The organism is Psychrobacter sp. Pi2-52 (genome assembly GCF_904846705.1).
Taxonomy (GTDB): domain Bacteria; phylum Pseudomonadota; class Gammaproteobacteria; order Pseudomonadales; family Moraxellaceae; genus Psychrobacter.
In genome coordinates, this window is record NZ_CAJHBS010000019.1 from 1 (window position 1) to 57,430 (window position 57,430).

Annotated in this window: 62 protein-coding genes, 2 tRNA genes and 2 pseudogenes (1 of these 66 cut by a window edge); 18 read left to right on the plus strand and 48 right to left on the minus strand. The window is 42.5% G+C overall.

The features are described 5' to 3' along the window. Positions 1-301: 301 nt before the first annotated feature. Positions 302-946, minus strand: a complete 645-nt coding sequence (locus tag JMY00_RS10280; RefSeq protein ID WP_007394850.1) for a DUF411 domain-containing protein — start codon at positions 944-946, stop codon at positions 302-304. A 239-nt stretch (positions 947-1,185) separates the two neighbouring features. Here JMY00_RS10280 and lnt point away from each other — a divergent pair, with 239 nt between their 5' ends. Then, positions 1,186-2,754 carry an apolipoprotein N-acyltransferase gene (lnt, locus tag JMY00_RS10285; RefSeq protein WP_077449698.1) on the plus strand — a complete coding sequence of 523 codons (1,569 nt, stop codon included), beginning with the start codon at positions 1,186-1,188 and terminating at the stop codon, positions 2,752-2,754. 140 nt (positions 2,755-2,894) lie between these two features. Here lnt and JMY00_RS10290 read toward each other — a convergent pair. Further along, positions 2,895-4,119: pseudogene (locus JMY00_RS10290) on the minus strand (IS3 family transposase). A gap of 145 nt (positions 4,120-4,264) precedes the next feature. Between JMY00_RS10290 and JMY00_RS10295 the strand changes: the two are divergent. Further along, on the plus strand, positions 4,265-5,779 hold the full coding sequence (locus JMY00_RS10295; protein ID WP_201580101.1) for a hypothetical protein: 1,515 nt from the start codon (positions 4,265-4,267) through the stop codon (positions 5,777-5,779). A gap of 193 nt (positions 5,780-5,972) precedes the next feature. Here the strand turns inward: JMY00_RS10295 and JMY00_RS10300 are convergent. Further along, positions 5,973-7,138 (minus strand): IS3 family transposase gene (locus tag JMY00_RS10300; protein WP_201580102.1). Its coding sequence is split into 2 segments (ribosomal slippage): positions 5,973-6,880 and positions 6,880-7,138, totalling 1,167 coding nucleotides; the frame shifts between segments, so codons are not numbered across the junction. 446 nt (positions 7,139-7,584) lie between these two features. On the opposite strand from JMY00_RS10300, the gene JMY00_RS10305 reads away from it, so the two are divergent. The 3 genes and pseudogenes from JMY00_RS10305 to JMY00_RS10315 all read left to right on the plus strand — a co-directional run bounded on the left by JMY00_RS10305 (position 7,585) and on the right by JMY00_RS10315 (position 9,701). Then, the gene (locus JMY00_RS10305; RefSeq protein ID WP_057758727.1) at positions 7,585-8,082 is read left to right on the plus strand and encodes an elongation factor P hydroxylase; all 498 of its coding nucleotides are present in this window, start codon (positions 7,585-7,587) and stop codon (positions 8,080-8,082) included. A gap of 406 nt (positions 8,083-8,488) precedes the next feature. Beyond that, positions 8,489-8,848 (plus strand): annotated as a pseudogene (locus tag JMY00_RS10310) (elongation factor P hydroxylase); the annotation flags it as partial. Between the two features lie 232 nt (positions 8,849-9,080). Continuing rightward, complete coding sequence (locus JMY00_RS10315) at positions 9,081-9,701, plus strand: L-threonylcarbamoyladenylate synthase (RefSeq protein WP_201580103.1); 621 nt, start codon at positions 9,081-9,083, stop codon at positions 9,699-9,701. A 110-nt stretch (positions 9,702-9,811) separates the two neighbouring features. Here JMY00_RS10315 and rplQ read toward each other — a convergent pair whose 3' ends face one another. The 33 genes from rplQ to JMY00_RS10480 form a co-directional block, all read right to left on the minus strand. Then, complete coding sequence (gene rplQ, locus JMY00_RS10320) at positions 9,812-10,171, minus strand: 50S ribosomal protein L17 (RefSeq protein ID WP_021813387.1); 360 nt, start codon at positions 10,169-10,171, stop codon at positions 9,812-9,814. 19 nt (positions 10,172-10,190) lie between these two features. Beyond that, a complete protein-coding gene (gene rpoA, locus JMY00_RS10325; RefSeq protein WP_021813386.1) occupies positions 10,191-11,198 on the minus strand; it encodes a DNA-directed RNA polymerase subunit alpha in 1,008 nt (335 codons plus the stop codon). 80 nt (positions 11,199-11,278) lie between these two features. Next, positions 11,279-11,920 (minus strand): 30S ribosomal protein S4, encoded by a 642-nt coding sequence (gene rpsD, locus JMY00_RS10330; RefSeq protein WP_057758723.1) that lies wholly within the window; start codon positions 11,918-11,920, stop codon positions 11,279-11,281. A gap of 48 nt (positions 11,921-11,968) precedes the next feature. Continuing rightward, positions 11,969-12,358, minus strand: coding sequence for a 30S ribosomal protein S11 (rpsK, locus tag JMY00_RS10335; RefSeq protein ID WP_010196728.1), 390 nt, complete (start codon positions 12,356-12,358; stop codon positions 11,969-11,971). Positions 12,359-12,378: 20 nt separating this feature from the next. Beyond that, positions 12,379-12,735, minus strand: a complete 357-nt coding sequence (rpsM, locus tag JMY00_RS10340; protein ID WP_021813384.1) for a 30S ribosomal protein S13 — start codon at positions 12,733-12,735, stop codon at positions 12,379-12,381. Positions 12,736-12,982: 247 nt separating this feature from the next. Further along, on the minus strand, positions 12,983-13,099 hold the full coding sequence (gene rpmJ, locus JMY00_RS10345; protein WP_010196721.1) for a 50S ribosomal protein L36: 117 nt from the start codon (positions 13,097-13,099) through the stop codon (positions 12,983-12,985). A 31-nt stretch (positions 13,100-13,130) separates the two neighbouring features. Further along, the gene (gene secY, locus JMY00_RS10350) at positions 13,131-14,462 is read right to left on the minus strand and encodes a preprotein translocase subunit SecY (protein WP_166739245.1); all 1,332 of its coding nucleotides are present in this window, start codon (positions 14,460-14,462) and stop codon (positions 13,131-13,133) included. A 19-nt stretch (positions 14,463-14,481) separates the two neighbouring features. Then, positions 14,482-14,922, minus strand: a complete 441-nt coding sequence (gene rplO, locus JMY00_RS10355) for a 50S ribosomal protein L15 (protein WP_201580104.1) — start codon at positions 14,920-14,922, stop codon at positions 14,482-14,484. After that, positions 14,922-15,101, minus strand: a complete 180-nt coding sequence (rpmD, locus tag JMY00_RS10360; protein ID WP_057758718.1) for a 50S ribosomal protein L30 — start codon at positions 15,099-15,101, stop codon at positions 14,922-14,924. The genes rplO and rpmD overlap by 1 nt, the downstream gene beginning before the upstream one ends. A gap of 20 nt (positions 15,102-15,121) precedes the next feature. Next, positions 15,122-15,637, minus strand: a complete 516-nt coding sequence (gene rpsE / locus JMY00_RS10365) for a 30S ribosomal protein S5 (protein WP_057758716.1) — start codon at positions 15,635-15,637, stop codon at positions 15,122-15,124. A gap of 2 nt (positions 15,638-15,639) precedes the next feature. Then, positions 15,640-15,990: a 50S ribosomal protein L18 gene (gene rplR, locus JMY00_RS10370; RefSeq protein WP_057758713.1), complete on the minus strand. Its 351-nt coding sequence runs from the start codon at positions 15,988-15,990 to the stop codon at positions 15,640-15,642. Positions 15,991-16,001: 11 nt separating this feature from the next. Beyond that, on the minus strand, positions 16,002-16,535 hold the full coding sequence (gene rplF / locus JMY00_RS10375; RefSeq protein WP_057758710.1) for a 50S ribosomal protein L6: 534 nt from the start codon (positions 16,533-16,535) through the stop codon (positions 16,002-16,004). Positions 16,536-16,711: 176 nt separating this feature from the next. Beyond that, on the minus strand, positions 16,712-17,110 hold the full coding sequence (gene rpsH, locus JMY00_RS10380; protein ID WP_101204864.1) for a 30S ribosomal protein S8: 399 nt from the start codon (positions 17,108-17,110) through the stop codon (positions 16,712-16,714). Positions 17,111-17,121: 11 nt separating this feature from the next. Next, the gene (gene rpsN / locus JMY00_RS10385; protein ID WP_010196705.1) at positions 17,122-17,427 is read right to left on the minus strand and encodes a 30S ribosomal protein S14; all 306 of its coding nucleotides are present in this window, start codon (positions 17,425-17,427) and stop codon (positions 17,122-17,124) included. 12 nt (positions 17,428-17,439) lie between these two features. Beyond that, positions 17,440-17,976 carry a 50S ribosomal protein L5 gene (gene rplE, locus JMY00_RS10390; RefSeq protein WP_101204865.1) on the minus strand — a complete coding sequence of 179 codons (537 nt, stop codon included), beginning with the start codon at positions 17,974-17,976 and terminating at the stop codon, positions 17,440-17,442. A 21-nt stretch (positions 17,977-17,997) separates the two neighbouring features. Further along, a complete protein-coding gene (gene rplX, locus JMY00_RS10395) occupies positions 17,998-18,315 on the minus strand; it encodes a 50S ribosomal protein L24 (RefSeq protein WP_101204866.1) in 318 nt (105 codons plus the stop codon). 8 nt (positions 18,316-18,323) lie between these two features. Further along, complete coding sequence (rplN, locus tag JMY00_RS10400) at positions 18,324-18,692, minus strand: 50S ribosomal protein L14 (RefSeq protein ID WP_010196702.1); 369 nt, start codon at positions 18,690-18,692, stop codon at positions 18,324-18,326. A gap of 183 nt (positions 18,693-18,875) precedes the next feature. Further along, positions 18,876-19,151 (minus strand): 30S ribosomal protein S17, encoded by a 276-nt coding sequence (gene rpsQ / locus JMY00_RS10405; RefSeq protein WP_021813375.1) that lies wholly within the window; start codon positions 19,149-19,151, stop codon positions 18,876-18,878. After that, positions 19,148-19,345, minus strand: coding sequence for a 50S ribosomal protein L29 (gene rpmC / locus JMY00_RS10410; protein ID WP_025644397.1), 198 nt, complete (start codon positions 19,343-19,345; stop codon positions 19,148-19,150). Before rpmC ends, rpsQ begins: the two co-directional genes overlap by 4 nt. Then, positions 19,345-19,758, minus strand: a complete 414-nt coding sequence (gene rplP, locus JMY00_RS10415; protein WP_025644399.1) for a 50S ribosomal protein L16 — start codon at positions 19,756-19,758, stop codon at positions 19,345-19,347. The genes rpmC and rplP overlap by 1 nt, the downstream gene beginning before the upstream one ends. A 3-nt stretch (positions 19,759-19,761) precedes the next feature. Then, the gene (gene rpsC, locus JMY00_RS10420) at positions 19,762-20,484 is read right to left on the minus strand and encodes a 30S ribosomal protein S3 (RefSeq protein ID WP_057758704.1); all 723 of its coding nucleotides are present in this window, start codon (positions 20,482-20,484) and stop codon (positions 19,762-19,764) included. A 3-nt stretch (positions 20,485-20,487) separates the two neighbouring features. Further along, positions 20,488-20,817 (minus strand): 50S ribosomal protein L22, encoded by a 330-nt coding sequence (gene rplV / locus JMY00_RS10425; protein ID WP_021813373.1) that lies wholly within the window; start codon positions 20,815-20,817, stop codon positions 20,488-20,490. 10 nt (positions 20,818-20,827) lie between these two features. Beyond that, positions 20,828-21,103 carry a 30S ribosomal protein S19 gene (gene rpsS / locus JMY00_RS10430; protein WP_010196682.1) on the minus strand — a complete coding sequence of 92 codons (276 nt, stop codon included), beginning with the start codon at positions 21,101-21,103 and terminating at the stop codon, positions 20,828-20,830. 12 nt (positions 21,104-21,115) lie between these two features. Beyond that, positions 21,116-21,943 (minus strand): 50S ribosomal protein L2, encoded by an 828-nt coding sequence (gene rplB / locus JMY00_RS10435; protein ID WP_057758702.1) that lies wholly within the window; start codon positions 21,941-21,943, stop codon positions 21,116-21,118. Between the two features lie 11 nt (positions 21,944-21,954). After that, entirely contained in the window at positions 21,955-22,305 is a 351-nt protein-coding gene (gene rplW, locus JMY00_RS10440; RefSeq protein WP_057758700.1) for a 50S ribosomal protein L23, read from the minus strand. After that, the gene (gene rplD, locus JMY00_RS10445) at positions 22,302-22,904 is read right to left on the minus strand and encodes a 50S ribosomal protein L4 (protein WP_057758698.1); all 603 of its coding nucleotides are present in this window, start codon (positions 22,902-22,904) and stop codon (positions 22,302-22,304) included. Before rplD ends, rplW begins: the two co-directional genes overlap by 4 nt. A 14-nt stretch (positions 22,905-22,918) precedes the next feature. Further along, positions 22,919-23,557 carry a 50S ribosomal protein L3 gene (gene rplC / locus JMY00_RS10450; protein WP_057758696.1) on the minus strand — a complete coding sequence of 213 codons (639 nt, stop codon included), beginning with the start codon at positions 23,555-23,557 and terminating at the stop codon, positions 22,919-22,921. Positions 23,558-23,606: 49 nt separating this feature from the next. Then, complete coding sequence (gene rpsJ / locus JMY00_RS10455; protein ID WP_010196670.1) at positions 23,607-23,918, minus strand: 30S ribosomal protein S10; 312 nt, start codon at positions 23,916-23,918, stop codon at positions 23,607-23,609. A gap of 410 nt (positions 23,919-24,328) precedes the next feature. Next, positions 24,329-25,930 carry an Rne/Rng family ribonuclease gene (locus JMY00_RS10460; RefSeq protein ID WP_057758694.1) on the minus strand — a complete coding sequence of 534 codons (1,602 nt, stop codon included), beginning with the start codon at positions 25,928-25,930 and terminating at the stop codon, positions 24,329-24,331. Positions 25,931-26,050: 120 nt separating this feature from the next. Beyond that, positions 26,051-26,734 (minus strand): Maf family protein, encoded by a 684-nt coding sequence (locus JMY00_RS10465; protein ID WP_201580105.1) that lies wholly within the window; start codon positions 26,732-26,734, stop codon positions 26,051-26,053. 99 nt (positions 26,735-26,833) lie between these two features. After that, on the minus strand, positions 26,834-27,319 hold the full coding sequence (gene mreD / locus JMY00_RS10470) for a rod shape-determining protein MreD (RefSeq protein WP_201580106.1): 486 nt from the start codon (positions 27,317-27,319) through the stop codon (positions 26,834-26,836). 118 nt (positions 27,320-27,437) lie between these two features. Next, positions 27,438-28,298, minus strand: a complete 861-nt coding sequence (mreC, locus tag JMY00_RS10475; RefSeq protein ID WP_201580107.1) for a rod shape-determining protein MreC — start codon at positions 28,296-28,298, stop codon at positions 27,438-27,440. A gap of 313 nt (positions 28,299-28,611) precedes the next feature. After that, entirely contained in the window at positions 28,612-29,640 is a 1,029-nt protein-coding gene (locus JMY00_RS10480; protein ID WP_082624553.1) for a rod shape-determining protein, read from the minus strand. Between the two features lie 34 nt (positions 29,641-29,674). On the opposite strand from JMY00_RS10480, the gene JMY00_RS13695 reads away from it, so the two are divergent. The 7 genes from JMY00_RS13695 to JMY00_RS10510 all read left to right on the plus strand — a co-directional run bounded on the left by JMY00_RS13695 (position 29,675) and on the right by JMY00_RS10510 (position 36,460). After that, a complete protein-coding gene (locus JMY00_RS13695; RefSeq protein ID WP_259358613.1) occupies positions 29,675-29,803 on the plus strand; it encodes a hypothetical protein in 129 nt (42 codons plus the stop codon). Positions 29,804-30,328: 525 nt separating this feature from the next. Further along, the gene (gene gatC / locus JMY00_RS10485; RefSeq protein ID WP_057758683.1) at positions 30,329-30,643 is read left to right on the plus strand and encodes an Asp-tRNA(Asn)/Glu-tRNA(Gln) amidotransferase subunit GatC; all 315 of its coding nucleotides are present in this window, start codon (positions 30,329-30,331) and stop codon (positions 30,641-30,643) included. 81 nt (positions 30,644-30,724) lie between these two features. After that, positions 30,725-32,221: an Asp-tRNA(Asn)/Glu-tRNA(Gln) amidotransferase subunit GatA gene (gene gatA, locus JMY00_RS10490; RefSeq protein ID WP_201580108.1), complete on the plus strand. Its 1,497-nt coding sequence runs from the start codon at positions 30,725-30,727 to the stop codon at positions 32,219-32,221. Continuing rightward, entirely contained in the window at positions 32,221-33,747 is a 1,527-nt protein-coding gene (gene gatB / locus JMY00_RS10495) for an Asp-tRNA(Asn)/Glu-tRNA(Gln) amidotransferase subunit GatB (RefSeq protein ID WP_201580109.1), read from the plus strand. Before gatA ends, gatB begins: the two co-directional genes overlap by 1 nt. A gap of 114 nt (positions 33,748-33,861) precedes the next feature. Beyond that, positions 33,862-33,938 (plus strand) — tRNA-Pro (locus JMY00_RS10500). Between the two features lie 215 nt (positions 33,939-34,153). Further along, entirely contained in the window at positions 34,154-35,077 is a 924-nt protein-coding gene (locus JMY00_RS10505) for a hypothetical protein (RefSeq protein WP_201580110.1), read from the plus strand. Between the two features lie 378 nt (positions 35,078-35,455). Continuing rightward, positions 35,456-36,460 (plus strand): DUF1853 family protein, encoded by a 1,005-nt coding sequence (locus JMY00_RS10510; RefSeq protein ID WP_240990728.1) that lies wholly within the window; start codon positions 35,456-35,458, stop codon positions 36,458-36,460. 81 nt (positions 36,461-36,541) lie between these two features. Here the strand turns inward: JMY00_RS10510 and JMY00_RS10515 are convergent, their stop codons facing one another. From JMY00_RS10515 to JMY00_RS10545, 7 genes are all read right to left on the minus strand, one after another. After that, complete coding sequence (locus JMY00_RS10515; protein WP_057758628.1) at positions 36,542-37,084, minus strand: DUF2726 domain-containing protein; 543 nt, start codon at positions 37,082-37,084, stop codon at positions 36,542-36,544. A gap of 251 nt (positions 37,085-37,335) precedes the next feature. Beyond that, the gene (locus JMY00_RS10520) at positions 37,336-38,541 is read right to left on the minus strand and encodes a LysM peptidoglycan-binding domain-containing protein (protein WP_201548332.1); all 1,206 of its coding nucleotides are present in this window, start codon (positions 38,539-38,541) and stop codon (positions 37,336-37,338) included. Between the two features lie 258 nt (positions 38,542-38,799). After that, the gene (gene folC / locus JMY00_RS10525; RefSeq protein WP_201580111.1) at positions 38,800-40,173 is read right to left on the minus strand and encodes a bifunctional tetrahydrofolate synthase/dihydrofolate synthase; all 1,374 of its coding nucleotides are present in this window, start codon (positions 40,171-40,173) and stop codon (positions 38,800-38,802) included. Positions 40,174-40,372: 199 nt separating this feature from the next. Continuing rightward, positions 40,373-41,320, minus strand: a complete 948-nt coding sequence (gene accD, locus JMY00_RS10530) for an acetyl-CoA carboxylase, carboxyltransferase subunit beta (RefSeq protein WP_180952657.1) — start codon at positions 41,318-41,320, stop codon at positions 40,373-40,375. Between the two features lie 397 nt (positions 41,321-41,717). Continuing rightward, a complete protein-coding gene (trpA, locus tag JMY00_RS10535) occupies positions 41,718-42,542 on the minus strand; it encodes a tryptophan synthase subunit alpha (RefSeq protein ID WP_201580112.1) in 825 nt (274 codons plus the stop codon). 142 nt (positions 42,543-42,684) lie between these two features. Next, entirely contained in the window at positions 42,685-43,959 is a 1,275-nt protein-coding gene (trpB, locus tag JMY00_RS10540) for a tryptophan synthase subunit beta (RefSeq protein WP_201580113.1), read from the minus strand. Between the two features lie 161 nt (positions 43,960-44,120). Continuing rightward, positions 44,121-44,822 carry a phosphoribosylanthranilate isomerase gene (locus JMY00_RS10545; protein WP_277350419.1) on the minus strand — a complete coding sequence of 234 codons (702 nt, stop codon included), beginning with the start codon at positions 44,820-44,822 and terminating at the stop codon, positions 44,121-44,123. A gap of 171 nt (positions 44,823-44,993) precedes the next feature. On the opposite strand from JMY00_RS10545, the gene JMY00_RS10550 reads away from it, so the two are divergent. Then, positions 44,994-46,610 (plus strand): FAD-binding domain-containing protein, encoded by a 1,617-nt coding sequence (locus tag JMY00_RS10550; RefSeq protein ID WP_201580115.1) that lies wholly within the window; start codon positions 44,994-44,996, stop codon positions 46,608-46,610. A gap of 21 nt (positions 46,611-46,631) precedes the next feature. On the opposite strand, the gene JMY00_RS10555 is transcribed toward JMY00_RS10550, so the two are convergent. Continuing rightward, on the minus strand, positions 46,632-47,372 hold the full coding sequence (locus JMY00_RS10555) for a DUF4230 domain-containing protein (protein WP_240990729.1): 741 nt from the start codon (positions 47,370-47,372) through the stop codon (positions 46,632-46,634). A gap of 593 nt (positions 47,373-47,965) precedes the next feature. Here JMY00_RS10555 and JMY00_RS10560 point away from each other — a divergent pair. Beyond that, complete coding sequence (locus tag JMY00_RS10560) at positions 47,966-49,684, plus strand: proline--tRNA ligase (protein WP_201548338.1); 1,719 nt, start codon at positions 47,966-47,968, stop codon at positions 49,682-49,684. Positions 49,685-49,808: 124 nt separating this feature from the next. Here the strand turns inward: JMY00_RS10560 and queF are convergent, their stop codons facing one another. From queF to JMY00_RS10580, 4 genes are all read right to left on the minus strand, one after another. Further along, positions 49,809-50,696 (minus strand): NADPH-dependent 7-cyano-7-deazaguanine reductase QueF, encoded by an 888-nt coding sequence (gene queF / locus JMY00_RS10565; RefSeq protein WP_201580116.1) that lies wholly within the window; start codon positions 50,694-50,696, stop codon positions 49,809-49,811. Positions 50,697-50,765: 69 nt separating this feature from the next. Continuing rightward, entirely contained in the window at positions 50,766-51,539 is a 774-nt protein-coding gene (locus JMY00_RS10570) for an ABC transporter permease (protein WP_057762348.1), read from the minus strand. Positions 51,540-51,568: 29 nt separating this feature from the next. After that, positions 51,569-52,531 (minus strand): ABC transporter ATP-binding protein, encoded by a 963-nt coding sequence (locus tag JMY00_RS10575; RefSeq protein WP_101204942.1) that lies wholly within the window; start codon positions 52,529-52,531, stop codon positions 51,569-51,571. Positions 52,532-52,848: 317 nt separating this feature from the next. Continuing rightward, complete coding sequence (locus tag JMY00_RS10580; RefSeq protein ID WP_101204943.1) at positions 52,849-53,505, minus strand: c-type cytochrome; 657 nt, start codon at positions 53,503-53,505, stop codon at positions 52,849-52,851. A 352-nt stretch (positions 53,506-53,857) separates the two neighbouring features. Between JMY00_RS10580 and JMY00_RS10585 the strand changes: the two genes are divergently transcribed. The 4 genes from JMY00_RS10585 to JMY00_RS10600 all read left to right on the plus strand — a co-directional run. Next, positions 53,858-53,934, plus strand: a tRNA-Arg gene (locus JMY00_RS10585). Positions 53,935-54,106: 172 nt separating this feature from the next. Then, positions 54,107-55,570, plus strand: a complete 1,464-nt coding sequence (locus tag JMY00_RS10590; protein WP_201580117.1) for a tyrosine-type recombinase/integrase — start codon at positions 54,107-54,109, stop codon at positions 55,568-55,570. A 170-nt stretch (positions 55,571-55,740) separates the two neighbouring features. After that, entirely contained in the window at positions 55,741-57,150 is a 1,410-nt protein-coding gene (locus tag JMY00_RS10595; protein WP_201580118.1) for a hypothetical protein, read from the plus strand. 146 nt (positions 57,151-57,296) lie between these two features. Beyond that, positions 57,297-57,430: the beginning of an AlpA family phage regulatory protein gene (locus JMY00_RS10600; RefSeq protein ID WP_201580119.1), read on the plus strand. It continues 169 nt past the right edge of the window; the window shows 134 of its 303 coding nt (coding positions 1-134); its start codon is at positions 57,297-57,299; its stop codon lies beyond the right edge, outside the window.

Here is a 57,430-nt window from a genome sequence, read left to right on the forward strand (position 1 = left end):
TATTAATATAGATGCTAATTCCCTACTAGCTTATGTAATATTACGTAATTGTTTCGATACATCCTGTATATTCTTGTATTAACCCTTAGTCATTTATCTATTTTAAGGGTTAATAACCGATAAATTCGCTTACATTGTCATCAAAAGTTACAAATTCAAAGTTATTTTTAATTTTAAAGTCGCAATAGCTAATGAATTTTTTGATGAAGAATCATTTTATAAGCAATAGAACAGTCTTATACCTACCTCATTTACTTTTAACGCTAACACTATAATCAAAGTATTCTTAACTGCTAACACACTATAATTGCTGCTCTACCGATTCAATATCAGCATAAACTTGGGTTGTCCCGTCTTTATTGAGCTGCATAACCTGATAGGGCATGAATTTATTTTGATACTCCATACCTGGGCTACCAATAGGCATGCCAGGTACGGCAAGACCCATAGCTTGTACTGGCGGATTTTCTAAAAACTGCGCCATATATTTAGCGGGTACATGACCTTCAAAGACGTAACCATCCGTAGTGACTACAGTATGGCAAGAACGCATTTCATTTGGAACGCTGTAGCGCTCTTTAAATACGGCTAAGTCCGCAACATCTTGCGCGGTTGCACTTAGACCATTATCTTCTGCATGACTTATCCATTCTTTACAGCAGCCGCAATTGGCATCTTTATAGACAGTGGCTGATACGTTTTTTAGTAAGTCTGGTTTACTTACTGATGTCATCATAGAATTATTTATAACGTTTGGTTCAGCTGTCTTTGGAACAGCCAAAACATCTTCAGTTGATGCCGATGTTGTGCTTGCATCAGATACGCCACTACTCGGTTGGCTACAAGCAAATAGTGATGAGGCAGCCAGTAATAATAACGTACTACGCAACCCCTTAGACAGATAACGATTGCATATAAGACTGGATTTTATTTTTAAGGGGGGCATAGTGCTTTCTCATGTACTGTAGGTATTGTGAGCTATAGAAGATCAAGTAACACTTCATATCGTTTGGTAATGTAGCATAATAACCCATTAAACGGAGTACATAAATTCATCCATTGAGCAGTGCAGGCTGGTATCATAAGCAGTTTTTATTTTAAAATACTGCCTGTAGTATTAACGGCTCTATCTAAGTTTTGGATTTTGATTAAAAATTCAAGGCTCATAATTTTGGATAATTTGCGATGCGCCTGTCTACTATTAATCTACAAAAGCGTTTGAGTACTCACTTAAATCAATTACCGCTATCGCTTACGCTAGTAGCAGCATGGCTTGCAGGAGCTATTTTTTTATTTTCGCTAGCGCCTTATGGGTTTTGGCCGCTAGCAATAGTATCACCAGCGATTTTATATGCGCTGTTGGTGACAAGTATGAGTGGTCGTCGCGCTTTTATTATCGGTGAAGCTTACGGTATGGGGCTATGGTGCGTCGGCGGCTTTTGGCTCTATACTGCTATCCATGATTATAGCGATACACCAACGTGGCTCGCATTGATTATGATTGCATTGATGGGTCTCGGTATGGGACTATTTCATGGATTGTTAGCACTAGTCTTTAACCGTATGGTAGGCAAACAACCCTTTTCATTTGCTGCTCTTTGGGTGCTACAAGAATGGTTAAAAACTTGGTTATTCACAGGCTTTCCGTGGCTGTTTGTTGGTTATGCATTTACTGAAGAGTATTGGTTATCGTCCTTAGCACCCGTTGCTGGTGTTTTTTCCGTCTCTTTTGTTGCCATACTATTGGCTGCAAGTTTAGTAGAGCTACTGCTTCGGCGCAGTAGTTATGCCATCGTTTCTGTACTGTTATTAGCCATTAGCACATCATTATGGCTGGTCAATCCGCAATGGACAAAACCTAAGGGCACACCTGATCTGTCAGTGTCATTGATTCAAGGTAATATTTCACAAGATATAAAGTGGCTGACTAAGTATCAAGTAGAAACGCTAAAGATTTATGCGAAGTTAACACGCACTGAGTGGGGACGTGATGTTGTGGTGTGGCCTGAATCATCTATTCCTATGTTTCAGGATGAGGCTGCGGGCTTTATTAGTGAAATGATAGAAATGGCTAATGCGACCAATACGACATGGATAACTGGTATCCCTTATAAGGATAAAGCGGCATTCAATGCCAGTACGGATAAGTATCCCCCATTTTACAATAGCGTGATTGCTCGAGGTGTAGAAGCGGAAGGCCTATACAAGAAGCAGCGTCTAGTGCCTTTTGGAGAGTATATTCCATTTGAAGGCGTGCTCGATATTTTCCCAAGTTTGGCCGGTAGTCAGGATATTAAGAACTATAGTCGTGGTAGTGATCAGCAGTCACCTCTAAAGGTGCGTGGACACAATATAGGGACGGCTATCTGTTATGAGGTAGCTTATCCAGATACCACGCGTAAAAATGCCATCGATACTGAATTTTTGTTGACCGTCTCTAACGATGCCTGGTTTGGCACTTCAGCAGGACCATTGCAACATTTGCAAATGGTACAAATGCGCGCGCTTGAGAACGGGCGCTGGTTTATTCGAGCGACCAATACTGGTGTTACCGCTATCATTAACCATAAAGGTCGTATTGTAAAACGCGCACCGCAGTTTGAGCGTACTGTACTACGTGGTGAGATACAGGCACGGGTTGGTAACACGCCCTTTATGCTTATGGGAAATTATCCTATCTTGATAATAATAACCTTGTTATTACTACTAAGCTATTTTGGCAAAGGTCTAACCACACTTAGAAGACGAGGGTAATAGTAAACTTAATCATAATAATTTAATCAGTGTAAGTTTTTTATTTTTTCTAGGTAACGTCCTAACGCACGTAAATATAAAAGTTTTAAACTATTGACCCCTGCCGTCAAATCCGTATACATAAACTTGGGAGATTTTAATTACGCAGCCTGACGATAATAATCAAACCACACCTGTCTTGGCGATTGATAGCCCAAACCCTTTTGAATCCTCGTCTGATTGTAGTACAGCTCGATATAACTGATAATATCATTGATGGCTGTGAACCTTGTTTTATAGTCTTGATGATATACCAGCTCATTCTTTAATGTGCCCCAGAAGCTTTCTATCGGAGCGTTATCGAAACAGTTGCCTTTGCCGCTCATTGAGCCTATAAATTGATGCTGCTTAATGGTCTTGTGGTAGGCGTGACTGCAATACTGACTGCCTCTGTCTGAATGAACGATTAGCCCTTTGCTTGGACGTTTATTCTTGATGGCCATATTTAGTGCTTTGCAAACTAAATCTGCGGTCATACGCTTGTTAATAGCGTAACCGACAAGCTCTTTGGTGTATAAGTCTTTGACCCCTGCTAAGTACAGCCAACCCTCATTCGTCCAGATATAGGTGATGTCGCTGACCCACGACTCGTTAGGGCGCTTAGCATCAAACTTCTGATCCAGTACGTTTGGATAGACCAGCTTGTTGTGATTGGAGTCGGTGGTGACTTTAAAGCGCTTATGACGACGACATTTAATGCCGTGTTGCTCTTTGATGCTTCTTACCATATACAGGCTAATGTTATGGCCTTGCTCGCTTAGATGAGCATGCAGTCGATCTGCGCCATAACGTTCTTTCGTTTCATTGTGAGCCGCTTTAACCAGTAATTCAGACTGGTTGCGATGTATCTGTTGGTCGCTGAGATCACGACTTAGCCAGTCGTAATAGCTTGATGGCTTAACCCTTAACACACGGCACATAGTGGTGATGCGAAAGAGGAACTGGTTGTCTTTGATAAAGGCGTACCTGACTAGCTGTTTCTCGCGAAGTACGCCGTCGCCAACTCGAGCATAGCTCTCCCCTTGCGTCGGGGCGAAGCAGTGCTTCGCTTTATCCCTCCTCATTTAGTATTTCGCGTTCCTCTTCAGCCACTTTGAGCTGCCGCTTGAGCTGCTTTATTTCTTGAAGAGCACTCATAAGATCAGGATCGTATTGCTTTGTGCCGACAAGCTTGCCTTGATTGGCTTTGTTATGCCAATTTGATAGCGTTTGCATGGCAATGCCAAGCTGCTTTGCAGTGGCTGAGATATTGCCATTATTGTCTGATATCTTCTTGACGGCCTCGGCTTTAAATTCGTCACTGTAGGTTCTTACTTTCTTGGTCATGGTAAACTCCTGTCAATACGCTTAGTTTACCAAGTTTATCTCTACGGTTTCTTCAGCATAGCTCACAATAGGTTTGCATTTAGGCAAGATACAAAGATTTATTGATACAGCATCTGTTTTAAATCAAAGTAATTTTTGGTGTAACATGCAACCTTCAAAAGAATTTTCAAGCAAACTAAGAAAGACTAGAAAATCTTTCCCTGAGACTTCTCAAAGTCTTCAAACCATGATCATTCCTTCACGTATTTATCAGAACCTGCTAAAAGATACCATTGAAAGTTTGCAGGTTTTTAATAAGCACGCTGAGCAGATCTCATATGTTTTTTCTGCACGTACTAAAGTAAGAGATGAAGCATTAAGATTAGATCAGAGTGTACCTATGAGTAAGCTTACTAAATCACAAAAAAGCTTAATCAGATTTTATTGGCAAACTGCTTTGAAGACAGATACAAAGCTAACTAAGATTTTAGCAGAATTAACAGATTTAAACATCATCAAGAATGCTAATTGGTTAAGTTTAACAATCAGCTTAGGTCAAATACAGATGAAAAGCGCTTTTGTTATAGCTGCGTTTACAGGTATGCGTAAAAATGAATTACTATCTATCCCTTTCAACGGGCTAAGACATATTCATTCCGATACTGGGAATATACCTGTAGTATGGTCAACTACAACAAAATTGGAAAGTAATGGAGTACCAAGATTTACAAAATGGGTAACAGGTTCAATTGTTGAAGAAGCTTTTGAAGCAGCTAAATTTATCACTCAAGGAGCTTTGAACTGGTCTGCTAATAAGAGTCAGGTGGCAGAAGATGAGAGTAAGTTACCGTTGTTTTTTTCAATTGAAAATGGGAAATCTGGAAAGCCTCATCCGCATTTTGATTATGCAACAACTGCCTTAAATAGCAACCTCATTCAAAAAATAATGTCATCAGAGCACTTATTAATTTCAGAACAAGACTTAAAGGAAGTCAGTCAATTTTTATACGGCGATGAAATATCTAATAATATTAAATTAGGTAAGCCTTGGCCTTTAGGCTTTCATCAGTTTAGACGCTCCTTAGCCGTGTATGCTGCTTCTAGTGGTTATGTTTCATATCCTACTCTTAAATCCCAGCTAAAACATATAAGCATGATGATGACAGTCTATTACACGGACTCAAACTCTAGAGCGATAAATATTTTAGGCAACGGCCCTGAAGTCAAAGCTATGCAAAAGGAATGGCAGGAGGCCCAAGCAAGAGTAGAGTCAGATAATTTGCATGAATTGTTAGATAGCAGGGTGACACTAACTGGTGCAGCTGGTAAAAATCTACAAAAAAGAAAAGTAGAGAATAAGCTTCCTAAGTTCTTAGATAATAGAAATAGTACTAAGAAAGCAGTCAAAAATGGCAAAATTCGTTATCGATCTACTTTAGTTGGCGGATGTATGTCTATTAAACCTTGTGATAAAGGTGCTGGTGTATTGGCATCTGCTTGTATTAGCTGTGAAAATGCGGTGTTTTCACCAGAATCCAAAAGTATTTTGCTACAAACTAAAGATTTTTATAAGTCTCAACTCACTTTAGATATTCCAAAGCGTGTTCATCATGAATACGAAGTGAGTATTAAAAAAATAGACAGTCTTCTTTCAGTATTAGAAGTAAATCAAGAGAAATAACATGAAAACTAGCCAGGCAGAACAGGCTTATTGGGATGCTTTGAATCGTCTACAAGATGGTACAGCCAAAATTGTCAATACAAAGTCATCACGGTTTAAGTTTACTAGAGACGCTGTAGGTAGAGAGGCAGGTAAAGGAAAAGGGTATGACCTATGCTGTCAAATCTGTAGACATTGACTTGGGAGATTTTAGTTACGCAGCCTGACGATAAAAGTCAAACCATACCTGTCTTGGCGTTTTATAGCCTAAACCCTTTTGGATTCTAGTCTGGTTGTACTCAAGCTCAATATATTTAGTGATATCACTGATGGCTTCAAACCTTGTTTTATAGTCTTCGTGATACACCAACTCATTCTTTAATATGCCCCAGAAGCTTTCTATGGGCGCATTATCAAAGCAATTGCCACGCCTGGACATTGAGCCCTTAAATTTATGCTTCTTAATGATCTTATGATAGTCATAACTACAGTACTGACTGCCTCTATCAGAATGCACAATCAGCTGTTGGTTGGGTCGTTTGTTCTTGATGGCCATATTGAGTGCACGGCAAACTAAATCTGCTGTCATTCGCTTATTGATGGCATAGCCGACAAGCTCTTTGGTGTAGAGGTCTTTAACACCTGCTAAGTATAGCCAACCCTCATTGGTCCAGACATAGGTAATGTCACTAACCCAAGCTTCGTTAGGACGACTGGTATGGAATTTTTGGTCGAGCAGGTTTGGATAGATAAACTTGTTATGGTTTGAGTTGGTGGTAACTTTAAAACGCTTGTGACGACGGCAAGCAATGCCGTATTCTTCTTTAATGCGTCTTACCATGTATTGACTGATATGATGGCCTTGCTCTGCAAGATGAGCATGCAATCGCTCACAGCCATAACGCTGCTTAGTTTCATCATGAGCCACGCGCACTAGCAGCTCACACTGGTTGCGGTGGATCTGCTGATTACTAACACCACGATTTATCCAGTTGTAATAGCTTGATGGCTTGACATCTAATACGTGACACATACAGGTGATGCTAAATATCTTCTGATTATCCTTGATAAAGACGTACTTCATCAACTGTGTTTCGCGAAGTACGCCGTGGCCTTTTTTAGAATATCTCGCTCTTCCTGAGCAACTTTTAGATCACGTTTAAGACGTTTATTCTCTTCTAGTATAGCCATGAGCTCAGGATCATATTCTTTAGTACCGATCAGCTTGCCTTTATCAGCTTTGTTTTGCCAGTTAGATAATGTCTGCATGGCGATGCCAAGCTGCTTTGCAGTCGCTGAAACATTGCCATTATTATCTGCTATCTTTTTAACAGCTTCAGCTTTGAATGCTGCACTATAGGTTCTGATTTTCTTAGTCATGATAAACTCCTCATTGAGTCGTTAGTTTACCAAGTTTGGTTCTACAGTTTTTTCAGCATAGCTCAGGTATGTCCGTAATGAGAGATATCCAGAACTTTGCGAAGCAATAACAAAAGCGGAAGAAGAACGCAAAAATCGTGCTCAAGAAAAACCTAATACTTCTACTAAGTTAAAACATGAAAAAGAGCTCAAAATCAAAGCTAATTTGAAATACGACATGATAAAAGAAGAATATGACATTATAATGCAAGATTATCTTAACATTCTAAGACAGAATTTTGAACTTCAAAGAGAGTTAGCAGATTCTCCACATATAAGATTAGTGAAAAGATCTAATAAATAGCTTAATCTTGTTCCTGTTTAGCTCAAATACAATCTATGAATAAAGCCTCTCTAAAGCTTTATTTCTCATATTACGGCTATTAAGATGCCTTAAAAGTATTCCTATGAATGACGATCATTTGTGTAACAAACTAAAAATTTTATTTGAACATCTTTTTCCTACTCTAACCATAATTGGTGGAGTAGATGAACCCTACTATGAAGCGCCAAAAGCAGATACAAATGCGAAGATCTTTTTTAAAGAAAACTACCCAAGAAGCCTATTACATGAAATTGCTCATTACTGTTTGGCAGGGCAAAAACGACGCAAATTAGATGACTATGGTTACTGGTATACTGAATGTGGTAGAACAAGTGAAGAGCAAGAGCTATTTCAATTGGTTGAAGCAAGACCTCAAGGCTTAGAAAAGGCTATGTGTGAAGCTATAGGTATACATTTTTCACCTAGCTTTGATGATTTTTCAGGTCGACCGATATCAGAGGTGTTTCTAAAAAACTTAGAAGTTAATTATCAAGAGATGATTACGAATCCTCCTCCTACGGCTAGAATAGCTTTAGAAACATTAATGCATACAGATTTTTCTACGTTAAGGGATAATTAGTTTATTAACTACATATTGCAAATTCATACTTACTTAATTTTAAAATTTCAAAGCAGTCATGTGAAGTATATTCATCAGGCTACTATTCAGCCGATGATAACTATAGTAAATATTCTAGCCTTCCCAATTTTATTGAAAAAACAAAGAATATCTACTAAGAGAAGAACCAACAAAAAGTCCCGATCTATTCATCAAAAATAAAATATTGATATGTCTCGATTGTATATACACGGCTAATATAAGCTTCTTAGTGCTTTGAAAAGTGATAATTCCAATGACTCACTTAATGTACAATATCTCCTTTTATGAGGAATATTGTACATTTTTTTATCAAGAAGCTGATTTTACATCATTACAATTACTTCTTTATCAATCAATAACTTAGTAATGTACATTTATAGTTAAGAGTTTACTAGAAATCAGTCATTGGTGTGTAGCTGGTGACACTCGTAGACAACTATCTGACTTTGGCTACTGGTATGCTCCAGATGGACGATCAGCGGCGCAGCAGCAGGCATTTGAGCGTGTAGAAATCAAACCTCAAGCATTAGAGTGTTTGTTCACCTTGGCGTGTGGACGAAATTTCCAAGTCTCACAAGATAACTTGTGTGCCGACTTCGATACTAGTAGTAGCACCTTTGCTATTGATGTCTATCAGCAAGTCCAAAGCTATATAGCCAAACCTCATACTCTGCCGCGTGACGCTAAGACTTTACTGACTGCGTTACTTAGCGCTTGCACTTCTTCATCTGAGATCAGCGCTTAGTTTAAATTACTAAGCGTTCCTAATTATTAACGATTTTCTACGGTTGGTAACGCCTTGCCACTAAACTTATATCTACTTTGAGCTATACTGATAACTGAAGTGGTATTTTGAAAATATCGATCTGCTTTAGTTCTAGAATAGTTTTCCTAATATATCTAGTAATTGAACTAAATCTAATTAATGAAAAGTTTGTCTCAATTAAAAACCAATAATTATAAAATAAGGAACCACTATGGAAGTCTTCTATATTCATCCCGATAATCCGCAGCCACGTCTCATTGAGCAAGCCGCTGACCTATTGCGCAGAGATCAGTTAATTATTTACCCAACTGATACCAGTTACGCTTTTGGTTGCCGTTTGGGAGCAAAGGATGCCCTAGCTAAACTCAAGCAAATCCGTGAACTCGATGATAAGCATCAATTTACCTTACTGTGCCGCGACCTAAGCGAAATTGCCAATTATGCAACAGTTGATAATGTGCAATTTAAACAGCTGAAAGCCCACACCCCTGCCCCAATTACTTTTATTCTTAATGCCACCAAAGACGTACCAAAAAAACTGGCGCATGCAAAGAAAAAAACCATTGGTATTCGTGTACCTAGTAACCCCATTGCTCAAGCATTATTAGAAGCGATGGATGAACCTATTTTAACCAGCTCACTGATTTTGCCCAATCAAGACGATATTTTGGATGACCCATTTGAGATTGAAGACTTACTAGGCAACCAAATCGATGGACTGATCAATGCAGGTATAAAGACGACCAAGCTTACTACTATCGTAGATATGACTAGCAGCGTTCCTGAAGTTATCAGACAAGGTGCGGCCAATGTCGATTCGTTATTACTCTAAGCAGCTAATTATTGCTTTAAACAACTAATAGTATATTTAGTCAAATTTAAGACAAAAAAAAGCTCCAATTGCATTGGAGCTTTTTTATGGAATATGTCTTAGGTGCAAAACTAGTCGCGATCAACCAATTCTACATAAGCCATTGGCGCATTGTCACCATCACGGTAACCGCATTTTACGATACGCAAATAACCACCTGGACGCGTCTGGTAACGAGGACCTAACGTGCCAAATAACTTGCCTACCATAGCTTTGCTACGCATACGGCTGAATGCTAAACGACGGTTAGCAACGCTGTCTTCTTTAGCCATAGTGATCAATGGCTCGGCAACGCGACGTAGTTCTTTAGCTTTTGGTAAAGTTGTTTTGATCAGTTCATGCTCAAATAATGAGTTAGTCATGTTCTGAAACATTGCCTTACGATGACTGCCGGTACGACCCAGCTTGACTCCACTCTTACGATGGCGCATAGTCAAAAATCCTTAAAGTTTAACGGCTACGATAAGAAAAGCGATCATCAACACGTAAATCAGCTGGTGGCCAGTTATCTAGGCGCATACCGAGCTCTAAATCTTTAGACGCTAATACGTCCTTGATTTCTGTCAATGATTTCTTACCAAGATTTGGGGTTTTTAGAAGTTCAGTCTCTGAACGCTGTACCAAATCACCGATATAGTAAATGTTTTCAGCTTTCAAGCAGTTGGCTGAGCGAACCGTTAGTTCAAGATCGTCCACAGGGCGTAATAGCACCGGATCAACCTCTTCTTTCTCTTTCACAGGCTCAGGCGCTTCTTCAGCTTCTAGGTCAACAAAGATAGAAATCTGTTGTTGTAAAATAGTGGCTGCTTTACGAATTGCTTCTTCTGGATCTATAGTGCCATTAGTTTCAAGCTCAATGATAAGACGATCAAGATCAGTACGCTGCTCTACACGAGCGTTCTCAACCTGATAAGCAACACGAAGCACAGGACTAAAACTTGCATCAAGCTTTAAGCGTCCAATTGCTTTAGTATCACCATCTTCACGGCGCTGGTTTGCTGGCTCATATCCACGACCCATCACTACACGCAAACGCATCTTAAGATGACCACGATCGCTCAATGTACCCAAGACCAATTCTGGATTGATGATGTCAACATTGTGCGGCAACGCGATGTCTGCAGCAGTAATAGTGCCTGGACCTTGTTTATCCAAGGTCAAAAATACTTCATTTTGGTCATGAAGCGTAATTGCTAAGCCTTTTAGGTTCAAAAGCAAATCAAGTACGTCTTCTTGCAGGCCTTCAAGCGTTGAGTATTCATGGTCAACACCATCAATCTCAGCTTCAATGACTGCAGCACCAGGTAATGAAGATAACAAGATGCGACGCAGAGCATTACCTAGGGTATGCCCAAAGCCGCGTTCTAACGGTTCGAGCGTGACTTTCGCAATCGTTTCGTTAACCGTATCCACATTAATGGCATTCGGCGTTAGAAACTCAGTTGCATTTAGCATCATGATGTCACCTCGATTTATTAAACTGGTTTAATTAACGTTAATTGCTCAATGCCATTTTCATAACATTGAGCATTACGTCATTACTTAGAGTATAGCTCAACGATCAAGCTTTCGTTGATTTCAGCAGGTAGATCAATACGATCAGGCGCATGTTTAAACGTGCCTTGTAGTTTGCTGTGGTCAACATCAAGCCATTCTGGAATACCACGTTGTGTCGCTAATTCGATAGCGTTTTTAATACGTAGTTGTTCGCGAGATTTCTCTTGGATAGCGATGACATCACCATCTTGAAGCTGAATTGAAGGAATGTTCACACGAACAAACTCATCACGACCAGCTTTTTTTACCATAACAGTACGATGACTGACTAGCTGACGTGCTTCTGCGCGAGTCGAGCCAAAGCCCATGCGATATACAACGTTATCTAGACGGCTCTCAAGCATTGCTAGCAAGTTTTCACCAGTAGCGCCACGCTTACGAGCAGCTTCTTTATAGTAGTTCGCGAATTGACGCTCTAGTACACCATAAATACGCTTAACTTTTTGCTTTTCACGCAACTGTAGAGCATATTCTGAGGTCTTGTTACGGCTTACGCCATGCTGACCTGGTGGACGACCAGCTTTCTTCGTTTTTACGTCATACGGTTTAACGCCAGACTTAAGGCCTAAATCCGTACCTTCACGACGTGATAATTTCAGTTTTGGTCCAATATAGCGGGCCATTGTTATGTCTCCTATAAGCTTTTAGTATAAAAAGCTTCGTCTTTAATATTAGACGCGGCGCTTTTTCGGCGCACGGCAACCATTGTGTGGGATTGGGGTTACATCAGAGATGCTGTTAACTTTATAACCCAATGCACCTAGTGCTCTTACCGCAGACTCACGACCCGGTCCTGGTCCTTTGACCAAAACATCGATATTCTTAACACCATATTCTTGGGCCGCTTTACCAGCGACTTCAGCTGCAACCTGAGCTGCAAATGGTGTAGATTTACGTGAACCACGGAAGCCTTGTCCACCTGAAGTGGCCCAAGCCAATGCATTACCTTGACGATCGGTAATCGTAACAATGGTGTTATTAAAAGACGCATGGATATGGGCAATGCCCTCCGATACTGAACGACGAGCCACCTTTTTGCGACTGCGAGTGTCTTTTGCCATCTTTTAGCTTCCTAAGTTAATTATCTTTTGAGAGGGCGTGTCGGACCCTTACGAGTACGAGCGTTGTTCTTGGTGTTCTGACCTCTAACTGGTAGGTTACGACGATGACGGATGCCACGGTAACAACCAAGATCAACTAAACGCTTGATGTTCATTGAAACTTCACGACGAAGGTCACCTTCAGTCATGTAGTTTGCAACTTGTGCACGGATAGCATCTAACTGTGTATCATCTAACTGACTGACTTTAGTAGTAGGGGCGATGCCAACTGCTTCTAAGATTTTCTGAGCAGTGGTACGACCTACACCAAAGATGTAAGTTAGTGAAATAACAGCATGCTTATTATCCGGAATGTTTACGCCGGCAATACGAGCCATTGATTTCTCTCCATTAAAGAAAAATAAGCGTTATCTAGCGATAAGGCTTTACTCTTCAGATTTGTTGCTGTTAATACTAGAGCTTTTATAGTTATTATCGATGGTTTGACTATAAGTCTGCTCATCGATTCTATTATAAAAGATTTTGTATAAACACGGCAAGTGGCGGATGATATCGCATCCGCCGTTATTTTTCAAGTATTAATTTAATTAGCAGCGAAAACTAGAGGTTTTCTAATACTAAAGATTAACCTTGACGTTGCTTGTGGCGAGGTTCTGCTGTACAAATAATATGTACACGGCCTTTACGGCGCACAACTTTACAGCTACCACAAATCTTTTTAACTGATGCTTGAACTTTCATAGCATGCTCCTTGAAATATCGTACCGCTCATTTAAGGTTGAGTGGGCGATTGAATTAACGTCTGATCATGATATTGATGGGTCATCAAATGCGCTTGAATCTGCGAGATGAAGTCCATTACCACAACCACCATAATCAGTAAAGACGTACCACCGAGTTGAAACGGCACACCAAACGATGACTGGACGACCATTGGCATTAAACAAATAACCGTCATATACATCGCGCCAATAAAGGTCAGTCGGTTTAATACATGATCGAGGTAACGCTGAGTTTGTTGTCCTGGGCGAATACCTGGGATATACGCACCACTACGTTTAAGGTTCTCTGCTACTTCACGCGGACTAAATACCAATGCCGTATAAAAATAACAGAAGAAAATAATCATTGCGCCAAACAGTACTAAATATAGAGGCTGCCCTGGAGACAACACCAATGCCATATTTTGAAGTATTTTCTGTACAAAGGTAGGATCAGTCGATTGACCAACCCACTGCCCTAAACTTGCAGGAAACAATAACAAAGAACTGGCAAAAATAGCGGGGATAACCCCTGCCATATTTAGCTTCAACGGCAAATGTGATTGCTGCTGAGCATAAATTTTGCGACCTTGTTGCTGCTTTTGAGCATAGTTCACAGGAACACGGCGTTGAGCACGTTCAATATAAACGATACCCGCAGTAACCGCGATACCTAGCAGTACAAAAATAAATAGCACAATCAAGTTCATCTGACCTTGATTGACCTGTTCAATAGACTGCGAAATCATACCTGGCGTACCAGCCACAATACTCGCAAAAATGAGCATTGAAATACCATTACCTACGCCGCGCTCTGTAATCTGCTCACCAAGCCACATTAAGAACATTGCGCCTGCTACTAAAGAAGTAACAGCTGGAATATAAAAAGTAAGACCAGTAGATAAAGTAAGGTTTTGACTGATTAAGCCGGCACACATTCCTAATGACTGTACTAGGGCTAAAGCAAGCGTTCCCTGACGGGTATACTTGTTTAGCTTGCGTCGTCCCGCTTCACCTTCTTTTTTGAGGGCTTCAAGCGATGGCAATACTGCAGACATCATCTGTACGATAATCGATGCTGAGATATATGGCATAATACCAAGTGCCATGATAGACATACGCTCTAGCGCACCACCTGAGAACATATTAAACATGCTCAGAATGGTGTTTTCGTTGCGCGAAAACAGATCAGCCAAGTTAACTGGGTTAATACCCGGAACTGGAATATGTGACCCTAAACGATAAACAATCAATGCGCCGATTAAAAATAATAAACGCGTCCATAGCTCATCATACTTACGTATAAATGCGAATGGATTAAGCGGTATACCAGCCGATGACATTGATTGTTTTGACACGTTACTACTCCTCGATGCTACCACCAGCAGCTTCGATAGCTTGCTTAGCACCTTTAGTCACTTTAATACCTTTGAAAGTATAAGCTTTAGTGACTTCGCCTGATAGCATTACACGAGCACGTTTCATATCGTGACGGATAAGGTTAGCAGCTTTAAGTGTTTCAAGGCTAACTACATTGCCTTCAATTTTATTCAGTTCAGAAAGACGTACTTCAGCAGTCTTCATAGCCAGTTTACTGGTAAAACCAAATTTTGGTAGACGACGATATAAAGGCATTTGACCACCTTCAAATCCTGAGCGAATGCTAGAACCTGAACGAGATTTCTGACCTTTTACACCACGACCACCAGTCTTACCAAGACCTGAACCGATACCACGACCACGACGTTGGGCAGTTTTCTTTGCGCCAACACCTGGTGATAATTCATTTAATCTAAGACCCATTACGCTTCCTCCACTTTTACCATGTAGTTAACGCGATTGACCATACCACGAGTCGAAGGAGTATCTTCTACTACTACAGTATGATTAATACGGCGTAAACCCAATCCTTTCAAGCTCGCTTTGTGGCTCTTTAGGCGATGGGCACCCGATTTAAATTGAGTGACTTTCATTTTTTTCATCGTAACTCACCTAGTCTAAGTTAACCCAAGATTTCGTCTACAGATTTACCACGTTTAGCTGCCATCTTCTCTGGAGTTGACATATCACGTAAACCGTTAAACGTTGCGCGAACAACGTTAGCAGTATTGGTAGAACCATAACATTTAGTCAAAACATCTTTGACACCAGCAACTTCTAATACAGCACGCATTGCGCCACCAGCGATTACGCCAGTACCTTCAGATGCAGGTTGCATGTAGACTTTACTAGCACCATGACGTGCTTTGATTGGATGATGCAAAGTTGCATCATTTAGCTCAACAGTAATCATATTACGTTTGGCAGCTTCTAGTGCTTTTTGGATAGCAGCTGGCACTTCACGTGCTTTACCACGACCAAAACCTACACGACCATTGCCATCGCCCACTACAGTTAATGCAGTGAAAGAGAAAATACGACCACCTTTAACAACTTTTGCTACGCGATCAACGGTAACTAAGCGTTCTACTAGACCGTCAGTCTGTTCATTTTTATCATTTTTATCATTTCTAGCCATGATTAAAACTCCAATCCGTTTTCGCGAGCAGCTTCTGCTAAAGCTTTAACTCGACCATGATATTTGAAACCACTACGGTCAAAGGCAACTTTAGTAATGCCAGCTGCTTTTGCGCGTTCTGCGATCATTTGGCCTACAGACGTTGCTGAATCAGCATTACCAGTCGCGCCTGAACGCAAGCTGCTGTCTAAGGTAGATGCCTGAGCAATCACTTCACCACCATTTGGAGAGATAATCTGGGCATAAATATGTTTTGACGTGCGGTTAACCGTTAAGCGATGAACGCCTAAGAAACGGATATGCGCGCGTGTTTTCTTAGCTCGACGCAGACGAGCTGCTTTTTTATCAAACATTTCAACTCACCTTATTTTTTCTTAGCTTCTTTGCGAATCACATGCTCGTCACTATAACGAATACCTTTACCTTTATAAGGCTCAGGTGGGCGGAAACCACGGATGTTGGCGGCTGCTTGACCAAGCTGCTGTTTATTGTTTGATTTCAAAACAATTTCAGTTTGCGTTGGCGTTTCAGCTGATACACCTTCAGGTAACGTATACTCTACTGGATGAGAATAACCAACGTTCAAGGTTACTTTGTTACCAGTAACTTGCGCGCGATAACCAACACCAATTAATTGAAGACGTCTTTCAAAGCCTTCGTTTACGCCAGTAACATAGTTGTTAACAAGAGCGCGCATGGTGCCAGTGTGCATCATAGCTTCTTTTGAATCGACTGTAGGTGAGAAAATGATAGCATCATCTTCCTGTTTCAGCTCGACCAATTCATGCAGGCGTAAAGACATAGAACCGTTCTTGCCTTTAACTTCGACCTGCCGATCGTTCAAAGTAACGCTTACGCCGTTTGGCAGCGTCACTGGGGCTTTAGCCACACGAGACATAGGAATATTCCTTAAAAAATTTAACTTCTTTATATTAGCGAAAAAACTAACAGGCTAAAAAGCGTGTTAGTTTAGCATAGTTGACTGTGTTAGACATCTATCAATTCAAAATAATTTAATATTACTCAATCAATAGAAGCCTAACAACCATCAAATAGACTTCATCGTCGTATAGCTTACGCTACAAATGCGACGATTTCACCACCGATACCAGCAGCGCGTGCAGCACGATCGCTCATGATACCTTGGCTAGTAGATACGATAGCAACACCCATACCTTGCTTAACAGTAGGGATAGCGTCTTTACCGCGGAACTGGCGTAAACCAGGACGGCTATAACGTTGGATAGTTTCGATGACAGCACGGCCTTCGAAATATTTCAATTCAATAGTAAGGGTTGCTTTGTTGTTTTCTTCTTCAGCAACAACAGCGCTAGCCACATAACCTTCGCTAACTAGTAAATCAGCAATTGATTTACGTAATTTAGAGCTCGGCATTGCTACCGATACTTTGTTAGCCATTTGTGCGTTACGGATACGGGTTAGCATATCCCCAACGGTATCTTGCATACTCATATAGTTACTCCTTACCAGCTTGCTTTACGAACACCAGGCACATCGCCTTGCATGACACGCTCACGCAGCATATTGCGTGACAAGCCAAACTTGCGGAAGTAACCGTGAGGACGACCGGTGATAGCACAACGATTACGCAGACGTACTGGTGATGAGTTGCGTGGAAGAGCTTGTAGCTCTAACATCGCTTCCATACGAGTTTCGTCACTTGCAGTCATATCACTGATAGTTTCTTTTAGCTTGATACGCTTTTCAGCATATTTAGCAACCATTTTTTCGCGCTTTAATTCGCGGTTAATCATGCTCTTCTTTGCCATAACGTCTTTACCTTATTTAAATGGGAAGCCGAATGCTTTAAGCAACGCACGACCTTCTTCATCAGATTGAGCTGACGTGGTGATTGTCACATCCATACCACGGATACGATCAATCTTGTCAAAATCTACTTCTGGGAATACGATTTGTTCTTTGATACCCAATGAGTAGTTACCACGTCCGTCAAAGGCTTTAGGTGAAAAACCGCGGAAATCACGAATACGAGGAATTGCAATGGCAACGAGACGATCTAAAAATTCGTACATTTGCTCACCGCGTAGCGTTACTTTACAGCCAATTGGCCATTCTTCACGAATCTTAAAGCCAGCAACTGATTTACGCGCTTTGGTGACAACAGGTTTTTGACCAGCAATCGCGGTCATATCAGCTACAGCGCCTTCCAACAATTTCTTGTCTTGAGACGCGCCGCCTACACCCATGTTAAGTGTGATTTTAGTGATTTTAGGCACTTGCATCACATTTGCCAAACCAAGCTCTTCTTTGATTTGCTGCTTTAGTTCATCGTTATATAAAGATTTTAATCTTGCCATTACCATTACACCCTTAGTGTCTTACGCAGTCGCCACTACTTCACCGCTTGAACGATAGACGCGTTGTTTCTTGCCGTCTTCGCCAAACTGATAAGTAATACGGTCTGCTTTTTGGGTTTGCGCATTTAAGATTGCGACATTTGAGATATGCAGAAAAGCTTCTTGCTTAAGAATGCCACCTTCAACGCCAGTTGCCTGATTTGGCTTCTGATGTTTAGTAACAATATTAATGCCTTCAACTTTAATACGATCGTTTTTTACAGCTTGTACAGTACCCTGCTTGCCTTTGTCTTTCCCAGCAATCACGATAACTGTATCGCCTTTACGTAATTTTGACATGGATTACCTCACAATACTTCTGGTGCTAGTGATACAATTTTCATAAACTGATCACCACGTAGTTCACGAGTTACCGGTCCAAAAATACGAGTTGCAATCGGCGCTTTGTTTTGGTTCAACAATACCGCAGCATTGTCATCAAAACGTAACACAGAACCATCTGGACGACGAACGCCTTTTTTGGTACGTACAACTACTGCATTCATCACGTCGCCTTTTTTAACACGACCACGAGGAATGGCTTCTTTAACCGTTACTTTAATAATGTCGCCAACTGATGCATAACGACGATGAGAACCACCCAGTACTTTAATGCACTGAACTCGCCTTGCACCGCTATTGTCTGCAACTTCCAGCATTGACTCAACCTGAATCATAGCGTTACTCCACACGTATGAGCAATAAAAACCAGTTGCTGCCGCTAGCACAGAATGAGTAGGACGGCATTTTAATATAAATAACCGCGACTTACTCTTAATGTGAGTGATATACGCTCGGCGCAATCAGCATCCTTAAAAAGGCGGCTATTTTAACAGCTTCTGGCTTTTAATGCAATTTACTTAGATTTTTTCTACTTTTTCAACCACATCAACTAAAGTCCAAGACTTAGTTTTTGAGATTGGACGCGTTTCTTTGATGCGGACAAGGTCGCCTTGTTGGCAAACGTTATTCTCATCATGAGCTTTGATTTTCGTAGAACGACGAAGCTGCTTGCCATACAAAGGATGACGAACCAGACGCTCAATCAAAACTGTGATGGACTTGTCCATCTTGTCGCTGACAACTCGTCCTGTCAATACGCTAGCATTGGTAGCTGTTTGATTGTTATCGCTCATGAGTCGCCTCGTTGTTTCTCGTTAATCAAAGTCTGAAGCTGGGCAATCGTGCGACGATTGGCTCTAACTTCATGGGTATTACCCAACTGACCAGTTGCTTTAGCCATACGAATACGGAAAGCATCAAGTTGCTTTTCATCAAGTAACTGGGTCAGTTCTTCTAATGATTTATCACGTAATTCACTGATCTTCATTACATTATCGTCCGCTTAACAATGGTAGTTTTAAAGGGCAATTTTGCTGCAGCGAGCGTTAATGCATCACGAGCAAGCTCTTCAGATACCCCTTCAATTTCATATAGCACTTTACCAGGTTTGATTTCGCATACCCAATATTCTACTGGACCTTTACCTTTACCCATACGTACTTCTAATGGTTTGTTGGTAATTGGTTTGTCAGGGAATACACGAATCCAAATCTTACCGCCACGCTTAATTTTACGAGTGATGGTACGACGTGCTGCTTCAATTTGACGAGCTGTCATACGACCACGCGTCAATGATTTTAGACCAATTTGTCCGAATGCAACGGTGCTTCCACGATGAGCTAGCCCAGTGTTACGACCTTTGTGCATTTTACGAAACTTGGTACGTTTTGGCTGTAACATAGTTTAACCTCTGTCTGAGTTTCGACGGTTTCCACGACCACGGCGTTTTGGCGCACGAGTCTGCTCTTCTTTGACGGGATTATATACACTGTTCATACCGTCAAGGATTTCGCCACGGAAAATCCAAACTTTAACACCGATGGTGCCGTAAGTTGTCTCTGCACGAATTGACGAGTAGTCAATATCAGCACGGAGTGTATGCAATGGCACACGACCTTCACGGTACCATTCACTACGAGCAATCTCAGCACCGCCTAGACGGCCAGACAGCTCAACCTTGATACCTTTAGCACCAGAACGCATGCTGTTCTGTACCGCGCGTTTCATCGCACGACGGAACATAACACGACGCTCAAGCTGGCTACCGATGCCGTCTGCTACCAAACGTGCATCAAGGTCAGGTGACGTGATTTCTTCAATGTTGACCTGAGCAGGTACGCCCATAATTTTGGTCAATTCTTTTTGAAGTCTTTCGATATCTTCGCCTTTCTTACCGATAACAATACCAGGACGCGCAGTGGCGATGGTAATCTTAGCAGCGCCAGTAGGACGCTCGATCATGATGTTGCTGATCATAGCGTTATCTAGCTTTTTGCGTAGATATTCACGAACTTGAATGTCGTTGATTAGGTATTCTGAGTATTGTTTAGGGTTAGCATACCAGTTTGCGTTATGCTTTTTTACAACACCAAGACGAATTCCGATTGGATGTACTTTTTGACCCATAACTTATTCTCCTACCTTTATAGTGATGTGACAAGTACGCTTGCTGATACGATCAGCACGGCCTTTGGCACGTGGTAGGATACGTTTTAGCGTAATGCCTTCATCAACATAGATAGTAGCGACTTTTAGGTCGTCAATATCTAAGCCGTGATTATGTTCGGCATTGGCGATGGCTGAGTTAAGGCATTTCTTAACAAACACAGCGCCTTTTTTATTGCTATACGTTAGGATATCCAAAGCACGCTCAATAGATTTGCCACGAACTTCATCAGCAACGAGTCTAACTTTTTGTGCCGATATGGCGGCACCGCGTAATTTTGCAGTTACTTCCATGGTAAGCACCTTATCTCTTAGCTTTTTTGTCAATGCCGTGACCACGATACGTACGAGTCGGGGCAAATTCACCTAGTTTATGACCAACCATCTGCTCGCTCACGATAACCGGTACATGAGTACGGCCGTTGTGAACAGATAAAGTTAGGCCAACCATTTGTGGCAGAATCATCGAGCGGCGCGACCAAGTCTTAATTGGCTTGCGTGAGTTGGTGTCTAATGCATTCTCAACTTTAGCAAACAAGTGCGCGTCTATGAATGGACCTTTTTTCAATGAACGAGGCATGAAATTCTTCCTTTATTTCTTCTTGGCGCGACGGCGGATGATCATGTTGTCAGTACGCTTATTGTGACGCGTTTTAAGTCCTTTAGACTTCTGACCCCAAGGGCTGGTTGGATGGCGACCTTTGTTACGACCTTCACCACCACCGTGTGGGTGATCAACCGGGTTCATAGCGACACCACGAACAGAAGGACGAACACCACGCCAACGTGAAGCACCGGCTTTACCAAGTGATTTCAAGTTGTTTTCAGTGTTAGAAACTTCACCAATAACAGCGCGGCAATTTACGTGTACACGGCGAGTTTCGCCAGAACGCATACGTAGAATAGCATAAACACCGTCACGACCTAATAACTGAACGCTAGCACCCGCAGAACGAGCCATCTGTGCACCTTTACCGATTTTAAGCTCGATATTGTGAATCACAGTACCCAATGGGATGTTTTTTAGCGGTAAGCAGTTACCTGGACGAATTGGAGAAGTCTCGCCTGACATTACTGTATCACCAACTACTTGTTTCTTAGCAGCGATAATGTAACGACGTTCGCCATCAGCATACTTAAGTAGAGCAATATGAGCAGTACGGTTAGGATCGTATTCGATACGCTCTACCGTTGCTGGGATATTGTCTTTAGTACGTTTGAAATCGATAATGCGATAATGTTGCTTATGACCACCGCCAATGTGACGAGTAGTAATGCGGCCATTATTGTTACGACCACCTGACTTGCTTTTTGATTCTAGAAGTGCTGCAAACGGACGACCTTTGTACAGGTGTGGATGCACTACTTTTTCAACAAAACGACGGCCTGGTGATGTTGGCTTTGCTCTTACGATAGGCATGAGTGTAATCCTTATTCGTTATTCGCTGTTTCACTAGTAGAATCAGTAGTATTCGCTACTTCTTCACCAGCATCAGCCATTTGTACATCTTGACCAGCTTTTAAGGTAACATAGGCTTTTTTGTAGTCGTTACGACGGCCGATGCTTTTACCAAAACGCTTTGTCTTACCTTTAACATTCAAAGTGTTTACTTTAGTGACTTCAACACCTTCAAACATCAACTCAACTGCTTTCTTGACTTCAAGCTTAGTAGCATTAGAATCAATTTTAAATACCTGCACACCAAGTGAGTCGCCAAGCATTTGAGATTTTTCTGAGAATACAGGCCCTCTTAAGACCTGATAAAGTCTTGCGTTATTCATGCTAGTGCTTCCTCAAATTGTTTCGCAGCTTCAACTGACATGATCACTTTATCAAATGCGATCAAGCTCACTGGGTCCACTTCATTTGTACCAAGTACATTGACATGTGGAATGTTGCGAGCAGCTAAGTATAAGTTTTCATCAACTTCTTTAGTCACGATTAGTGCACGAGGTGCATTCAAATCGTTCAACTTAGCAATCAGTTCTTTGGTTTTCGGCCCAGAAACGCTCAACTCTTCTACCAAAATCAGACGCTCTTGACGAATCAATTCTGCTAGGATGCACTGCATCGCACCGCGATACATTTTACGGTTTACTTTCTGTGACCAATCTTGTGGTTTTGCAGCGAATGCACGACCACCTGAACGCCAGATTGGGCTACGAATAGAACCCGCACGAGCGCGACCAGTACCTTTTTGGCGCCATGGCTTAATACCACCGCCAGAAACTTCGGCACGTGTTTTTTGTGCGCGTGTACCTTGGCGAGCACCAGCTAAATAAGCGGTGACGACTTGATGCACTAGTGCTTCGTTGAATTCACGACCAAATGCCGTATCAGAAAGCTCAACCGCCGCACCTGTAACTGTTTTTAAATCCACGTTAATCCCCTTGCTTAGGCTTTGACTGACGGACGTACGATAACATCGCCACCGGTGGCACCTGGGATAGCACCCTTGATGACAAGTAACCCTTTTTCGGCATCAACCGAAATCACTTCTAGGCCTTGAACGGTAACACGTTTGTTACCCATCTGACCCGCCATCTTCTTGCCTTTGAATACTTTACCTGGTGACTGGTTTTGACCAGTTGAACCATGCGCACGATGAGACACTGAGTTACCATGAGTAGCATCTTGCATACTAAAGTTGTGACGCTTAACAGGGCCTTGGAAACCTTTACCTTTGCTCTGTCCTGTCACATCAACCATCTGACCTTGTTCGAACAAGTCAGCTAGAATCTCGCCACCAATCTCACGACCTTCAAGATCGCTTTCGTTGGCACGGAATTCCCAAACACCACGGCCAGCTTTAACACCAGCTTTAGCGAAGTGACCCTTTTGTGCAGCTGTTACGCGGCTGTCACGACGAGTACCTGTGGTAATTTGGATGGCTTGATAACCATCTACATCAGTATTTTTTACTTGAGTAATGCGGTTTGCATCGACCTCAACAACTGTTACAGGGATAGATGCGCCTGTTTCAGTGAAGACACGGGTCATGCCGCACTTTTTACCGACTAAACCGATCGCCATTTTAGACCTCTTTATATCTTATATTAATGGGTTGGGTGTTTAATATGCATTAACCCAAAGCAATTTGAACGTCAACACCCGCCGCTAAATCTAATTTCATTAGCGCATCCACAGTTTTGTCAGTTGGTTGAACGATATCAACCATACGCTTATGAGTACGGATTTCGTACTGGTCACGAGCGTCTTTGTTAACGTGTGGTGAGGTTAGAACGTTGAAGCGCTCAATGCGAGTCGGCAACGGTACAGGACCACAAACTTGCGCACCGGTGCGCTTTGCAGTATCAACAATCTCTTGTGCAGATTGATCAATCAGACGATGATCAAAAGACTTAAGACGGATACGGATTCTCTGGTTAGCCATGCCAGCAAGCTCCTAATATGTGCCTTTGTCATTCTTGCGTCGCAAGACCATGATCAAAAGCAGTTTGGTTAAATATTCACTTAAAGCGGCCTTCTGTTCTTAACCAGAATGAGTTCTTTATCCGAACTTATAGCGTGCCAAAAGCAAAATAGTTTAAAGCCCCGCCAACCCTCCTATTAATTGGAAAGTAGCAAAGGCATAATGAAATAGTGCTAGAAACGATGCTCTAGCTGTCATAGCGCCAGCTTTTTTTATTCAGCTGCGCATATATAATTCAGTGGTGTATATTATACATAGTATTTTAGATATTGCAAGAGCAATCTCTAGTATGATTAGAGATTGCCATTCTTAGACTAGCGACTAATCACACAAATATTTTCATCTGAAATTATTATTTTTTTTGAATAATATTAATCTAAAACAATATCATACTGCTCTTGGGTATATAGATTCTCTACATCAAAAGTAATCACCCTACCCAGTAAGTACTCTAAATCGGCTACTGTGTCTGACTCTGTGGTAAGTAGTAAATCAATGACTGCCGCATGAGCAACCACTGTGAACTTTTTGGGAGAATTATAAGTGCGGGCACAGCGCATAATCTCACGGAAAATCTCAAAGCAAACGGTTTCTGCAGTTTTAACAAATCCTCGACCTTGGCAAGTTGAGCACGGCTCACAAAGCTGTTGACCCAACGATTCACGTGTGCGCTTACGTGTCATTTCTACTAAGCCAAGCTCACTAACCTGCGTAATTTTAGTTTTTGCGTAATCTTGGGTAAGCTGTGCCTGTAAGCTCTCAAGCACATCATCTTTATGCTGTTGCTCAAGCATATCGATAAAATCTAGAATGATAATGCCACCTAGGTTACGTAGTCGTAGCTGACGAGCAATAGCATGTGTGGCTTCTAGATTGGTCTTATAAACCGTATCCTCCAATGAGCGACCGCCCACAAAAGAACCTGTATTAACATCAATCGTCGTCATGGCTTCAGTCTGATCGATAATCAGATAACCGCCAGACTTTAGATCGACACGGCGCTTTAGTGCATCACGTAAGTCGTCTTCGACACGGTGTACATCGAATAGCGACTGCTCAGCAGTGTAATGCACAATACGATCATAGACAAATGGAACAAATTCTTTGGCAAAGTATCTGACTTGCTCATAGATTTGCGTATTATCAATGATGACTTTTTCGGTATCAGCGTGAACCAAGTCACGGATAGAACGTAATGGTAATGACAGTTCTTGATAGATCAGCTCTGAGCTCTGATGATGATTAATCTCTTGACGACGAGCACAGATAGTACGCCATAGCTGCAATAGATAATAGATGTCCTCTTCTAGCTTATCGACAGGAACACGCTCAGCAGCGGTACGGGCAATCAGTCCACCTTTTAGATTGACCGTCTGCATCAGGCTACTAAGTTCGGTCTTTAATCGGCTACGCTCTTCTTCACCATCGATACGCTGCGATATACCAATATGATCACTCGATGGCAAATATACTAGATAACGTGATGGCAGCGAGATATTAGTGGTTAGACGAGCACCTTTACTTCCTAACTGGTCTTTGGTTACCTGTACCAAAATACGCTGACTTTCATGCAGACGATGCTGAATCAATGTTTTAGACGCTGGTACGATCTCCGTACTTTGCGCACTGACAATAGGCGGCGTCACAGCCAAGCTATCAGCAGAAGCCTTGGCAGTCGCATCGTCCTCATTTATCTCGTGCTTAGTGGCCTTAGCCGCTTTGTTTTTTTCTGCAACCGGGCGTGGTTCACGCTGCATATCGTTGACATGTAGAAATGCGGTCCGTGATTGACCAATATCTACGAAGGCTGCCTGCATACCAGGAAGGACACGTACGACCGTCCCCAGATAGATATTGCCGACCAACCCCAGTTTGTGATGTCGTTCAATATAAATCTCGCCCAAAATACCATTGTCTAAAACCGCAACACGGGATTCCATTGGACTAATATTAATCAGCAGCTCTTCGGACATAGTTTTTTCTCTTATCTCTCAGCTTTCTTATTAGACGGTCATCGCCTATTAGATTGACAGTGTAACAAATGCGACTTGCTATTGCCCATTACCCTACCGTGTCATTATGTGCATATCTCATTATAACGGGTTGACTGTGTCCATACTGCCTTCTGTCATTTCTTTGATTAGTGCCAGTGTTTGTGCCAGTGGCAGACCAACGACATTGGTATAGCTGCCATTAATACGACTGACCCATGTAGCACCAAGTCCTTGAATGCCATATCCACCTGCTTTATCAGCAGGTTCGCCACTATTCCAGTAGTCGCTCATCATCTGTGTCGTCAGTGGTATAAAAGTCACTTCCGTACGTTCAGTGATTCTCTGCTGGTTGATAATTTGAAAGGACTGTGTAGGTTCTGAGGGGCTTCGTTCTGCTATAGGCAATAACTGTACTTGAGTCGCTTGAACGGCAGTCCATACTTCGTGGACGTTATCAGACATACGCTGCCACATACTATATGCGTGCTCGCGATCGACGGGCTTGACCAATACTGTCTTACCATCTGACAGCACGCCAATAGTATCAGAAGTCAAAATAACAAACGGTGATGTAAGGTTATCGTGATTTGCTTGAGAGGTGTCGCTCAATTGTTGTATCGCGGCATTAGCTTTGGTTTCGACCATACGTTCGATATAGGCTGTCGGCGACTCATTATCCAACGGTGTCTCATCGATATCTACACTTAATATAGTAAAGTTTAGTTGCGCTCTTTCTAGTAGCTCACGACGACGCGGAGAGCCAGATGCCAAAATGATATCCATCGATATTCTCTTTATTTATAAATTTATGATGCGCGTGGTCATATAGTATTACGGACAGAGTAAGCTAAGCTGTTAATCAGAGTAATAGCTAATGACTCATTAACGCGAAAACTTGCGCAAAGCAAACAGTACGAGTGGCCAGCTGATGATACTCATAAACAATGAAAAAGCAGACTGAGCGACAAAGACGTTTTGAATAAACATCTGTAGTATCCATAGATTTACCTGAAAGACAACCAGCCCTAGACTAGCAATTAACCAAGCACTAACGGTATTCAACTGTCTGACATAGATACTGGTAATTTTGATAACCAGTGCAACAACAACAGCGGCAAACGCTTGCTGTCCTAAATGGGTATCCATCAATAAATCAGCAATCAGTCCAACCGTAAACGCGGTAAAAATGCCAACATAGCGGGGCTGAAACAATAACCAATAGATCAGCACCATGATCATGACCATAGGACGCAGTGTGGCCATGCTTGGGCTTAATGGATAGACATTGAGCGATGATGCAGCAATGAAACTTAGAACAATCACAACTATCAAGAGTACCGTGGCATTCTCAGAATCAGGATACGACATGGGTACTTACCTTAGCGAGTGTTTGATGGTTGCGGTTATATTGTTGATTGGATATTGGCAAGGTGAATACCATAAATGGAAAGATTTAAAACGTTACTACTGTGACTTACGTCGTTATCTATGGAGCAGTAGCAGCAGCATTGTTCTCGTTTAGCAGCTTGTCTTGAAGTATTAATACATAGGCATTGTCAATAAAGTTAGCTGCTGGAGTAACTTCGATCGTTCTAAAGTTATCGGTTTGCTCGTCTTTGACATGCGAGATACGCCCTACTCGATAACCTGCCGGAATACGACCGCCCAATCCTGACGACACTAGCTCATCACCTACTCGCACATCTGAGGTTTTAAAGACATAATTGAGGCTTAATGCGGTTGGAATACCTTGGCCTGTAACGATAGCACGCTGACCGGTACGCTTAACAGTAACCGCAACTGACTGCTGCTCATCTGTAATCAACAACAGACGGCTAGTATTCGGGTAGACATTAATAATCTGCCCTAATACACCGTCTTCATCGATGACCGTTTGTCCAACTTGAACGCCATCTTGCTCACCTTTATTGAGCACGACAATCTGTCTGAGCAAATTGGTATCTGTACCAATGACTTGTGCCAAACTAAGATCGAATTGCTCGGGCTTGGTGGTAGATAAGATACCTTGCAGACGTGCGTTCTGAGCCAAAATATAATCTTGCTGTTGTAGCTTGGCATGCGCGTGTATTAATTGCGACTTTAGCTGCATGTTTTCGCGACGCAGTGCTTCTTTTGATTGCAGACTACCACCTGCCCAATGCTTGGCATAGCTTGGTAATAGAGACAGCTCATAGATTGGCTGCATGGCGGCATGACTGGTGCTACGTACAGGCTTGAACCAATCAGAGTTTTTGCTATCAAACCACATCAAAATTAAGGCTGCTATCAATACGATAACAGTCTTACGAAGTGATAACGGCTGGCGAGCAAAAATACTTGGAGTCATAAGTCGTCTGATTTAAGGATTCTAAAATGAACAATAGCACTTATTTATAGCATGAGTGTTTATCGAGGATATTGGGTTCTAGCACAAATGAATGCAATTAAAGGTAGCACAATCGGCTACCTTTAATTTTATATATAGTCAATTTTCTATAAATCGGATACGGTGTCAGTCACGCTCAGCCTAATAATTATAGTACTTTCGCTCGGCTTTCCTGTATCCAAATTATATTGAACCGACTATATTTATAGTTTCATCATTCACATAAATCATCATATATTGCCAAGACTATATGGCAATTGAAGATAAAGATGACTTAAACAAAAATCATGTTTAAACTTTTGTTATTGATGAAATCAAGCGCGATACCACCACCGCGACTAACGCAGGTTAATGGATCTTCTGCTACCGTCACTGGCAAACCAGTCTCTTGTGAGATAAGTTTGTCTAGGTCACGTAATAGCGCGCCGCCACCTGTCAATACGATGCCACGCTCAGCGATGTCTGATGACAACTCTGGCGGAGTCTGCTCAAGTGCTACTTTTACAGCGCTAACAATACCGCTCAATGGATCAGTCAACGCTTTTTGCACTTCTTCTGAATTGACAGTAAAGGTCTTTGGCACACCCTCTGCCATGCTACGACCACGAACTTCTACTTCTAGTTGGCTGTCTTCATTCAATGCCGAACCGACTTCTTTTTTGATGCGCTCAGCAGTCGTCTCACCGATGACACAACCGTGCGTACGGCGTACATGAGTGATAATCGCTTCATCAAACATATCACCACCGATACGAATCGACTCAGCATATACGCAACCAGACAGTGCGATAACAGCAATCTCAGTTGTACCACCACCAATATCCACAACCATAGAACCACTGGCTTCATGAACTGGCATACCAGCACCGATAGCCGCAGCCATCGGCTCTTCTAGCAATAATACTTTGCTCGCACCTGCTGACGATACTGCCTCACGAATCGCCTTGCGCTCAACTAGAGTAGACTTACATGGTACACAAACCACGACATTAGGCTGTGCCATAAAACGCTTGGCTTTTACTTTAGCGATAAAGTGCTTAAGCATTTTTTGCGTCACTTCAAAATCAGCAATCACACCGTCTTTTAACGGGCGAATTGCTGTGATGTTCGCAGGCGTACGACCTAGCATCTGCTTGGCATCGATACCAACAGCGGCGACGGTCGGGTTTTGAGTACGATTGCTTCGTAACGCGACCACCGTAGGCTCGTCAAGTACGACGCCTTTATTAGGAATAAAAATTAGGGTGTTCGCAGTACCGAGGTCGATAGCGATATTATTTGATAAAAATCCAAACAGGTTCATGACTAATATATCCAGCGTCTTACGAATGAGGCGAATGAGATTGACTGAGGTGTTACTCGTCAGTGTTGAGCAGGTCGTCGTTAAACATTACTTGTGGCAACAGTTAATCATCCCAACAAGTCAAAATCCAAACAATAATGATGAAATGAAAAAACTGAGCTAAATTATACCGATTTAGCTCAAAAAAAACATAGATATTTGCATCAGTAAGTAAGGATTTTTGTCTTAGACGCCAAAAGTTGTTACAAAGTTTGAAATAGTAGTGAATATCATTCAACTCAATGAAACATCATTTAATCTGATAACTAACAAGGCTCTACAGGCAGATGAATGTTTTGCTTAATAGCAGATGCATACTGTAACGTATTTTAGAAGCTAATTGGAGAGCAATTAAGGAACAATGATGAATTAGAGGGTCAGTTTTGCAATTCTCTGTAAATCATTGTGTCTTAATTGGCATTATGGCTCGGCTAACACCATATCTTATTCAATATTACGTCTTTATCAATTCAGTCTCTTGGTTGAGATTGTGCATCAATCAAGCGTCATGCTCTGTAAACTTGAGTCAGATGCTTTATAATAAGCCCACTTACTATTTATATCTATTTTAGTTGTTTCTATTTTAACGCTTACGTATTTTCGTTTTCGTAAACTACTCTAACAAAAACTGTCCTTAACTGGAGAAACTATGTCTCAGCAGCCAGCAACGTCTGACAGCAACGTCAGCCGTGAAGAAATCCTAGAAGTTGCCAACCTTGCCCGCTTAGGTGTCGATGAAAGTACAGCCGATAGCTATGCTGATGATATCAGTAAAGTATTAAAACTGATGAATACGCTATCTAACGTTGATACGACAGACATTAAGCCACTAGCCAATATCCATGAAGCTTGCCAAGAGCTGCGTGCTGATGTAGCAAAACACGATATCAATCGTGAGCGTAATCAGTCAGTCGCGCCTGCCGTAGAAGAAGGCTTATATCTAGTGCCTCAGGTGATTGAATAATAATGGCTGAGTAATACAATCACGCATTTGCCATTATCCTATTTTATTTTATGCTATTAACATTTTGACGGACGACACCTTATGTCTGAACTTCATTTATTAAGTACCGAGCAGCTCATTACTGGCTTGCAAAACAAACAATTTAGCAGCGCCGAATTAACCGAACACTACATCAAGCGTATCGATGCGCTAGACGGCAAAATTAACAGCTTTATCACTCATACCTCTGAAACAGCACGCGCACAAGCAAAAGCGGCAGACGAGATGCGTGCTCAGGGCGATCAACGTCCGCTACTTGGCGTCCCAATGGCGCACAAAGATATCTTTTGTACTCAGGGCGTACTGACCACTTGTGGCTCAAAGATGCTACATAACTTTGTCTCACCATATGACGCGACTATCGTTTCTAACATCGACAAAGCTGGCATGATTAGCTTAGGTAAACTCAATATGGATGAGTTTGCGATGGGCTCAGACAACAGTAGCTCATACTACGGCACCGTACAGAATCCTTGGAACCTAGAGCGCGTCCCTGGTGGCTCATCAGGTGGTAGTGCTGCTGCTGTTGCCGCTGGTTTTGTCCCTGTTGCTACCGGTAGTGATACGGGTGGCTCTATTCGTCAGCCTGCCTCATTCTGTGGTCTAACGGGCATCAAGCCTACTTATGGCCGTGTGTCACGTTTTGGTATGATTGCCTACGCTTCAAGTCTAGATCAAGCGGGTAGCATGGGACGCAGCGCTAAAGATTGCGCTTATCTACTCCAGCCAATGATTGGTCATGATCCGCGCGATGCAACTTCTATCAAATATGAGATGCCTGACTACGTACAAGACATCGATGATGCCCAAGCCGCTGCTGGTGATAAGCCATTTGACGGTCTTCGTATTGGTGTGGCCAAAGAATACTTCGGTGCAGGGCTTGATAGCGAAGTTGAGCAAGCAGCACGTGCTGCGCTCAAAAAATACGAAGAGCTGGGCGCAACGATTGTAGAAGTGAACATCACTGATCCTGAGATCACGCTTGCCACTTACTACATGCTAGCACCTGCTGAAGCGTCATCGAACCTATCACGTTTCGATGGCGTACGTTTTGGCTATCGCTGTGAGAACCCAACGGACCTTATCGATCTATATACACGCTCACGCTCTGAAGGCTTTGGCCCTGAAGTACAGCGCCGTATCTTGACAGGGACGTATGCGCTATCGGCTGGTTATTTCGATGCTTACTATACCAAAGCACAGAAGATTCGCCGCTTAATCGTCAAAGACTTCGATGAAGCCTTTGCTAGCTGTGATGTGATTGCTAGCCCGACTGCACCGACTGCGGCTTATAAGCTTAGTGAAGACCTAGATCCTGCAACGATGTACTTAGGTGACGTTTATACCATCGCGGTCAATCTAGCAGGTCTACCTGCCCTCAGTCAGCCAGTTGGTTTGACGACAGAAGGCCTACCTATTGGCTTGCAATTAATCGGTAAGCATTGGCAAGAGAGTCAACTGCTCACGACAGCGCATCTGTTCCAGCAGCATACTGATCATCACCTACAACACTCTACCATCGCAAAGGAGACGGTATAATGAGTACAGCTACTACTGATAACAATGCCGTCCGTGAACACGCCGTGCGTAAAGAGCTATTTGTCGATGGCTATGAAGTGGTCATCGGTATCGAGATTCACTGCCAGCTAAATACGGAAAGTAAGATTTTCTCAAGTGCGCCGACTGACTTTGGTCATGAGCCAAACAGCCAAGCAAGTATCGTCGATTTGGGTTTGCCTGGCGTATTACCAGTGTTAAATGCTGGTGTGGTCGATCGTGCGCTAAAATTCGGTATCGGTGTCAATGCTGAGCTGGGTCTGTTTAATACGTTTGACCGTAAAAACTACTTTTACCCTGACTTGCCTAAAGGCTATCAAATCACCCAGATGGCCAATCCTATCGTGGGTGAAGGCTATATCGATGTCGTCGTCAACGAAGGCGAAAAGAACGAATATCCGAAACGTATGGGTATCACTCGCGCACATCTAGAAGAAGATGCAGGTAAATCTGTCCATGATGCAGTCGATGGTATGACGGGTGTGGATTTGAACCGTGCAGGTACACCACTAATCGAAATCGTCTCTGAGCCAGACATGCGCTCTGCTCACGAAGCACTTGCCTACATCAAAGCCATTCATCAGCTAGTTACTTGGCTAGGTATCTCAGACGCAGTAATGGCTGAAGGCTCATTCCGCTGTGACTGTAACGTCTCTGTGCGCAAGCCAGGTGCTGATCTCGGTACACGTACTGAGCTAAAAAACCTAAACTCATTCCGCTTTATTGAGCGTGCTATCAATCGTGAAATCGAGCGTCAAATCGATATCTTAGAAGATGGCGGCAAAGTCGTACAAGCAACGATGCTATATGATCCAGAGCGTGATGAAACGCGTACCATGCGTACCAAAGAAGACGCCAATGACTATCGCTACTTCCCTGATCCTGACCTGCTGCCTGTCCGTATCGAGCAGCATACGGTTGATGCGATCAAAGCAGCGATGCCAGAGCTACCAGTCGCTCGTCGCGCACGCTTTGAAGAAGCGCTTGGTCTGTCAGAATATGACGCTCGTATCTTGACTGGTAGTCGTCAAATTGCCGACTACTTCGAAGATGTAGTGGCTGAAATCGGTCAGCAAGATGCCAAAATGGCTGGCAACTGGGTCATGGGCGACTTGCTCGGTGCCCTGAACAAAGATGACACCGACATCATCGACTCCCCTATCAGCGCCAAACAATTGGCTGGCATGCTCAAGCGTATCAAAGATGACACGCTATCTGGCAAACTGGCTAAGAAAGTCTTTAGTGCTCTATACGAGCGCGATGGCGGCGATGGCGATGATGCAGCAGATAAAATCATCAAAGAAAAAGGCCTCAAGCAAGAAACCGATACTGGCGCTATCAAAGCGATGGTAGAAGAAGTCATCGCAAAAAATGAAGCGATGGTAGAAGAATATCGTGGCGGTAAAGAAAAAGCCTTTAACGGTCTAGTCGGTCAGGTCATGAAAGCCAGTCGCGGTAGTGCTAACCCACAGCAAGTGAACCAAATTCTAAAAGAATTATTGGGTTAATATTGGCTGCTAAGCGATTATACTGACTATGCTATGCAGAATAATATTGTAGAGTTTGGCTGCTATAAATAGCCCTTGCAATATACATAATTTTGCGTAAAATAGTCAGTCACTCGGGGCGTAGCGCAGTCTGGTAGCGCACTACACTGGGGGTGTAGTGGTCGCAGGTTCAAATCCTGCCGTTCCGACCAAACATAGCAGTAATAGAGAAAAGCCAATCATTGTTTTCAATGGTTGGCTTTTTTTTGTGCTAGATTTGGTTGGTGATTGTATGATGGACAATCAAAAGTCAGCCATTCACACACTTTTAGGCTGACTTGTATTTATCTTTGTTTAAGGGTGTAGGGGTGTGAATGTGAGCTATTTGTTTAAGGACTTCTTAAGTCTTGAAGATGTAGGCGAATATATGAACCAGCATGGATATTCTTGTGACTTGGAAGTAGAAGAGGATTACTATAGATTGAAAGATACTATCTTAGACCTTCATAATGAACAGAAACTGAGCATCGTATTTTATCATGATGATTTTGCTACTATTAAAACGCTAAAGATTGCTGAAAATGGTTCGACTGAACAAATAGAAGAATTTGAGTTCTATATATCAGGATACTTCCATGCCCCAGAAGCTACTTCAGTACTAAAAGACGGAGCGAATTTAAGAATAATACAAAGCTATTACAACTATTATTTATTGCATGATAAAGATGAATTACCAATTTATGATGATGATAATAAATATAAAAATATAATTGGTAGTAAGTTTACTTCAATAGAGTTTGGTGATGACATAACGCCGTCAATCGTAGAGCTTTCTGATTTGAGATTTCCTAAGGCTGATTTAGATAAGTTGTTCAATAAAAAAGGTAGCGAGTTGAAAAGTGTCAAAGATGAATTAGCAGACGTAAAAGCACAAAATGCGAAATTAATTGCTGACATAGAGAAAAATAAAACTACCGGCAGTTTTTCAACGGGAACACCGACAGTAGCGTATGGCGAACCTAAGACCAATGAGCAGTTAACAGAAGCGTTGACAACTGCTAACAACCAAATAGCAGACCTTAAGAGCCAACTTGCACAAGCTAAATCTGAACTAGCAGACAAGCCAGTTGATGATAAGAAGTTAGCGCCCAACTCAGAAGCTAAAGTAGCTAAGCTAATCTATACCATATTGAGTGAACTTAAATATGAACTAACACTAGGCGGTAAAGGCAACACTAACCTATTAATCGAAAATGCTTCAAAAAACCTCAATACCCCGCTATCACCTAATTTTATAGCTTACTGGTTAAAAAAAGCCTATCAGCTAAAAATTAAAGACCCAAATAATTAGGGTCATATCGTCATTTTTTAGGGTCATATGACCGTCATGTGACCTTATATGACCCCCTTATCACCACATACCATAGAACCATGTTGAAAGCCGTAGCACACCGTTATGGCAAATATGGAGCTAGATAATGACTCAGCAAGATTATACCCCACCTAATTTAGAGCAGCCACCGCATAACGCGCCTAGCAATTTATCAAAACGGCTACTCCCTATACTTAGAATAGTACTCAGCATCCTTTTACCCTACCTGCTATCACCGCCTGATATCAGCATTCATATTTATCATATTAATATTATATTTTAACGCTAAAACACTGAGCACTACCCTAGCCGATACTCGTGTCCTATAGACTTTTATGAAGCGAGCCGTTAGGGTAAATGTACACCTTCACACTGGTTTATCCGATGTCCGAGCTTGTCAATCAGCCCACATTTAATCGCCTCATAGATGACTCTCCTTGGGAACGTTACCGCCGACCTTATGTGCGCGACTTGTCTTATGTATTGGCATGTCCTAATGTTTTGACACAGTGGCTAGACTTTGCTCCGCACCAGAATACACATACGGTTGCCGTGCATAGCGCACAATTTTGGCAGACGCAGTTTGAGGCGTATAAGCAACGATTAACAGAGCTAGACACCACTGCCGCCTATCAAGAGCTGACTCGCTATTTGCTCAAACGCCCCAGTCCCAATCGGCTGGGTTTTCATTTTGAAGGTTTACTGTCATTTTGGTTAGAGGATGGGTTTGCACGCAAGCTGCATCCGTATGAGACACTGGCTAGCAATGTGCAGCTCTATAATGGTAAGCAGACGACTGGTGAGCTTGATTTGATTTTGTATAACCATGCAGAACAGCTGGTTGAACATTGGGAGCTAGCCATTAAGTTTTTTATGGGGTCAGCACCTTTTGAGCCTGTGAACTGGGTTGGGATTAATTCCAATGATAATCTACAGCGTAAAATGACACACATGCAAACCAAGCAGTTTCGAGCGGTGTGGGTAGATACAGAAAATCACGGACAGGTAAAAATCGATAAGCGTTATGGCGTGATTAAAGGGCGATTCTTTTTACCGATTAACACAGCTGATTGCGGTGATTATGATTGGCCATACTGGCTCACGCCGAGTTTTCCAATACATGAGTGGTGTGATAAAAGAGACATGGCAAGTCTTGCAACGATTGACACTACAGATTTGCGAGCCGCGCATTATATTGAGTGGTTCACCAAGCGCGACTTTTATGATGGGCGAACTGCTTATGATGGTCATCAGCAGCCGATAGTTTGGTCAGATAGCGAGCTACCTAAAACAGGTTTATATTTTGAAGGCAATCGACCAATCGTTATTTACCCAAGACAGTCAGACCAGCTCGATGAATAAATTTAGCTAACCTAAACTTTTAAAATAAAACTGCTTGGATAATGTTTTAGCCTTAACAATCGAACAGCTTTCACAGAATGCTTAATAGCTCTCAATCACTTGCATTAGCTCATATCTAAGCATATCGGCACTCGGCATACGCTCAGCATGGAAGCGCACCATCGCAATACCTGCACTGGCAAGCGCCTTATCCTTTTTATCATCCGCTTTTTGGCGGGCTTTGCTACTATGCGTCCAGTCATCAAGCTCGATAGCGACCAATGTAGTCTGAGCATCGACATCCACGATCACATAGTCAACGCTCTGACGGCAGATACGATTGAACCAAAAGCTACGCTCTGATGTCTCACTACTATTGGCTTCAATGATCCGTGACAGCTGTACTTGGACAAATATGTGATACTCCGGCAGCGCATTTTTTAACTTATTAAAAAATATCACTTCCGTATCGGTCATAATCGGCATCGGCGCAAATGGCCAAATAGCCAACTCATCACCGCGCACAGGTTTTGGATCTGGCTCAACGACAGGGCGCTTCGTCAGTAGTGTTGGTAGCAGCTTCGGTAACGTAATCAGCCCCAAAAACCCAACGGCCAATATTAAAAATATAACACCAAACGACATGATTCTACCTTATACAGTATGAGAGTGATGGGCTAATTGTCATTATTAATAGCAATGAATAATGCGCCGATCACGACAAGGCAACCTATATAGGCTGACAGGTTATACAACAACGGATTATAAAAATGGCGCTCATCTTAACTAAGGCTGCGCTAATCAGCAATCTATAAAACAAAAAACACGACAGTATTTGTCGTGTTTTTATATAAAGTAGATAAAAGTCGTATTGAGACCGTTAGAAATGCTCTAGCTTAACGCCAGTAAAGCACCCAAGCGCTGGTCGTATTTACTTTAGGGTCACTATTGATTTTATCTTTTAATGCCAATGCTGCGACTTTGCCACGTTCAGGCCCAACCACAACACGCACTCCACGACTAGTGGCACTGGTCTTGACTTGATAACCTGCTGCTCGGAACTTTTTCGCTAACTCATCCGCTTTGGCTTGGTCGTTTGCTAGAGCTACTTGCACCCCAAAGCTACCTTTAGCGTCTGTTTCTTTGACTTCTTTACGCGCTTCACTCAGTTTTTGCTGCGCTTCACGTTTGGCATCGGCAGATTTCTTAGCCAGCGCTTCTTCTTGTTGGCGCTTCTTCTCACGTGCTTGTTCAGCGGCCGCCGCTTCACGCTCTAAACGTTGTACCTGTTTGCTCGATGGGATGGTGATACTCTGACCCAGTTGTAGCGCTGCTGATGGAGATAGGTTGTTGGCTTGAGCCAATACTTCTACAGGCATATTATATTGTCTTGCCAGTTTTATGAGTCCATCACCTTTCTTAATCTGATATTCAGAAGGCGATTTGGGTGGCTCGTTTTTTGCCGCTTCAGCTGCTTCTCTTTTTCTCTCAGCCGCTGCTTGAGCTTCAGCCTGCTTTTTTTCTTCGGCTAGTTTCTCTGCCTCCGCTTGTTTTTTGCTCTCAGCAAGTTTTTTGGCGGCCGCTTGCTCTTTGATAGCCGCTTGCCTTTGGGCTTCTTGTTGCTCTTGAGCCGCCTTTTGCTTTTCGGCTTCGCTAGACTTTGTAGTATCAGTAGCAGACTGACTCTCAGTACGAGGCTGAACGGTAAGATCTGTAGTAACGTCTTTTGTAGACTCGGTACTGCTGGTTTCATCAGGAGTTGGCGCACTATTATCGACATATTGCTGGCTCTCAGCACGTGCCTTGGCCAATGCTTCTGCTTCAGCAATCTCCTGCTCTGTCAAAAACTCTTTTGCACGTTTTTCTTGCTCTGCAACGCGGGCTGCACGCTCTTTTTGCTTTTGAGCAAGGATACGCTTTTCTGTTTCAATATCAGTTGTGAGCGGCTGCGGAGACTCTTGCTCCGAGCTTGATTTATCGACCATCGCTGACATCGGCTCAGGCTGATCGCTATCACCAATCTGTTGCACCATGGCGTATAGCATCACGCTACCGCCGATAATCATCCCAATGCCCAATAAGGCTTGTCTCGAAAAGTTCATCCGTTTACGTCTCTTAGTTGGTAATAAGGTTGATTGAGCGGCGCAGCGACTATCTCAAAGCAGTATATCAAATCGCTTTAATCATGATCTCTTACCGCCAGTTACTGTCAGTTAATGCCATCAGGGTTGAAAATTTGTGCCGACCATCTTCTACTGGTCTGGCAAATCATTTTGATTATAAAGCATATTTTTCATGCTGTCTGCTATCAGGCTACGACTAAGATTAACATTAAACAGGCACTACTTTAACTTAAATTATCATACGCTAAGGGCACTTAACGCTTCCCCAATCGTATGAAACGAGCCACATACGACGATAAGGTCTTGCGGTTGGCTCGCCTCTATCACTGCATGGGTCGCTGTATGCAAACCATCGAACTCATATATATTGGTGCTATCGATATATTTAACCAATACACCTTGTAGCTGCTCAGTAGTCGCGGCACGAGGGTAATCAATCTCAGCGATAAACCAGTCACTAATTGGTAAGCCTGCTTCAGTCAAACGCTGCACAACCTTATCAATATCCTTATCACCTAACATAGAAAATAGCATTTTTATCTTTGGTGTAGGGATATCCGCTGAGCTATCTTGATTACTTTGCTTGGCTACATGCTGCTGCCAAAATGGTAATAGCTGCGCTAGTAAGAACTCAACGCCTTGCTCATTATGCGCCACATCAAACAACCAATGACGGCTATGACTCTCACGATAATCGAAACGACCTGCCAGTTTGACAGTTTGTAGTGCTTGCTCAATGGCATTGATATCGACATCCAATGGACTTGCTAATACGGCTGATAGTGCATTGGCCGTGTTAGTCAACGATAGCGCAGGACGTGGTAACTGCAAGGTAACCGCTGCATTACTGTATTGCCAAGTCGTTGCATCAATGTCGCGGTAGCTAAAATCTTGTTCAATCTGATAGCAAGTAGCCTGCTGAGTATCGATGGATTTTTGCACGCTGGCTGGCATCTCAGTAGCACCGTAAATCAGAGGAATGCCGTTGCGCAAGATACCTGCTTTCTCGCGGCCAATATCCTCGACATTGTCCCCCAACCAGTCGACGTGATCGATGCCGATATTGGTAATGACTGCCATGTCAGGATCAATAATATTGACCACATCTAGGCGGCCGCCCAACCCTACTTCTAATACCCACACGTCACAATCTGCCTCAGCGAATATCAATAGCGCTGCTAGTGTGGTCATCTCAAAGAACGACAACGTCAACTCGCACTGTAAGCGTGCCGCCTCTACTTTGCTAAAGGCCTCAATCAGCGTCTGGTCGCTAACCATCTCGCCATTGATGCGTACACGCTCATTGAAAGCGCTAAGATGTGGCGACTGGTATAGTGCCGTCTTATAACCTGCGGCTTTACACATTTCGGCGATGACAGCGGTTGTAGATCCTTTGCCATTGGTACCTGCTACAGTAAATACATAAGCGTCATCTTTAGCTGACTGCACCACACCTAACGCTTCTGCGACAGGCAATACTCGTGACAATCCCATATCGATTGCAGACACATGAATCTGCTGCATATAATCGAGCCACTCAGTTAGGCTAGCACTTTCATTAGGACTATGGGCGTTGGGGCTGCGAAGGTCAGAGGCTAAAAGGTCAGACATGGATAAAACCTATATAAAATTTAATAAGAGATAAAAACATATGTGTTAGCTAAAACCAAAAATAGCATTTACCGTGCAATGACGATAAATGCTATTAGGGGTCTTGCATATGTAGTAGATGTTAGCACGCAGCTAAGTCATTATGCACTCAATAAATGATTCATTATACTGAGTCATTTACCTTATCGAGCATCTCATTTTACTGAGCATCTACATTTGGTACGCGGCATAGTTTTGCAAGCAGACGATAGATCGTATCAATTAGCTGATGACGATGTACCACTTCATCCACTACGCCATGCTCTAATAAGAACTCAGCGCGCTGGAACGGCTCTTCTAACGTCTCACGTACAGTCTGTTCAATCACTCGCTTACCAGCGAAACCGATCATCGCTTTTGGTTCTGCTAGATGAATGTCACCTAGCATCGCCAGTGATGCAGTTACGCCGCCGTACACAGGATTGGTCAATACCACAATGTAAGGAATCCCAGCGATTCTTAGACGCTCAATCGCTGCTGCCGTGCGTGCCATTTGCATTAATGACAATAGACCTTCTTGCATACGTGCACCACCAGAAGCAGCAAAGCAAACCAAAGGTACTTTTTGCTCTAGCGCTTTTTCAGCTGCTTGAACGAAACGATCACCAACGACTGAACCCATTGACCCGCCCATAAAGCGGAAGTCAAAAGCACAGGCGACGATATCAAGGTTACGCAGTTTGCCATACATAGCAACCAACGCCTCAGACTCACCTGTTTTTTCTTGTGCTTCACTCATACGCGCAGGATATGGCTTACTATCCACAAAGCTCAATGGATCTTTTGCCGTAAATTCTTGTCCTGTTTCGCCGTCTACTTGATCAAGTAACCAGTTCAAGCGCTCACGAGCACTCATCGGTAAATGATGATCACAATGCGGGCACACATAACAGTTAAAGATCAGCGCTGTGTTGGTAATCATCGAATGACAATTGCTACACTTAGTTGACGGTTCAGTCTCTACCGCAGACAGTGGCGCAGTCAAATGCTGCTTGATACCTGGAATAGGACGGTTAAACCATGACTGCCTATCCGTATTGCTGTTTGGCGCGGCTTTAGCAGTATTGTTATCGGGTTTTGTTATTGTATCAGTCATATTATTTGCCATCATAAAAGGCTTATTGACAAGTTTGCTCATTCGCTTGTCATTGAGAGTTTAATGGTTGTCTAAACAAAGTGTCTAATACAGTCATAACATGAGCAGTTATGCGACATATTGATAAATAAATCTTGTATGTCGGTAATTTGATTATGCGCTTGTTGATAGATAATGTATTTGCCGATCAAAATGACGAATAAACCATTGCTATCAGACACCATATAATAGTGATGTTAGTTTACACTCGTAAACTAATTTTAGCAAAGTCATTTAGTAGTGTCTTCACGTAAAGCTTTTAAGTAAAGTCTTAGGTAAACAATAGCTGCAATTTGACTTTGCCGTTTCAAATAACTGCTTCTTCAAATAACTATCTCTTCAAGTAATAACAATATGGAAGCAATAGCTATCAAGCACTTAAACTGTCTAATGCTGCACGTAGCTCATCCATTTTTACCATGATGTTCTGCTGTGCATTTGCAACCGCAGCGGCATCGTTGGCATCAATATCGGCAAAATTCTGTACCAATGCACTACCGACGATAACACCATCTGCATGAGTACCGATCGCTTTTGCAGAAGCACCATCACGGATACCAAAGCCGACGCATACTGGTAGGTCTGTTTCCGCTTTGATTGCTTGAACTTGAGTTGCTACATCGTCGGTATCTAGCGTGGCTGAACCAGTCACACCTTTTAGTGATACATAATAAATATAGCCGCCACAATGAGTCAATACTTGCTCACGGCGCTCAGGTAACGTCGTTGGCGATAGCAAGAAAATCTCATTCATCGAATGATCGGTCAAATGCTGAGTGAAGCTGCCCGCTTCTGCTGGTGGCAAATCTACCATCAATAAACCATCAACGCCTGACTGCTCGCATAGCGCGACAAAATTGTCATAACCGATGATTTCAACAGGATTGAGATAGCCCATTAGGATAATTGGCGTTTGTGTATCTGTTTTACGGAACTCTGCGACCATTTTTAGTGCATCACGAGTACTCGTACCTGCTGCTAATGCACGCTCGCCAGCCAATGCTACAGTTGGACCATCTGCCATTGGGTCAGAGAATGGTAAGCCGACTTCGATCATATCGGCGCCGTGCTTGACCAAGTCATGCAGTAGACCGACAGTGGTTGCAGGATTAGGATCGCCTGCCATCACATAAGGAATCAGGGCTTTTTTGTTTTGTAATTTTAAGGTTTCAAAGGTACTTTCAATTCTGGTCATAGTGGTCTCTTAATTGTTATAAACTGGCATATTTGACCCTTCATTTAATAATCTATATTGAGCAATAAAAGGTCAAACAATTTTTCTTATAAAGAAGAATCTAGTAACTTATAAATTTAACAACTTATAAAGATATTCGTTACTACAACTCAATCCCTTCTGCCTTCATCACTGAATGCAGATCCTTGTCACCGCGACCTGACATATTAACGATAATCGTCTGATCAGGGGTCATGGTTTTAGCCAGTTTCAATGCATAAGCGACAGCATGGGCAGTCTCAAGCGCAGGGATAATACCTTCTTTGCGCGTTGCTTCATGGAAGCCTTCTAACGCTTCTTTGTCCGTACAGCCGACATACTCAACACGCTTCATGTCTTTTAGGAAGCTATGCTCTGGGCCGACACCAGGATAATCAAGACCCGCTGAGATAGAATGCGTCTCTTGAATCTGGCCATCATCATCTGCCATGAGGTAAGTACGGTTACCATGTAGCACGCCGATACGACCAGCCGCCAATGGTGCTGAATGACGACCTGACTCGATACCATCACCTGTTGCCTCGACGCCATACATTTTAACTTCAGTATCGTTTAGGAAGTCAAAGAACAAACCAATCGCGTTTGAGCCACCACCGACACAAGCAACCAACGCATCAGGCATTTTACCTGTTTTTTCTAGATGCTGAATGCGTGCTTCTTTACCGATAATCGCTTGAAAGTCACGCACGAGTAGCGGATAAGGATGCGGACCTGCAACCGTACCGATGATGTAATAAGTGGTATCTACATTAGTGACCCAGTCACGCATGGCTTCATTCATCGCGTCTTTAAGCGTGCGTGAACCAGAAGTCACTGGCACAACCGTTGCACCCAGCAAACGCATACGATAGACGTTCATCTTTTGGCGCTCGACATCATCTGCACCCATATAGACGATACATTCTAGACCTAGGCGCGCGGCAATCGTTGCCGTCGCGACACCATGTTGACCTGCGCCCGTTTCAGCAATAATACGCTTCTTACCACACATTTTGGCAAGTAGAGCTTGTCCAATGGTGTTATTCACTTTATGCGCACCAGTATGATTTAAGTCTTCACGTTTAAAATAAATCTGCGCACCGCCAATCTCATCACTGAGACGCTTGGCATGATAAAGCGGTGTTGGACGACCGACATAATTGACCAAATCATTGTGATACTCTTCCCAGAATGCTGGGTCTGCTTTTACTTTGGTATAAAGCGTTTCTAGCTCTTCTAGAGCAGCCATTAGCGTCTCAGAGACAAAACGCCCCCCATGTACACCAAAATGACCGCGCGCATCAGGATACTGGTTAAAGTCCTGTACGTTTTCAGGGTTGGTAAAAGTATTAACCGATTGTGCGGTAGCAGATAAATCTTTGTTCTCGACATGACTCATGATAATTCCTACTGTAATAAGTGGTATTTTTTAGATAACTTTAGATAAATAGAGAGAAAATAATAAAAAGGGATAACAATCTAATAAGATTTAAGCAGAAAAATCGGAATAACGATCAACTAAACAGATTACGTATAGCAAATAGCTAGATACACACCCACTTAGATGGCGCCAGTGACCGTAGCGTTTTGCCATCGATCGCGCTTGACCGCTTTCATAAAGGCACGCATTTTGGCAGCGTCTTTTTTACCTTTATCAACCTCAATACCACCGCTCACATCGACGCCATAAATAGGCAAATCTAATGTCGCGGCAACATTGTCAGTATTGAGCCCACCAGCCAAAACGATCGGTAGTGCGCTGTCATGTGGAATGAGACTCCAGTCAAAACGCTGCCCTGTACCGCCATATGAATCTTGATGATAAGCATCCAATAAAATACTACTGGCACCTGCGGTCGCAAATTGATTAATTTGGGCACGAACGCTATCGAGGGTGTCTTGCTCTGTATTGATACGCAATGCTTTGATCCAGCGTTTATTGACCATACCTGCCAGCTGTTGGCACTGTTCAGGCGTTTCATCACCATGGAACTGGATAATATCAAAAGAGACGTTGTTTGCTAATTTAATCAGCTTATCTTTAGGCATATTAACCATTAACGCCACCACGCTGATAAAAGCAGGTACAGCAGCACTCAGGGTTTGCGCTTGCTCTATCGTAACTGCACGTGGACTTGGTGGATAAAAAACCAAACCCACTGCATCTGCACCTAGCTGTGCCGCAGTCTGTATATCACTAAGCTGAGTAAACCCGCAAAACTTAACGTGCATTTTGTGACCTTGCGTTTCATGGTACTGAATATGACACCGATTATAGCGGCATCAGGTAGGTTCAAGCCAAAGATAAATCGTTAGATGTGATGAGGTTTTGTTAACCAAACGGCAAAGCCATTGCATCCAAAAACTTATCCTAGCATACTTTTATCCTTAGTTTTGTTTATGATTGCGATTGATTAATATAGGGATACTTTGATGTCTAAGACTGCACAGACAGCCGCTACTGATACTGGCGACAATGCTACTAGCAAAAATCCAGCACATTACTTGATGTGGTTTCGTCGTGACCTACGTATCCATGACAATACTGCTTTAGCAGCGCTTTGTGAACGTGCAAAGGAAGACAACGCCTCAGTGTCTGCCGTATTCTTTTTGACGTCTGAGCAGTGGCAAGCGCACGATACGTCTCTTGTACAAGTTGATCATATTGCTCGCACGCTACCTATTCTAGCAAAGGACTTGCAATCGCAACTGAACATCACTTTAACAGTACAGCTCTGCCCAAGCTTTACTGACTGTATAGAGGCGCTCACGACCTTATGCAATGACAATGAAATCAGCTGCGTCATGGCCAATCACGAGTATGAAGGAAATGAGATTGATCGTGATGAACAATTAAGCAAACAACTTGCAAAAGGCGATATCGAGTTCGTCCGCTGGCATGACCAATGCATTTTGCCACCAAAAACTATCACGACCAATGATGGCGATAGTATGTATAAGGTTTTTACGCCGTTTTATAAAAAATGGCGACATACATTGGACGTCAGCACCATTCAAATGCATGAAGCACCCGCAGTGGATAGCGATTATAAAATCAAACTACCATCATCGCAAACGTTTGCCAATACAATCGACAAGATCAAATCACTAAGTGAGAAGATGCTCAGTGACTACCAGCAGACATTAGAAAAGAACGAGTCATTGCAGCATATCGATATGATAGCTCAGCTTGACCGCGCAAGAGACGCCTATCCTGCAGGTGAATCTGCCGCTTGCCAGCGTCTAGAGGCATTCGTCGATGATGATATCAATAATTATGATGTGAGCCGTGATGTCCCCCATCTGCATGCAACCAGTCAGCTATCGGCTTACCTCACCATAGGCTCTATCAGTCCTAGATTATGCTATCTACAGGCGAGCAAAGCACAAGAAAATCTACACGGTAATGACGGTGATAATGAAGACATCAATCGCTGGATAAGTGAGCTGGCGTGGCGAGACTTTTATCGTCATGTACTAGTAGAAAAACCAAACCTGATTCGTCATAAAGCGTATAAAGAAGAGACTGATACCAAGATTAATTGGTCGTATAACACTGATGATTTTGAGACATGGTGTACGGGTAAGACAGGCGTGCCATTGGTCGATGCAGCGATGCGTTGCTTAAATGCGACGGGGTTTATGCACAATCGCCTGCGAATGGTCACGGCGATGTTTTTGACCAAAGACTTGCTGATTGATTGGCGCTTGGGTGAGCGCTACTTTATGCATCAGCTGATAGATGGCGATTTTGCCTCCAATAACGGCGGCTGGCAATGGAGCGCCTCAACAGGTACGGACTCAGCGCCCTACTTCCGCATTATGAACCCCTTTAGCCAAGCCAATACGCACGATTCTAAAGCTCTGTTTATTAAAACTTGGCTACCAGAGTTAAAAGACATTCCTAATAGCATCTTACATAACGAAGATAAGATGCGTAAAGAGTTGGCAAAAGGTGGCAAGTTTGCCTATATCGACTACCCTGCGCCGATGGTCGAGCATAAATCAGCACGTAAGCTAGCTATCGCCGAATTTAAAAAAGAAGCTTAATTTTAGAAAATAACTAGCAGACTAGCCATTGGTAGTGACTGGCAATTGACATGCACCTGCACCCTGAGTGGTAACCGTCACTACCGCTCCTGTGAGTGCAAATAGCTGCTGCAACTGGGTTTGCGCATTTTGCAGTGCCATATTCATGACATCACCTCGGCAGGCACGTTCAAGTACTTCTTTTTTTGCCATAGTCTGTGCTTGTGCCAATATCTTAGGGTCGACTTGCATCATGCCAAAAGCCCCTGTCTGCCAGTCATAAATCTCAATATCATCCAGATATACTGAAAATATCTCTGTAGGCGGCAAAGTAATATTGATTTGCGGCATAGTGGCAGCTGATGAATTGGCATCAGCTACTTGCTCTTCGTCTACGTTAACTTGAGCAGGTTGCACTACTTGTACCATCTCAGGTGTCAGTGCACTCAAATCAACGCCTGCTTCTACGCGACCATGAGCGATAAACAATGCCTTTTGCTCATCCTGCCACAGCTTCATCCAGCTCCCAGGTCGCTCACTCGTAATCACCGTATCAACGCTGAATGCGACGGTATGTAAGCGATTTAACTGCTGAATTTGCGTAACCACCCCTTCGCGAGTAATGGTTTCTATCGGCGCTTCTTCTGGTTTGTTTTGCGCACTATAAATAGCAAAAACAATCGCTGCTAGACCGATAAGTAATATCACCCACGACATTGTCGCAATAGGACGTTTCGCAGGCTTTTGAGTGGCATTAGCGTTATTCATATCAGGATTATCCATAGAAGCTACCTTTATAATATTGCATCGTTTGGTAAGGCTAAGAGCGTTGTAAAAATGGAACAGATGCTTAGTCTATAAATGCGACTATTGTGCAGTAACTTCAAGTAATGGCTACCATTCCTCTACATAACTTTATCCATAAACCTCTACGCAACCACCTCAATAAACTGTCGCCAAAATAAGCAGTGCTTTCGCTATAAAATCATACGAATAGCTCAATTATTTATCCCTTATTGAAGCCTTTACGTCACGTTCGGTCTGAAAAGACAAAAAGTCATTGCGTCTTAGGCGAACTTTACCTAACATAGTCAGATTGTATGAATAAAATGTCAGTCTTAAAGCATTTATCAGGGTTTTGATCTGAATATATTGCATTTTTGGCATATTGATACATCAAATCAAATTTGCCTCTCTTTTATGAGAGTGGTTTTTACTGATGTGCTTTGTATATAAGCAGGTTGGTAACTAGGAAATACCCTAGATTATTGCTAAGTGATAAAGGTAAGCTTGCGGCGGCAATGAAACGATTAGCCATACGCTCAACATCCTACTATTTCTTATTTTTTTATCGTTGATAAGGTTACGCTTTATTTATGAAAGCCAGTCAATTTTTATTTGCCACACTAAAAGAAACCCCAAGTGACGCCGACATCGCCTCAAGCCAATTGATGGTGCGTGCTGGTCTTATCCGAAAGATTGCTTCTGGATTGTATATTTGGTTGCCTATGGGTCTGCGCGTTTTGCAAAAGGTCGAACGCATTGTTCGTGAAGAGATGCAAAACGTCGGCGCACAAGAAGTGCTTATGCCGATGACTCAGCCTGCTGAGCTTTGGCAGACGACCGGACGTTTTGATGATTATGGTCCTGAGCTATTGCGCTTCAAAGACCGTCATGATCGCGACTTTGTACTTGGTCCAACACACGAAGAAGTCATCACCAATCTAGCACAAGGTGAGCTGCGTAGTTATAAACAACTACCGATTACTTTCTTTCAGATTCAAGGTAAATTCCGTGATGAGATTCGTCCACGCTTCGGTGTGATGCGTGCTCGTGAATTCACCATGAAAGATGCTTACTCTTTCCATGTGGATCAAGCCTCATTGGCCAAGACTTACCATGACATGTATGACGCTTATACACGCATCTTTACCCGCTTGGGCTTAGACTTTCGTGCAGTACAAGCAGATACAGGCTCTATCGGTGGTTTTGCTTCACATGAGTTCCATGTATTGGCAGATAGCGGCGAAGACGATATTGCGTTTTCGGACTCATCTGACTACGCAGCCAATGTAGAGCTAGCAGAATCTGTCAGCACTGCTGAGCGTCAACCACCGAAAATGGAGCGTGAAGACGTTCTAACTGAAGGCATGACCAGCTGTAAAATGGTTGCTGAACACTTGGATATCCCGTTAGAAACTACGGTTAAAACCTTGATCGTTCATGGTCATACTGAGAACGATGAGCCACAATTGATTGCTATCGTATTGCGCGGCGATCATCAGCTCAACACTATCAAAGCTGAGAAAATCGAAGAAGCCAACGTACCATTGACGTTAGCTTCTGACGAAGAGCTAAAAGCGGCAGGTCTGCACAAAGGCTATATCGGCGTTAATTTAGATATGCCTGTGTTTGTTGATCGTTCAGCAGCTGCGCTGTCAGATTTTGTCTGCGGTGCCAATGAAGTGAACAAACATACTATCGGTATGAACTGGGCACGTGATACTCGCATTACTCGCATCGTTGATGTGCGCAATGTACAAGAAGGCGACCCGTCTCCTGATGGTAAAGGCAGCCTGAAAATCAAACGTGGTATCGAAGTCGGTCATATCTTCCAGTTGGGTGATAAATACTCACAAGCGATGAACTGTACGGTTTCTGGTGAAGATGGCAAACCTGTTACCTTGATGATGGGCTGTTATGGTATTGGTGTTAGCCGTATCATTGCCGCTGCTATTGAGCAGAACAATGATGAAAACGGCATCATGTGGCCAAAAACGCCAACGGTTGATGATTCAATCGCTCCTTTTGAAGTCGCTATCATCCCGATGAAGTCTAAAGAAGAGACGGTCATGCAGACGGCAACCGCACTGTATGAAGAGTTGAAAGCTCATGGCATCAACGTACTACTGGACGATCGTAATGAGCGCCCAGGCGTTAAGTTTGCTGATCTTGAGTTGATTGGTATTCCGCATCGTATCGTCGTCTCTGATCGCAACTTGGCGGAAGACAAGTACGAGTACGTCAATCGCCGTGAAGCCGAAAAGCAGATGCTGAGCCGTGAAGAAGTCATGGCAAAAGTAAGCGGTAAATAGTCTTGTAATTAAAGACTATATAACAAAAAGCGCCTATCTCATCACGTGAGATAGGCGCTTTTTTTATTGGCTTAAAAACTATTTAACATTGTATTTTTATTAACATCGTATTTTTAGCAAGAACTTACTGGCGGATTAAACGGCTTGGCTTAGGCAATAGACTGATATCACTAACACGGCATGGATTGATATCGATACCACCGCGGCGCGTGTACCACGCCCGTACCATTAGCTCACTTGGCTGATAGTATTGGCTCAAATCAGCAAATATCTGCTCAACACACTGCTCATGAAAACCATTGTGCTGACGGAAGCTCAATATATAACGCAGCATATTTGCATTATTAAAAAGCTTATCAGTCGTAATCGATACGGCCAACGTACCCCAATCTGGTTGATTGGTCACTGGGCAGTTACTGCGCAGTAGATTGGAATAAAAGGTATACGGCTGCGTACCATCATTTACCATGCTTTCACTACTCGCCTCTATTGCTTCGCTAGCACTTAGCAATGACGTATCAGGATGTTCAGTCAACGCAACTTTGTCCGTGTTTCCTGCTAGTGCCTCATCAATACAAACACCCTCAGGCTGAGCGATCAATAACGCTGTTCCGTTACCATCTAGATCATCATTTAAGCGAAATAACGCTACCTGTACATCTGTTTGCAAACAAGCTGACAAGTCTTTCGCAATCAACGCTTGTACGTCATTCCAACTGGCAAACTCGGTAAAGTTAATGCTATTCAAATACAACTTAAGCGATTTTGACTCTACGATAAACGGTGAGCTGGCAGGAATACTAAAGCGTGCAATCGCTACTTGCGAGATACCTTGCGGATTTAACCAAGATATCTCAAAGGCCTGCCACCAATCGACACCAACGGCTAGCTTGTCATCTTGCCAACCAATCGCATCACGTCCCATGCTGCGCGCAATCGGATATAGCGTCTCTGGGCTATACTCAGTTGGATAGTCTGTGGTTTGCTCACCCAAGATACCGTGAATACTCATCTGTCTTCCTAATATTAAACCGTTTAAAATTTACTCTAAAATAATAATATGCTTAGCGAATAATACACACTACAAACGTACACGTGAACCGTTACTTAGCAAGCGATAAGCGATGGTATAAAATATCGCACAAAACACAAAAATAGCCGCCATTGAATACCAAACATTGACATCAGAATATCCAAGAATACCGTAACGGAATGAGTTGACCATATAGACGATAGGGTTCAGTAGCGAGATATTTTGCCAAAATGGCGATAAATTCTCCATTGAATAAAACACACCACCAAGATAGGTTAGCGGAGTCAGTACAAAGCTTGGGATAATAGAGATATCATCAAATGAGCGTGCAAATACCGCATTGATAAAACCGCCCAATGAAAACAAGATAGACGTACCAAGTACCGTAAATACGGTCACAAATAAATGCTCGATACCCAGATCGGTAAAGAAGAGCGCCACTATCGAGACAATCACACCAATAGCCAGTCCACGGAAGATACCACCACTGATATAACCCATCAAAATAGCATGCTTTGATACTGGCGAGACCAAAAGCTCTTCGATACTAGACGTGAACTTAGCACTAAAAAAGCTTGAGACCACGTTAGAGTAACTGTTGGTAATGATCGACATCATGATCAAACCAGGCACGATAAACTGCATGTATGGCACGCCGCCCATCTCACCCACGCGCGAGCCAATCATCTTACCAAAGATGACAAAATACAAACTCATCGTGATAACTGGCGGTAACAACGTCTGCGGCCAGATACGTAAAATACGGCGCACTTCTTTGAACCAAATAGTACGAAACGCAATCCACTTCTTACTCAATGACATTGTTTTATTATGATCGACTAGTTCCTGACTCATAATCCCGCCTCCTTCATGCTATCTGCACTCTGAATGTTTTTGTCTACCAAGCGCATAAATAACTCTTCTAGTCGGTTGGCTTTATTGCGCATACTTGCCACACTGATACCTTTATCAGACAACTGATCAAAGACACCGTTTAGTGACTCACCTTCTGTCAAGGTAACTTCTAGCGTTTGCTCATCTGGTTGCGAGACCCCTGTGACTCCTGTTAGAGCCAACTGCTCAGTGAGCGGCGTATCCAAATCAAATACAAACGTCTCTACCGACAACTGCGCCAGTAGCTCTTTCATTTCCGTATTGATTCGAATTTCACCATGATCCAAGATCGCAATGCGTTTACATAATTGCTCAGCTTCTTCGAGATAATGAGTCGTCAGAATAATAGTGGTGTTTTCTTCGATATTAATCTGCTGCATAAATTCCCACATCGAGCGGCGAAGCTCGATATCGACACCCGCCGTTGGCTCATCTAGAATCAATAGTTTTGGTTTGTGAATTAAGGCACGGGCAATCATCAAGCGGCGTTTCATACCACCAGATAGCTCACGTGATTTACTGTCGCGTTTATCCCATAGTCCCAACGCTGTTAATAGTCTCTTTGCGCGTGGTTTGGCTTCTTTTGCCGGAATACCAAAATAACCCGCTTGCGTAATCAAGATATCTTCGACTTTTTCGAACATATTAAAGTTAAATTCTTGCGGTACGACACCAAGGTATTGCTTGGCAATCGAAGGGTTCTCTAGTAGATCTGTGCCGAAAATATGGACGCTACCGGTGGTTGGCTTAAACAATGAGCTAATAATACCAATCATGGTAGATTTACCTGCGCCGTTTGGCCCAAGTAACGCAAAGAAACCACCTTGTGGTACCGTTAAATCAACCCCTTTTAATGCCGAAAACCCATTGTCGTAGGTTTTGGATAGGTTTTTTATGGAGAGTGCTGGTGCATCAGACATGAAGACCTCTTTATTTGTTATCAATTTATATAAAATGCGATTTTAGAATAATAGGCCGTGTTGAACATTCGACTATCATTATCATATAGGCAAAAGCCGTATAAGAATGTTCAACACACTCTACTATCTAAAGGTGACAATGTACGGTAATAAACGAACTAATCTCATAAAATGAGGCTACTCATGGCGAATTTCAACTGCCTTATATTCGAAGTACCGTATTAATAATACTCATCATGAAAAAGCGCCTATCTCATCACTGAAATAGGCGCTTTATAGATAACTATCGTAAAAGCTTGGAAGGTAATCAACAAAGATTAGCTTGCTTCTGCGACCATATAATCTACGGCATTTTGAACTTCTTCATCAGGAATATCCGCGCCACCTTTAGCAGGCATCGCATTGAAACCATTGATAGCATGGGTATATAGCGTATCTTTACCTTTTGCAATACGTGGACCCCAAGCGCCAGCATCACCAAAGATAGGAGAGCCTAGCAAGCCTGCTGTATGACAAGTATGACATACGGCGTTATATACCGCTTTACCGTCACGAGGACCGTCGCCAGCAGCTGGGCCAGATGAGCGTGCTGTTACATCACAAGCTTCACCATCTTCAAAACAGATATTGGCAACAGGCTGGATACGCGCAATCAGATTAGGATACAAAGCAATTAGCTTCTGTACTTGCGGCGTATCTTGTGGAATTGGCTCTTCATCAGCGGCAGGCGCTGCAGCGGCAGTTTCTTCGCCTTCTGCTGGAGCGGCTTCGTCAGTGGGCGCAGCACCATCTGTCGTATCTGCAGCAGCTTGGGTATCGTCACCTAGCGTTTCAGGAGCAGCTTCTACGACCTCTTGGCCTTCTGCTACGTCTGACGCAGTTACAGGAGTGTCTACAACATCTTCAGCTTGGCTCACCGCGATACTAGCGATTCCTAGAATGGCAGCTGCCGATAACATAACTACTTTTCTCATTCGTCACGTTCTCTTATTACGTATACAAGGACTAGCACGGCTCGGACATTCTGTCTGTCCTCCTTTGACGACCTCTAAGTCTTCAATAGCAGACAGCCATCCCGCGTGCCAGCGCACTTGCAATCGGTGATTATAAATATGAATTCTCCCCAACATTATAAGGGAAAAGGCAGGTAAATTGCCATGCTTGTTTAATGACTTGGCTGTTTTTTCTTAAAAAACCTCAATCGCGACTGTCATTTATTGGCTTTATGCTTTTTATTTGTTAGACTAAGCGGTCTTTATTTCTAGACACCTTATGCTAATTATCATGCGCATCTAAGCGTGACAGTCAGACATATCGTTATCATATGCGCTCGTAGCTCAGTTGGATAGAGTATCGGTCTCCGAAGCCGAGGGTCGTGGGTTCGATTCCCGCCGAGCGCACCAATCATCATACTTAGTCCTTCCTTAGCGTTACCAAAAACCTCTAAAACCCTTTATAACCATCATTTTATGTCTTTTGATATAACTTGTCATTACCTAGTAGCACCTATAGAATGTTGTACATATTGTTGTACACACACAACATTACTATTCTATGGCTCTCAGAGGTGTGGTGATGAATAAGCGCAAAAACTATCTACTAACTGATAATGGTGTAAAAGCAATAGCCAAACAGTCAGCACCTACTAAACGCACCAGACATAGTGACGGTGATAGCCTCTCCCTAATTCATGACCCCAAAGGCTCGCTTTATTGGGTAATGTCTTATCGCTACCAATCTGACAAAGATATTGAGCCAAAACAAAAAACTTATCATATAGGTACTTATAAGCCCTCTTCACAAGTAATAGACACCAATTTCAAGCCCGAAGTTTCTTTGAAACAAGCAAGGCTTGCGCGTGACAGTGCCAAAAAACTACTTAACGATGGTATCGATCCCAACGAGCATAAGAATAGACATAAAAATAGCTACGAACAGAAAGATTTATTTAAATTCATAGCTAAAAACTATATGTCAGAAAAATCAAAAACTACATCAAAGAATGTGCAAAAGCTGCAAGGGTTTCTAGATAATCATATTCTAAAGCACATAGGTGAATATCCTATTGGTGCAATCACAGCGCAAGATATTATCAAGACAGGACTTGCCATTCAAACTACTTTTGAACAGCAAGGCAAACATACCTCAGAAACCGCTCATAAATGTATGGGACTTATCAGCTCAATCTTTGATTATGCTATCAATACGCTAGGTCATGACATTGTTAACATTGCCAGCGGACGTAATAAAGCGTTACGACCTCACAAAGCTGAGCGTATGAAAGCTGTTGAGCAGCATCAATTCCCTGAACTACTTCGAAATATTGATAGCTATATAGAAAAGCATCCTAATGGGCATCAACAGACGGTTGCTGGCTTACAGCTAATGACGCTATGTTTTGTTAGGACTAAAGAATTGAGGTTTTTTGAGTGGTCAGAAATTGATTATCATAAAAGCGTTTGGCGTGTACCAGCTCATAAAATGAAAATGCGTCAAGATCACATTATTCCGCTGTCATCCCAAGCAATGGCAATTATTGAAAGCTTAAGGCCACTGACAGAAAGTACTGGCTATGTGTTCTATAACTTTGAGTCAAATAAGCCATATAGTGAAGCATGGTTCAATCAGGCGTTGAATAGAATGGGCTATAGTGGAGATCCCTACCCTAAAATGACAGGTCATGGATTTAGACAGCTTGCCAGCACTGGCTTATACGAACTACAATTTTCCGAAAGCATTATCGAAATACAATTAGCACACCTTGAGCAATCGAGCGTTAAAAAGCGTTATGATCTGTCAGCACACTTAGCCCAACGTCAAGTAATGATGAATAAATGGGCGAACCATTTAGATGACTTGCGAGCTGGCAAGGCGGTCAGCTTTGACTTACTGACCCCTAATGAACTCGCCAAAGAAATGGATAGCCGTAACGAGCAAGCCACTGATATAGCGCTGCATGATAAAGATATATTGATAAACAGCTTACGGGCACAAGGCGTATCTCAACAGGTATTAGCCAGACTTGCCGAGCAACTTTAACAACACCGATTTACTAATTATCGTCAGCATTAGGCTGGCAAGCTAATATTGATAGCGTTAATCGCTGTCATAATCGATTGCAAGGCTAGGATTAATTACCCGAACGACAGCTATTCACACCTTTATGCTGTCACTGCCTTGCACCTACTTTAATTTAAAGGTGTAAGGGTGTGAGTGTGCGGTCATTAAACGATAAAGTTATTTTGAGTAGTGAAAATCAATACATCAGCTTTAGAGATTTTTTGTTTCATTTATCAAGCAGTAATAACGAAACTATATATAGCATTATTAATTTTTTACTTTCTCAAAAAATAGAAAAATTGACAGTTATTCGTCTCAACAATCACTATTCGCAAACTAGAAAGCCGTACAATACTTTGCCAGTAGCAGTAAATAACTCTATTCCAGATACGCAATTTACTCGCTATTTAAAGGCTATTCAAGAAGTGCTGGTATTCCCTTGTGATATGTGGATATTCGAGGATATGAATGATTTTAATTTTTGCACACCGACAGCTGAAGACCAGCTAAAAAATATATTTAACCAGTACTCTAGCTCAGGCTTGATAGTATCGGAACTCATAGACTTTAAACCATTAGATGACTTATTGCATTTTGATAGCGAGAATATTAGTGAGGAAAGCCCAAGCAGTGACACTAATATTGTCGTAAATAACAATAGTCTAGCTAGCTATCTACCTGAGTACACTTTGCCACAAGTGGTGGCCTTAATTTTAAAAATCGATTTCAGTGACATAACTATTCATGAGAATAATAGTTATATTAATAATCAGTCTAAATACCCTGATAGCTACTATCATAAGTTTGAAAACCTATTACAGTCCTATACAGCAGCAGCACGCAACCATCAACCAAGTGGAATTAATCTAGTTATCGCTAATACCGAAATTTTTAATGGCTCTTCCAAATCTTACGTCAATCTTGAAGAGACCACTATTAGTAGAGGAAATCTTTCAGATTATTTCTCTACAATAGGATATAAGTTGAACAATCTAATCCTCATGCAAGAGAAACTTCATTCTGTGTTTGAAGAGCAGGAAGCCCTAGACTATCGAGAGCGCATAGCTGAACTTGAACAAGAATTAGGAGATGAAAAGACTACCAGCAACTTACCAATAGATAATCCAACAGTAGCTCATAGCGATCCTCAGACTAATAATTATCTCAGTGAAGAACTGGCTGCTGCTAACGCTAAGATCATTCAGCAAGAAGAAGATATAAATAGACTCAATGACGAGTTAAGTAAGCAAGCAAATGAACTAACTGACGAGCATTTGTACGACTGGCAAGCAATGAACCAATATACCTACCCTCCTGAACTTCATTTAGCTATAACAATATGGAAAAAGAGCTATATATTAAATGAGATAGACAACCGACACATAACAGATCACTCTCAACGATTTGATATTATTGCTAAAAAAATAGGGTTAGATAAAACCATTCATGGTGCAGCATTAATCAGTAGGTTAAGTAAAATAACTAACCCTCAAATTAACAAACAGAAAGGCGACATTGAAAACTTAAAAGCTATTAAAGGTTTAAATATAAAAGATTAGATGACATCAACCTCAAAGGGTAACCCTTGACCGTAACCCATTGTTTAGAGGGTAACCCTTTGCAGTAACCCCACTACTACCCATTAGTATCACTTTATAGCAGGGCATTACCGCCCATTCCTTAAACCGCTATGGAGTGAACTATCATGACCCTAATTGACCAGTATCTAAGAATGGCAGATCTTGCCAATCAACCTGAGCGTAAAGCCAAAACTTATACCACTAAATCAAATCAACAGCGCACTGTCACAGCCAAAGCTGCCACACGTGGTATCACAGG

Excerpts from the sequence above, each read along its gene's own strand:
- mreD (WP_201580106.1), bottom strand. The coding sequence starts at position 27,319 with ATGTCGTATCCTGATTCTGAGAATGCCACGGTACTCTTGATAGTTGTG.
- JMY00_RS10505 (WP_201580110.1), top strand. The coding sequence starts at position 34,154 with ATGAACCAGCATGGATATTCTTGTGACTTGGAAGTAGAAGAGGATTAC.
- JMY00_RS10570 (WP_057762348.1), bottom strand. The coding sequence starts at position 51,539 with ATGTCATTGAGTAAGAAGTGGATTGCGTTTCGTACTATTTGGTTCAAA.
- rpsN (WP_010196705.1), bottom strand. The coding sequence starts at position 17,427 with ATGGCAAAGAAGAGCATGATTAACCGCGAATTAAAGCGCGAAAAAATG.
- gatC (WP_057758683.1), top strand. The coding sequence starts at position 30,329 with ATGTCTCAGCAGCCAGCAACGTCTGACAGCAACGTCAGCCGTGAAGAA.
- JMY00_RS10465 (WP_201580105.1), bottom strand. The coding sequence starts at position 26,734 with ATGGATATCATTTTGGCATCTGGCTCTCCGCGTCGTCGTGAGCTACTA.
- rplF (WP_057758710.1), bottom strand. The coding sequence starts at position 16,535 with ATGTCTCGTGTGGCTAAAGCCCCAGTGACGCTGCCAAACGGCGTAAGC.
- JMY00_RS10460 (WP_057758694.1), bottom strand. The coding sequence starts at position 25,930 with ATGTCCGAAGAGCTGCTGATTAATATTAGTCCAATGGAATCCCGTGTT.
- rplB (WP_057758702.1), bottom strand. The coding sequence starts at position 21,943 with ATGCCTATCGTAAGAGCAAAGCCAACATCACCAGGCCGTCGTTTTGTT.
- JMY00_RS10520 (WP_201548332.1), bottom strand. The coding sequence starts at position 38,541 with ATGAACTTTTCGAGACAAGCCTTATTGGGCATTGGGATGATTATCGGC.
- mreC (WP_201580107.1), bottom strand. The coding sequence starts at position 28,298 with ATGACTCCAAGTATTTTTGCTCGCCAGCCGTTATCACTTCGTAAGACT.
- lnt (WP_077449698.1), top strand. The coding sequence starts at position 1,186 with ATGCGCCTGTCTACTATTAATCTACAAAAGCGTTTGAGTACTCACTTA.
- rplR (WP_057758713.1), bottom strand. The coding sequence starts at position 15,990 with ATGTTTGATAAAAAAGCAGCTCGTCTGCGTCGAGCTAAGAAAACACGC.
- rpmC (WP_025644397.1), bottom strand. The coding sequence starts at position 19,345 with ATGAAGATCAGTGAATTACGTGATAAATCATTAGAAGAACTGACCCAG.
- rpsM (WP_021813384.1), bottom strand. The coding sequence starts at position 12,735 with ATGGCTCGTATTGCCGGCGTAAACATTCCGGATAATAAGCATGCTGTT.
- secY (WP_166739245.1), bottom strand. The coding sequence starts at position 14,462 with ATGTCATCGGCTGGTATACCGCTTAATCCATTCGCATTTATACGTAAG.
- rpmD (WP_057758718.1), bottom strand. The coding sequence starts at position 15,101 with ATGAAAAAAATGAAAGTCACTCAATTTAAATCGGGTGCCCATCGCCTA.
- rpsD (WP_057758723.1), bottom strand. The coding sequence starts at position 11,920 with ATGGCCCGCTATATTGGACCAAAACTGAAATTATCACGTCGTGAAGGT.
- rplQ (WP_021813387.1), bottom strand. The coding sequence starts at position 10,171 with ATGCGCCATCGTAAGAGTGGAGTCAAGCTGGGTCGTACCGGCAGTCAT.
- rpsK (WP_010196728.1), bottom strand. The coding sequence starts at position 12,358 with ATGGCAAAAGACACTCGCAGTCGCAAAAAGGTGGCTCGTCGTTCAGTA.
- rpsC (WP_057758704.1), bottom strand. The coding sequence starts at position 20,484 with ATGGGTCAAAAAGTACATCCAATCGGAATTCGTCTTGGTGTTGTAAAA.
- JMY00_RS10575 (WP_101204942.1), bottom strand. The coding sequence starts at position 52,531 with ATGTCTGATGCACCAGCACTCTCCATAAAAAACCTATCCAAAACCTAC.
- trpA (WP_201580112.1), bottom strand. The coding sequence starts at position 42,542 with ATGACCAGAATTGAAAGTACCTTTGAAACCTTAAAATTACAAAACAAA.
- rplV (WP_021813373.1), bottom strand. The coding sequence starts at position 20,817 with ATGGAAGTAACTGCAAAATTACGCGGTGCCGCCATATCGGCACAAAAA.
- rpsS (WP_010196682.1), bottom strand. The coding sequence starts at position 21,103 with ATGCCTCGTTCATTGAAAAAAGGTCCATTCATAGACGCGCACTTGTTT.
- rpsE (WP_057758716.1), bottom strand. The coding sequence starts at position 15,637 with ATGGCTAGAAATGATAAAAATGATAAAAATGAACAGACTGACGGTCTA.
- folC (WP_201580111.1), bottom strand. The coding sequence starts at position 40,173 with ATGTCTGACCTTTTAGCCTCTGACCTTCGCAGCCCCAACGCCCATAGT.
- gatA (WP_201580108.1), top strand. The coding sequence starts at position 30,725 with ATGTCTGAACTTCATTTATTAAGTACCGAGCAGCTCATTACTGGCTTG.
- JMY00_RS10295 (WP_201580101.1), top strand. The coding sequence starts at position 4,265 with ATGCAACCTTCAAAAGAATTTTCAAGCAAACTAAGAAAGACTAGAAAA.
- rpsQ (WP_021813375.1), bottom strand. The coding sequence starts at position 19,151 with ATGAGCGATAACAATCAAACAGCTACCAATGCTAGCGTATTGACAGGA.
- accD (WP_180952657.1), bottom strand. The coding sequence starts at position 41,320 with ATGGCAAATAATATGACTGATACAATAACAAAACCCGATAACAATACT.
- rplE (WP_101204865.1), bottom strand. The coding sequence starts at position 17,976 with ATGGCAAGATTAAAATCTTTATATAACGATGAACTAAAGCAGCAAATC.
- gatB (WP_201580109.1), top strand. The coding sequence starts at position 32,221 with ATGAGTACAGCTACTACTGATAACAATGCCGTCCGTGAACACGCCGTG.
- JMY00_RS10515 (WP_057758628.1), bottom strand. The coding sequence starts at position 37,084 with ATGTCGTTTGGTGTTATATTTTTAATATTGGCCGTTGGGTTTTTGGGG.
- rpmJ (WP_010196721.1), bottom strand. The coding sequence starts at position 13,099 with ATGAAAGTTCAAGCATCAGTTAAAAAGATTTGTGGTAGCTGTAAAGTT.
- rplC (WP_057758696.1), bottom strand. The coding sequence starts at position 23,557 with ATGGCGATCGGTTTAGTCGGTAAAAAGTGCGGCATGACCCGTGTCTTC.
- JMY00_RS10315 (WP_201580103.1), top strand. The coding sequence starts at position 9,081 with ATGGAAGTCTTCTATATTCATCCCGATAATCCGCAGCCACGTCTCATT.
- JMY00_RS10550 (WP_201580115.1), top strand. The coding sequence starts at position 44,994 with ATGTCTAAGACTGCACAGACAGCCGCTACTGATACTGGCGACAATGCT.
- rplN (WP_010196702.1), bottom strand. The coding sequence starts at position 18,692 with ATGATTCAGGTTGAGTCAATGCTGGAAGTTGCAGACAATAGCGGTGCA.
- queF (WP_201580116.1), bottom strand. The coding sequence starts at position 50,696 with ATGAGTATTCACGGTATCTTGGGTGAGCAAACCACAGACTATCCAACT.
- rplX (WP_101204866.1), bottom strand. The coding sequence starts at position 18,315 with ATGTCAAAATTACGTAAAGGCGATACAGTTATCGTGATTGCTGGGAAA.
- JMY00_RS10305 (WP_057758727.1), top strand. The coding sequence starts at position 7,585 with ATGAATGACGATCATTTGTGTAACAAACTAAAAATTTTATTTGAACAT.
- rpsJ (WP_010196670.1), bottom strand. The coding sequence starts at position 23,918 with ATGGCTAACCAGAGAATCCGTATCCGTCTTAAGTCTTTTGATCATCGT.
- JMY00_RS10560 (WP_201548338.1), top strand. The coding sequence starts at position 47,966 with ATGAAAGCCAGTCAATTTTTATTTGCCACACTAAAAGAAACCCCAAGT.
- JMY00_RS10590 (WP_201580117.1), top strand. The coding sequence starts at position 54,107 with ATGAATAAGCGCAAAAACTATCTACTAACTGATAATGGTGTAAAAGCA.
- JMY00_RS10510 (WP_240990728.1), top strand. The coding sequence starts at position 35,456 with ATGTACACCTTCACACTGGTTTATCCGATGTCCGAGCTTGTCAATCAG.
- trpB (WP_201580113.1), bottom strand. The coding sequence starts at position 43,959 with ATGAGTCATGTCGAGAACAAAGATTTATCTGCTACCGCACAATCGGTT.
- JMY00_RS10555 (WP_240990729.1), bottom strand. The coding sequence starts at position 47,372 with ATGGATAATCCTGATATGAATAACGCTAATGCCACTCAAAAGCCTGCG.
- JMY00_RS13695 (WP_259358613.1), top strand. The coding sequence starts at position 29,675 with ATGAGATTGACTGAGGTGTTACTCGTCAGTGTTGAGCAGGTCGTCGTT.
- rplO (WP_201580104.1), bottom strand. The coding sequence starts at position 14,922 with ATGGGTCTTAGATTAAATGAATTATCACCAGGTGTTGGCGCAAAGAAA.
- rpsH (WP_101204864.1), bottom strand. The coding sequence starts at position 17,110 with ATGAGTATGCAAGATACCGTTGGGGATATGCTAACCCGTATCCGTAAC.
- rplP (WP_025644399.1), bottom strand. The coding sequence starts at position 19,758 with ATGTTACAGCCAAAACGTACCAAGTTTCGTAAAATGCACAAAGGTCGT.
- JMY00_RS10280 (WP_007394850.1), bottom strand. The coding sequence starts at position 946 with ATGCCCCCCTTAAAAATAAAATCCAGTCTTATATGCAATCGTTATCTG.
- JMY00_RS10580 (WP_101204943.1), bottom strand. The coding sequence starts at position 53,505 with ATGAGAAAAGTAGTTATGTTATCGGCAGCTGCCATTCTAGGAATCGCT.
- rpoA (WP_021813386.1), bottom strand. The coding sequence starts at position 11,198 with ATGATGCTAAATGCAACTGAGTTTCTAACGCCGAATGCCATTAATGTG.
- rplW (WP_057758700.1), bottom strand. The coding sequence starts at position 22,305 with ATGAATAACGCAAGACTTTATCAGGTCTTAAGAGGGCCTGTATTCTCA.
- JMY00_RS10480 (WP_082624553.1), bottom strand. The coding sequence starts at position 29,640 with ATGAACCTGTTTGGATTTTTATCAAATAATATCGCTATCGACCTCGGT.